The organism is Flagellimonas lutimaris (genome assembly GCF_003581615.1).
Taxonomy (GTDB): domain Bacteria; phylum Bacteroidota; class Bacteroidia; order Flavobacteriales; family Flavobacteriaceae; genus Flagellimonas; species Flagellimonas lutimaris.
The window spans coordinates 120,763-178,433 of sequence record NZ_QXFH01000069.1 but is presented as its reverse complement, the minus strand read 5'-3'; the positions used below and the strand labels follow the sequence as shown (position 1 = coordinate 178,433).

Genomic DNA, 57,671 nt, shown 5'->3' with positions numbered 1-57,671 from the left:
ATACCAACCACCCCACTCATCTACAACTAATGCGATAGTGTTATTGGGATCGTACTTATCCATTATGGCGGAATGCTTTGTAACCAGGGTGTCCATTTTAAGGGCGGTCTTCATGGTAGAAAAATATTGCTCTTCACTATAATCTATCGAGGACCCTTTTTCATTCCATTCCACGAATGAATAGGAATGTAAGGCCACACCTTCAATCAGATGTTTGGGAATATCACGCATCAATACCTCGGTCCAGTGATAATCATCGACATTGGCACCGGATGCAATACGAAACAAACCATCACTATTGGTCCAATCCGTCATAAAGGTTGCATATTGACGATAAATATCTGCATAATGTTCAGCGGTCATATTTCCACCGCATCCCCACATTTCGTTTCCTACGCCCCAATATTTCACATCCCAAGGGTTTTCCCTACCATTTTCCTTGCGCCATTCGGCCATAGGACTACCTCCTTGATGAAGTACATATTCCACATATTCAGTGAATTCTTTAACAGTACTGCTTCCCACATTGGCGGCCAAATAAGGTTCAGCATTCAGGGTTTCACAGAGGTTTAGAAAGTCGTGCGTACCAAAACTGTTATCTTCGGTCACACCACCCCACCATCTGTTTACCATAGTTGGTCTTTCATCCTTGGGACCTACACCATCTTTCCAGTGATAGGTATCCGCAAAACAACCACCAGGCCATCTTAGGTTGGGAATTTTAAGCTCCTTAAGAGCTTCAATAATATCATTTCTTACACCGGCCGTATTGGGAACCATGCTTTCCTCTCCAACGTAGAGTCCACCATAGATACATCTTCCAAGGTGTTCGGAAAAATGTCCATAAATGTGTTTACTGATTATGGGGGCTTCCGCATCTTCCGTTACAGTGACTTGAACAGGTTCTTGCGCAGAAACAGCGACCGAACACAAAAAGGCCAATATGACCGTGGAATAGTTAAAAAATTTCATGTGCATTTGTTTAAAAAAGACCACGACCCAAATCGTGGTCTTTAAAAATTACTAAACTTAAACTAACTCAAATAAGATCAACTTTACGCTAGGTAAAAACCTTATAAGTGTTTTTTTTACATTTATAAAATAACGAAAGTTTTCCCGTTAAAACAAAAAAAATATTTACTCATATTATCCGGCAGCAATACACCATTAACAAATCGTTGATTTTCAGTTAATTATGTATGTTTTTTATACTTAATCTACTTTTTTACCCCAAATTGCCGTACCATTGTTATCCAATCCACTGAATAAAATGGTGGATTCCACCTTGTTTTCCCAATCGCGGCCACGTTCAACAAAAAGTTTGTAATTGGTTTCTCCGTTGTTTAGACCAATCGTAAGCCATGGAGCCTCATAAGTCCATGTATTAACGGCTTCTCCGTTAATGGTTCCATCTGCCATCAATTCCAAATCCACAGAATATTGAAAATCTGGCGAGGTTTGTTCGTTGGCATAGCCCGGAACCACTCTATACCCAAATTCAATTTGTTCATAACTACCCACTATATCGGATTCTGAAATATCCGTTTGGGCTACATTGGCATACCGCTCCGATGAGACTATCGGCCAACCATTTTCTGTCCAATGAATTTTACGAACGTGAAGCACCATAAAAAAACGGTTCTCTCCGGGCCGCCCTTGATGCGCCATATAATATTGGCCGTTTCCATCCTTAAAAACACCAGGATGCGACACCCCTTGCCAACCTGAGTGATCGTTAAATCTATAAGGTGCTAAAATCATCGGGGCATTATCTGCCTCGGTATTAATGTCAAGTCCATTTATATCCAAAAAAGGCCCCTCTGGATCTGAACTCCTTCCAACCCTAACATTATACTTGGTTTCTAACCAATCGTAAGCAATAAACATATAGTACATGCCCTGGGTTTCATTGTAAATTACTTCTGGAGCTTCGATATTTCCATTTACAGTTCCATTGGTAAATCCCCTTTGCGCTATCCTAACACCTTTATCTCCATTTACCATGGCCAAACCTGTAGCTGGATCTAATCTTAATTTATAGATACCATCATAGGCCGATCCATAATAAAACCAATGTTCGCCATTTGGGGTAACGACAACAGAGGGGTCGATTGCGTTGGTTTGAATGCTACCGTCAGCAGCTGAAGTAACCACCAAATCTTTTTCAATCCATGGACCTTCCGGTGAACTTGAGGTGGCCAAACCAATGGCACTCAGTCTTCCTACACTTGAAGAGAGCGAATAGTATAAACGGAATTCATCGCCAACCTGCATAGCATATGGAGCCCATAAAGAATTAAATGGTTCCGCTCCTTGACTTTGAATATAGGAACTACCTTTAGCCGGAAGACCATTGAAAGCCCACCCTAAAAACTCCCAGTTGATCAGATCCTGGGATTTTCTTATTTGGATTCCCGGACGAACATCTGAACCAAATGAAACATCGGTATTGTAGCAATAATAGGTTTCTCCTACTTTGATCACCGATGGATCATGCACATTATAAGGTCCCCACTTCGAAGCATTTTCCTCGCCAGCGACCCCAAAATAGGTATCCGTAATATTATCCACGGTATATACCGGGGCCGGAGTGGGTTCAGGTTCAGGTTCAGGGTTTGGATTAGGCTCAGGGTTTGGCTCACTTACTTCGGGGGGAGTATCTTCAAGATTTTCATTTGAACAAGAAGCCGTTGCCACTAAAAAAGATGCTATGGTTATTACAAAAATTTTATATCTAATCATTTTTATTCGAAATAGAACTTGTTTTTTTAACATTGTCAACTGTTTGTAAAATTTTAAAACATACCCGGTGCCAGTTATCCTATTTTTTGATTGGGATTTCGGTGCGGACAAGCTTTTTGTTCACATCATAAAATTGAATGGAATCGACAACGCTTGAAGCAATGATACTATTGGAAGTCTGGGAGAGGTAGCCTGCACCCATCAAATTTTCCTCTTTTCTTTTCTTTCCATTGTTCAAAAAAACTTCAGCTGTCCTTTCTCCGTTTTGGAAGTCAATTTTTTTCTGTTTTTCAGAATCCGCAATACTAAAATTATCCAGTGAACCATTGTTCTTTCCAACAAGTACCAGGGACTGTCCGTTATAACTATCCAAACGCACCATACTTTTAGAATCCCCCAATGCTTTAAAACCTGATAAAGTAGGATCGACCAATTCAAAAGAAGTACCCCCTTTGTTCATTAATACAGCACCTATCGAGGCGTCGTATCTTCCGTAAACTACTTCTGTGTTATATGAATTTCCTACCAGGATAAGATCTAATAATCCATCAAAATTCAAGTCTTCCGCCAATATGCCATAGACCGGTGCAAACTGGGCTTCAATGGGCAATGGGAAAACTGAAAAGCCTTTATCTCCATTGTTTTGGATAAATGAAGACTGCATCATTTTACTCTCTAAAGTACTATGCCCTTGCGACCCCAAAAAGTCCATAATATCCTTTGTTGTGGATTTGGCATAGCTTCGATAATGCAATATATGTTTCTTTAACTGTGGTAATTGTTTGGTCAATTCATCCAAGGAAGTCAAAGGGTAGTATTCCCCTTCTTCATAAACTGAAAGTATAGGGTCTATAAAACCATTCGCATCAAAATCGGCGTAGTCCAATCTTAAAGGATGTTCCGCAGTCCCTTTAAGTGCTGAATTGAGTCCGATATTGCCCACAACAAAATCAATGTCGCCATCATTATCAAAATCTTCTGCAACAATGCTGTTCCATAGACCATTGGTTTCGGCAAGTGAAGTTTGAGCGGTTATGTTTTTTAATTTAAGACCATCCCCTTTAAAAATGGTTATAGGCATAAACTCGCCCACCAGTACCAAATCCAAGTGCGAATCGTCATCAAAATCCGTCCACACTGCCGATGAAACCATTCCAATATTTTTGATTGAAGGTGCCACTTCTTGGGTGACATCCACAAATTGTCCGTTTCTATTCTCCAACAGATAACTTGTTGGTGCTTCCGGATAATGTCCCGGAACAACCCGACCTCCGATAAACAGGTCAATATCCCCATCACTATCAAAGTCGCCCCCGGCAACCGTCGAAGTACTTTCATTATTTATGGGCAGATCTCCCTTGACGAATGTTCCAACATTATTGGGGTCGTTCAAGTACAATCTGTCTTGATAGGCTTGATGACCTTTATAGCGTTCAGACCCACCACTAACAACATATAAATCTTGAAGGCCATCTCCGTTGGCATCAAAAAACAATGCCCCCAAATCCTCGTACAATTGGCTATCAGGAATTTCTTTTTTTTCAAATCCTCCTGACTTCTGCTGCACAAAAATAGTTGAAGCGAAACCATACGACCCCCCAACAAATACGTCTTGGAGGCCATCTGCATTTATATCACCCACAGCAAGCCCTGGCCCTTGATTGGAAAAACCATGGTTTAACAAGGACTGTATGTTGTAGTCACTGAAATCCCTTTCCACATGATCAAACGCTACCAAGGAATCAACTGCGAAAATAGGTTCCCATTTATCAATTTTTGCTACTTCAACTAGCTCTACCTCTGCATGTTTAATTTCAATATGCTGATTTGCGGATACATTTGATTGCATGGAAATATCACCATTTGGCCAGATTATCTCAACACTATCAATCTGACTTGTTTCTCCCAAACCAAAATGAAGGTCTTTCTCCACACTGCTTTGAAATCCTCTGGACGACTGAAGTATCTTTTTCTGACTTTCACATCCATAATAAAGGGTAACTTCCGCACCAATAGCCTGTGAGTTGAAGTTATTGCCCACAAGTGAAATATGTATGTAATTCGAATTTTTATATAATTCCCTTGTATTGTTCTTATAGATAAAAGCCGGCTGATCAATATTATTTACCACAAGTTCCAAATCACCATCCAAATCCAAATCTGCATAGCAGGCCCCATTGGAAATGGATTTTTGATTAAGTCCCCAATCATTGGCCTTTTTTTGAAAATTTAATTGTCCCTTATTCTCAAAAATGTAGTTGCTCATCTCTATCGTTGGCCTTACAACCAGACAGTCGAGAACAGATCTTCGAATTTCCTCAGGGTCAGAAAATGTTTTAGCCCCACTTTGCCTAAACTTTACAAAATCCAGGTCGGTAATATCCTTGCCATAGCCATTGGTGATGAAAATGTCGTTATTTCCATCGTTGTTGAAATCAGTTATGAGCGGGGCCCAACTCCAGTCTGTTCTATCGATTCCCAGCAGTTGCCCAATTTCGCTAAAGGTGCCATTGCCATTATTGTAATGCACCATATTTCGCATATACTGATGTCCATAGCCAAACTTCTTTGCCATTTGGAACATATCGTAAGAATGAGAGCCCGACATGAGTTTTCTTCTTTTATGCTGTTCGGGCAGCATATCCAACGTGATGACATCCATCAGACCATCATTGTTGATATCGGCAACATCATTCCCCATGGAAAAATGACTTGTGTGTCCAAAATACGTCGATGCTTCTTCCGAAAAAGATCCATCTTTAGTATTGATGTAAAGTAAATCCCTTGATAAATAATCATTGGAGACATATATATCCGGCCATGTATCATTATTTGCATCTATTACGGAAACACCCAGACCAAATCCTTCAAAATTTATACCTGCTTCTCTGGATACATTGGTGTAAACCGGATGACCGAGGGCCTTATTATAATCATTTCTGTAAAGTCTATCCGTGTTTCTGTAGGTTCCGTTGGTAACCATTGGCCTCACCATTATGGCCGAATTTTCAAACCCACCACCAGTAAGCAAATACATATCGAGGTCACCATCCCGGTCATAATCAAAAAAAATGGATTGGATGGATTCACCCTTATCGTCTAGACCGTATTCTTTTGCAGACTCCACAAAGGTTGCATCTCCCTGGTTTATGTACAGTGAATTGGGAAAGTTATCTTCATTCCCCATACCTCCCACGGAAATATAAATATCATCCAGGCCATCACCATTGATATCGATAACACTGACACCTGTACACCAATTGTCAGTAGTATTGATATTTGATGTGTGAGTAATGTCCTCAAACCGTAAGTTCCCCTTGTTTAAATAAATTTTACTTTCTTCCATATTGGAAGTAAATATTAAATCTGGCAAACTGTCTTTGTTGAAATGGCCCACACCAACTCCCCCACCGTTGTACAGGTACTCATAGGTAAGTAGATTCACACTGTCGCTTGTTGTTATTCTATTTATGAAGTCAATTCCGGTCCTTTTTGATGGCAAGAGTTGGAATAGGGTGTTCTTATCGGAAGATTTACCACAAGAAAACATCAATACCAACAGAAATAAACAGCTATAAGTTCTTATTTGCTCCATGATATTGATTTAATTCTTAAAAAAATCCCTTGGTTTTATGCTCAAGTGAACAGTAACCAAGGGATATATGCAGTTAATTTTAATCGTTTGCAGAGTTCCCCACTAAATTTGGATTCCGATCCAATTCAGTTTGAGGAAATGGTTGATAATTCCTATTGGAAGTATACGTGCTAAAATCTGGATCATTAGCTTCAAGCTCATTCAATTTTGCAGGATCATCTAACCATCCCCACCTTTTTATATCGTACCATCTTAATCCTTCTATTGCCAATTCAGTAACACGCTCGTGTGCCAACTGTTCCATAAATTGATTTAAGTTATAACCAGCAAACTCCGCCTCTCTATCAGGAAGGTTTGCCCTATCCCTAACACGTTGAACATGAGTTGCCGCCGAAGGAATGTCTCCGGTATTTGCCAAACATTCCGCATACATAAGCAAGACGTCTGCAAAACGTATAACATGGTAGTTAATACCACATACAAAAGGATCTCCTCCAGTATTTGCCAAAGTATATTTAGCAATATAATTTTCATTTTGATCTAAGAAATATGGTTGACCATAAGATTGTGTTAGTCCTTCATCTGGAAGATAAGACAAAATGGTAGCAGGATATCTAGGATCTATTTCATCGTTAATGGTCCTTTCTTGTTTTAATTCATCAACAAGGAATTGAGTAGGGATAAAGTCGTAAAAATCGGCACCCGAATATGTTGGAGCGATTGCCGAAAATTGTCTCCAGTTAACTGTAGGGTCTCCTCCCCAGTTGAAATCTACATTTGCACTTTGTGTAAATTCTGCCCAAAATATTCTACCGGGATTTGCATTTTCGATTGCAGGATCCTGAGAAAATAGATCCCCATAATTGGGAGCTAGATCATATTCCCCAGAATTGACAACAGCTTGAAAATACGGTAATGCTCCGCCATAATCGCCCTGATATAATTTGAGTTTCCCCATTAATGAATTGGCCGCTCCAACAGTAGCACGTGCTGCTTGACCTATATCTGGGCCAGAAACGTTATCATAGCTCACAGGAAGTCTGGTTATCGCCTCATTTAAATCTGATTCTATCTGTGCATATATATCTGCTTGGGTAGTTTCTTGATTAGAAGGGAAAAAAGTTTCAGCTCCAGTTTGCACCTCTAAAACCAAAGGAACATTATCGTATACATTTGTTGCATTGAAATATGCCAACGCCCTTAAAAAATAAGCCTGGCCAATAAGGCGGTCTCTAAGCTCTGGTTCAATATCCTCTATTTGACCAATAGCTTCTAAAGCTTGATTAGCCCTGTTGATTACCGTAAAATAACCCAAATAAGCTATTTCGAGTGCTCCATCTGTAGAAGGTACAGTAAAATTAGCAGTTTGAGCTAAAAATATCCATGGACTCCTTGATCGTGCTTCATCTCCTCTTGCATCACCCATAATTGGAGTCATTCTCTGATAATTACCATCTATAATAAGCCCATTATAAATGGCATCTACGGCAGCTTGTGCTTCGTCCTGACTTTGATAATATTCTTCTGTGGCAAGCCTGTTTGTGTTTTTAATGTCTAGTTCACTATCACACGAAATAAGTGATGTAGTAACAACTGCAAGTAAAAATACTTTTGTGAAATATGTTTTCATTTTTCTTAGCTTTTAAAATTTTAGTTGAAGGCCTAACATACTAGTCATCGGTCTTGGATATGTTCCAAAATCAAAACCAGGGTTCAAGACTCCAGCCTGAAAATCTGGATTATACCCTTTGTATTTTGAAAAAACAGCTACATTTTGGAATGTAACATAAAATCTCGCCATGGACATATGCATCTTCTCGAGAATGTTGTTAGGTAATGAATACCCCAACGATATGGTGTTTATCCTAAAATAATCTCCATCCTGCAACCATCCTGGTCTATCGGAATCACGCTGATTGTTGTTTGGATCTCCGAAAACCACACGTGGTACATCGGTATTTGTATTGGAAGGTGTCCAACGATCTAAAATATCCTCATGCCAGTTGGTATATCCAGTAGTTGGCATTAAACCACGATACAAATTACTGTTGATCAAGTTTCCTCCACTACCCTGTCCGAAAATAGTGAAATCAATGTTCTTATATTTAGCAGTTATATTCAAACCATAGTAATAGGTTGGCAATCCTTGCCCTAAGAAAGTACGGTCGTCATCATTAACAACACCATCAGGAGTTCCATCAGGACCGCTTATATCTGCAAATTTAATATCTCCCGGAGCCGTTCCCGGTGCTTGAAAAGGTGAATTGCTTACTTCCTCGGCCGTTTGGAATATACCATCATAAACCCAACCATAATGCTCACCTAATGAACGGCCTACAATATTTCTGCTTCCAGTACCGGTAATGAATTCTTGACCACCAATTTCCAGTATCTCGTTATTTACCGTGTAAAAATTCGGAGCAATTTCAAATGAGAAATCATCACCAATAGGCTGTCTGTAGACAGCGGATACTTCTATACCTGAATTTCTTATTGAGCCTGCATTGGATAATATTTCAGAGTTAAATGCCCCTACCGTGTTTGACAACGGAATGGGAATATTAACTAGAACGTCCTCGGATGTATTTCTATAATATTCCGCAGTAAAATCCAGTCCTCCATTGAACAAGACAGCATCAATACCAACACTACTCGTTCTTCGTGTTTCCCACTTGATATCTTCATCGATAAGCTGGGTTACAGCCGCACCCACAACAGTTGGCCCTCCAGAGAATTGGTAAGGAATACCCCTGTTTACGGTTCTTTGGTAAAGATAATTTCCGATTTCTTGGTTACCAACTTCACCCCAACCACCTCTTAATTTAAGGCTTCTTATAAAGTCTGGTAAATCAAATTCGTTGTGTATTTTCCAAGCCGCGGAAACGGATGGAAAAACTTCGTACCGAACATCAGGATTAAACCTTGATGAACCGTCATATCTAAGGTTTCCTGTGAGAAAATATTTATCATTAAAGGAATAGTTCACACGTCCTAAAAAGGAATATAATGCCGATTCTTGGATGTTATCGAAAACACTATATTCGGTGGCATTTTCTAAGTTTAAGATATAGGGTTCTGTTAAACCTCCACCCACAGTCGTAATAGCTCTAAAATTATCTTTTTGGTACGTTTGTCCAACTAATACGGATAGATTATGCTTGTCGAACTCTTTGGTATAATTGGCCGTGTTCTCAATTAAAAATCGGTCAATACTAGTATTTACTACACGCAACTGGGCCAAAGGATTCGGGAAAAAGTAACCCAAATCATATTCTGGAACAAATAGTTGACCCTCAATATTAGTAGTGTTGTATGATGCACTGGATTTTAAAACCAGCCCGTCAATTGGCTCGTAACTTAAGTACAGGTTAGCATTTAATCTGTTTACTTTTGATTGGTTATCAATCAATGTATTTATACCAGGTACATTAAGTGTTATTGATTGATGTATTACAGAATTTGCACCACCAAATCCACCTAAGCGATTTGGGTCCTTTACTGGAATAGTTGGTGCAGCTTGAAGCAAGTCATTCACCAATGTCGGTCTTCCACCAGGTAAGTTGATAGTAGCTGTGTCAAATAAGGGATTCTCGTCCGAACGTACAAAAAAGAGATTTTCACCTACTGTGAATTTACCAAATTCTGCTTCCGAATTAACCCTAAAAGAATAACGCTCATAATTTGGACCTTGCCCTACCAGCGTACCTTCATTGTCCAAATAATCCAGGGACATAAAATATTTGGTGCTCTCAGTACCACCGGTTACATTAAAGTTATGATTTTGGATAAAACCTGTAACATAACCTTCTTCTTGCCAATCCGTATCAATATCATCGATAAAATCGGACGAGTCGGGATCATTCCCTGTAGGTATTGGAACTGTATTTCCACCGTTATTTATCAACTCTCTATTAATGGTTTGATAACCCACTCTATCCAGAAGTGGAAGTTTCTGCGTTATGTTTTGTATTCCAAAATATGATGAAAGACTAAAGCTCACCTTTTGAGACCTTTTACCGGATTTTGTAGTGATTATGATTACCCCATTACCTGCTCTGTTACCATAAATAGCACCGGCAGATGCATCTTTCAGTACTTGAACAGACTCAATATCATTAGGGTTAATATCTCTAATTCCATCAATGGGAACACCATCAACTACATATAAGGGCTCTGCGCTCGCTCCTATACCAAAAGTAGCCACACCTCTAATGCGTACGCTTGGCGCTGCACCCGGTTGACCATCAGAAGTAATAGATACCCCGGCAACACGGCCTTGCATCATTTGGGTAACATCATTTGTGGCTTGTTTGGTCATTTCTTCGGGATCCACCAAACTTACCGCGCCTGTAAGGTCTTCCTTCCTTTGGGAACCATATCCGACCACCACAACCTCATCTAGTGTGGATACGTCTTCAATCATGGCGAGGTTGATTGTGGTGCGTTCGCCCACTTCAATTTCTTGAGATCTGAATCCTACGTAACTAAATACCAATATGTCATTAGAAGATGCCTCGATAGTGTAGTTACCATCAAAATCAGTAACCGTACCATTCGTGGTTCCTTTAACGATAACATTGGCACCGGGAATTGGTGTTCCAGTACCAGAATCGGATACTGTACCAGAAACAGTTTTCACATCTTGAGCATTTATTTGCAGCCCAAGGAAGAGAGAGAACATAAAAAGCATCCAAGGTTTTTTAGGAAACCACAGCCTCTCCGCCTGTAATTGTTTGTTTTTCAGCATTTTGTTTAGTTTATTTTGTTTTAAGTGTGCATTTTACACATATAAAGAAATAAAACAAATACTGGATTTGCAAACTTTTCGTTAAAAAAATGTATTTTTAACACTTATAAATATTTCTCCGGGATGCTCTATTAGATAATTGTTTATATTTTTGTTTTAGGATTTTATATACTTATTAAAATGTTGGAAGAAGACTTGAAGGTGTCAGAAAACCCTAATATGCATCTAAATTATTATCAAAAGGAAGATCAGGTTTTACTGGCTGTCGACTGTATCATCTTTGGCTTCGACAAAGAAAACCTCAAGATCTTATTGATCAAAAGAAATTTTGAACCAGAAAAAGGCAAATGGTCCCTTATTGGTGGATTCCTTAAGAAAAATGAAGATTTGGACGAAGCAGCCGTACGTGTTTTGGAAACATTGACCGGGTTGAACGATATTTATCTGGAACAACTCCATACCTATAGTAAAATTGACAGGGACCCTGGCCAGCGAACTATCTCCGTTGCTTATTATGCACTAATCGATGTGGACAGCCACCGTTTTGATGGGATACAAATAGACTCGGCCCACTGGTTTGATATTAAAGATGCACCTGACTTGATTTTTGACCACAATGAAATGGTGCGAAAGGCAAAAGCCCGATTAAGAAGAAGAGCGCTGACCAAACCCATTGGTTTTGAACTGTTACCTGAAAAGTTTACTATGAGGCAGCTTCAGAACTTATACGAATCTATTTTGGACAAAAAGTTAGATAAGCGAAACTTCATCAACAAAATCAACTCTTTGGATGTTCTTGTCAAACTTGATGAAAAAGACATGAGTGTTTCCCGAAAAGGAGCCTATCTCTACATTTTTGACAAAGAGAAGTATGAGAAAAAAGTTGAGGAAGACGGGTTTATATTCAAATTATAAAACCCGCTGTTCAATTTCCTCTACTTCGGTTTAGGTTTTTCTATAAACTACCTTAATTAAACTCGGTGGAAAATTTCCACTTGGTCTTATAGTTTTTATTTAGGGGAAGATCTTGTAACAATGCGCGCAACATTTCTATGGGCATTCGCCCCTCGTGCATTACTCTGTCGTGGAACTGTTTTTCTGTCCATCCCTTGTCTAACATCTCATGCCTTAGCGCATAAAATTGTAACCCTCCCATCATATAGGCCAATTGGTACAGGGGTGGATAATTCGTAGTAAAAGACCTCCTGACCTCGGCTTCGGCATTGGCATACTCATGTCCTACTTCATCAACCAATAAATCGATACATTCTTGTGGTGTCATTTCGCCCAAATGAAACTTTAATGAGAAAATAATTCGAGCGCACCGATGTATTCTCCAAAATAACATTCCTAATTTTTGCTCCGGGGTTTGAGGAAATTCCTTGTTCCAAAGAATAATTTCCCAGTATAGTGACCAACCCTCTGTCCAAAAAGGAGTATAAAAAGCATTTCGGTAAGGTTTGTGCCTGCTAGTCATAAAATATTGCAAATTGTGACCAGGCAAAAGCTCATGATGAACCGTCGCCCTAGAGAAATTGGGATTATTTCCTCGCATACTCATCATTTTATCGTCGTGGTCCATTTCTTGGGTAGGATAAGATATAATGATGTCCTTACCTCCCAAGAAAAAAGGACTGACCTTTTGTCGCTCGGCGCTCATCATTTCCATGCCCCAAGTTTCCTTGGCCAGCTCGGGAAGAGTAATCAAATCACGTTCCTCAATAAAATCGACCGATTGGGTATATAGATCCATAATGGCCTCCGGTTGCTCGCCTGCAGGCACGTAGGTATTCTTTACATGTTCCAGTGCAGCTTTCCAATCATCACCATAGCCCAACTCACGGGAAGCTTTGATCATTTCACTTTTGCACCATGCAAATTGCTCTTCAGCTACTTTGATAAGGTCCTCGGGAGTATATGGAATAAATTCCATGGCCAAACTTTCCAATAAAGCTTCCTTGCCTATAGGTTTCCCAACAATACCACTACCATCATCCTTTATACTGTTCTGCGAATAATTCTCCTTTATAAACTCGGCATATCCGGTCATTTTTTTATCAAGAGCCTTGTACGGTTGGTCTACCCACCAAGTAAAATCAGGATCATAACTATAATAAAATTCATATGCGTTCTTTAATCCCTTTTGAAATGAAAGTACAGTAGATGAAGCTTTATCGGCCGTTTGCCAATCCTTGAATGGTTTCTCTTTTCTTGCTGCCATCTGTTCGTCAAGAATTTTTGAAGCATTCTGCATCCTTTGGGCCAACATTTTAGCATCAGGTTTTTTACCTCTTCGCCTTTGCTGGATAAATGGCAACATTGGTTTTGCAAAATTGGCAACGTCCGAAACCTCCTTAAACTTTTCAAAATCCTGATTTAAAAAGTAATCTCCCTTTGCAACTGAATTCTTTAACATGATATAATCCACTTTCTCCTGCTGAGAAAGAGAATTAAAATCCATAGCGTCCAATCTATTCATCCAACTATCATAGAATGTAGAAAACCGCTGATAGTATTCTTCCGACTCCTCCATAATGTAAATGTGTCGCAGCCCTCTGGTATCTGCTCTAAATTCATCTATTACATCAGCCATTTTGCTCGTCTGGGCAGTAGCCATGGCACCTACTAATAGTATAATAATAATCCCAATTCTCTTCAACGCTATTTTGTTCATATTCAGTTGTTTTTAAAACTACCCAAAGGCAGTGAATGGTTTTGAGTTTTTCTGGTTTGACAGTTATTATTTTACTCAAGGCTTACATCCAGGTACACTGAATGACGGCCATAGATTTCATAGAATGGCTTAAACAACACGCCATCAATAGTAAATTGTAATTTTTCGGGGTCTCCTTGGATGGATTTCCCAATATCCTCAACATCCAAGATTACTTTGCGCCATCCGTTTCGCATCTCGGACTCCTGTGCCACTAACAATACAGGACCATAAAAAAGGCTTGCGATATTCTGTTGGTCCATCACGGGGTCCAAATGGAACTGGAGGGGCATTTCCAAATCAATCACATCACCATCTTTCCATTTACGGCCTAAAGTAAGATAGGTGCCAGGTACAGCTTCCACTTTTTCTGGCTTACCGTTCACTCTCACAAAAAAACCTTTGGTCGCCCATTGCGGCACCCTAATGTTCAAATCAAATTTCCCCTTTCCCTTAATCATCAATTGAGTATTGTCTGCTTTCGGAAAAGCAGTTTTTTGCTCTACAGTAATGTTCTTCTCGGTCCATTTTAACGTTGAGGGCACAAAAAGGTTTACATAGAGTGCACTATTATCTTGACTTTTGAAATATATTGAGTTTTGGAGTTTGGTGCTACTCTCCAAAGCAGTACCATTGCAGCAGGTAAAGCCGCGCATATCGGCATTTCCAAATCGCTTAACAGAACCTGGCCTCAATGGTACATGATAGGTGTTTGCAGGACTATCCTCAGCTACTGAAGCAAGAATATGGTTATACAAGCCACGCTCGTAATAATCCATCAATTCCGTGCGTTGATCAAAAAGGAACAAGTTTTTGGTGAGTTTTAGCATGTTGTATGTGGCGCAGGTCTCATTTTGTCCTCCTGATGAAAATCCATTTTCGTACAACGTGGCCGGTTGACCAATAAAACATTCCGCATTAGTGGGACTCCTTGCCCCTGCTACACCTCCAATGCTATACATATAGTCATTTTTTGCTTTGTACCAGAAATTATTGGCCACTTGGTAATACTCTGGCAATTCCGAATCACGATATATTTCAAGCGCACCCATAACTTGAGGAATATGCTGATTGGCATGCAATCCACGAAAAGTATCAACATTCTTGGCCAATCCATGGGAATGTTCGGCATCACCAAAAAACATTTTGATGTTATCGAACAATTGCGCCACTTTAAGGTATCTTGGTTCGTTTGTAATTCTGTCCAAACGGGCCATGGCTTCATTCATACCACCAAATTCTCCTGCGATATAGGTGTTCCACATATTGATTAGTGTATCCGTGGGCAATTGGCTCAATCTAGCATACACCCAGTCACCCATACCTTTGGCAATATCAAGGGCTTTTTCATGACCACTAACCTCATAAACATCCATTAAACCGGCCAAAATCTTGTGCAAAGTGTAATAAGGAGCCCAAATCTGAGTAGGCTGCGTACCATAGGTTGCTCCTTTTTCCAACATAATAAACTGGTCCGGCGGGTAGGCACTTATAAAACCTTCGCCCCAGTTCCAATAATCGGTGCGGATACCGTTCTCGCTCAAATCGGAATCATAGGTTGATTTGCCCGGGCCAAAAGGAACCGCTATCGGGTCAGCTTCATGCTCACCACCGGTATTTGCCGGACGTCCAGACATTTGGGAAAGCTCATACAGCACTTCTACCATATAGTCCATTTTATTGGCAAAGTTGGTCTGCAACGCCTCATTATAAGCAGCACCGGCATAGGCTTGGGCAATGGCGGTTAAATAATGGCCCGTGGCATGTCCTCTTAATTTTGTTTCTTGACTGTCCCACACGCCCAATGGTTTTGTTCCCTCGGGTTGTTTTTGCCCAAAGGCATTTCGGAACATGTATAAAAAGGAATCAGGATTGGTTTTGGCGAGTGCATTTATAAACTTGTCTCTATTTTTGATGAATTTAGTTTGCCCCCCATCTACATCGTTATCGAGCGAAACTTGGTCCAAACCAAATACATCAAGGTTAAGGCTGGGAGTGTTCGATTTCCTATTTGATATTACCGTTACTTTCGCTTTAGGTTGAAAATTGGCACCCGCAACCTGACCCGTTACTACATAATTTCCAGCTTTTGACGCTTTAGAATTATCTATTGGCGAAGGCCAAATCACCCTTACTTTTGGTCCTTTGATCCCATTGCGATACTTTCCTTCAACATACCTTGGCAATCTGGGCAAAAAGCCCGCATGGGTCTCCACCTCGATATCAGATACATCAACCAAATATTCATTGTACAATTGTGGAGTATTCGGGGAAAACTTTGGAAGATCTTCTTCTGTTTTTTCCTTTTTCACCACCTCTTCCTCCACACTTTGTGCCTGGACCAAGTTTATGGAGCAAAGGAGTAAAAATAGTGCCGCAAAGATTACTTTCATTGGTTTCATACTAATTATCTCAAGAGTACGGCATCAATTACAATCCCATACTTATTTTTTTGACTGCTACAGCACCTGAAACCCATGGGCATAGGGGTCATCGTCGTCTATTATAATATTATTATATCCCGTTATTTGTGCCCACCCTTGAATACTGGGAACAATGGCTTGTTTTCCACCCAAAATGGTTTCCTTCTCCACTTTCCCTACGAACTTGCTGCCGATAATACTTTCGTGCACATAGGGCACGTTTTTCTTTAATCTTCCTTTTGCGTGCAATTGGGCCATCCGCGCAGAGGTCCCCGTACCACAGGGGGAACGGTCTATGGCCTTCTTCCCATAAAAAACGGCATTTCTCCCGGACGAAGAATCATCCAAAGGTTCACCTGTCCACATCATATGGCTTACATCCCTTATGGTCGGGTTTTCTGGATGGATGAACATTTCTGGATATTTATCATTGATTAATTTCCGAACCACTTGTGAATATTGAATAATTTGACCTGCCGAATAATCTTGAAGTCCAGTAAAATTCTTTTGCGGATCTACAATGGCGTAATAATTTCCACCATAGGCCACATCAAAAGTAATTTCTCCCAATTCCGGACATTCCACCGTCAAGTTTTCTTCAGCTAAATATGATTTCACATTGATGAGTTTTACCCAATCCACTTTTTTACCGGTTAATTGGTATTCGATTTCAACCAATCCAGCTGGAGCCTCCATCCGAATCTTTCCCGGAGTTTTCGGTACAATAAGTCCTTCTTCAATCGCCACTGTAATAGTACCAATGGTTCCATGACCACACATGGGCAAACAACCTGAGGTTTCAATAAAAAGAATGGCAAAATCATTTTCTGGATCGTGCGGTGCCAGCAAAATGCTTCCGCTCATCATATCATGACCACGAGGTTCGAACATCAATCCCCGTCGAATCCAATCATACTCTTTTAAAAAGTGCTGACGTTTTTCGCTCATGTTCTCGCCAACCAAATTAGGTCCTCCACCAGCAACTACCCTAACTGGATTTCCACAGGTATGGGCGTCCACACAAAAAAATGTTTTTCTGGCCACTCGCTATTTTTTTAAATGATCCGGCAATAATTCCATTGGAAAGGATTGATAACTAATAGGTCTCACCCATCGTTTTATGGAATGAATCCCCACTGCCGTAAATCTAGAATCCGTAGATGCCGGGTAAGGTCCTCCATGTTGCATGGAAGGGCATACCTCCACACCTGTAGGCACTCCATTATAAATAATCCTTCCCACTCTATTTTGAAGAGATTCCACGATCTCCGCCAGATTTAAATCATCATCCTTTTCGGCGATTAGTGTTCCGGTCAATTGTCCCTCCAAACCATCAATAATCTGAATGAGCTCCGTTTCACCCTTACATTGAACCACCATTGAAAAGGGTCCAAAAACTTCTTGGTGCATTTTCGGGTTTTTCAAAAATGCTTCGCCTGAAACGCTGGCAATAATTGAAGCTGCATCATTAGGTTCCAAATCACCTTTGTATTCGCCAACTACCTCAACGCCATCTTGCGAGATGACATCCTCGCCTTTTTTCTGATATCCTTTCTTTATGTTCGGGTGGAGCATAGTCTGCGGGGCAATGGCAATGGTTTTTTTGGCCAATTCTTGAATAAAACCCTCCGTATCATCGGTTTTCACTGTTAACAAGAGTCCTGGATTTGTACAAAATTGACCTGTACCCAAAGTAATGGAACCTGCATAGGTTTTTGCCAGTTCCCTTCCTCGATTAGATATGGCATTTGCCGTCATAATCACCGGGTTTATACTTCCCATTTCAGCAAAAACAGGTATGGGTTCATCTCGTTTGGCAGCCAAATCAAAAAGAGCTCTTCCTCCACCAATACTGCCTGTAAAACCAACAGCCTTAACTTTTGGGTGATTTACTAAATCCACTCCAGCCTGTACATTCCCGTTAATACTGGAAAAAACGCCCTTTGGCATTCCTGTTTTTTCGGCCGCCTTTACAATGGCCGAAGCCACCAACTCATTTGTGCCCGCGTGCATCGGATGCCCCTTTACAATCACCGGACAGCCTGCAGCCAAGGCACTTGCGGTATCTCCTCCAGCCGTAGAATAGGCCAAAGGAAAATTACTTGCGCCAAAAACGGCCACGGGGCCCAGCGGAATCATTGTTTTTCTCAAATCATCCTTTGGCATTGGTTTTCTATCCGGTTGAGCTGCATCAAACGTGTTTTCACGCCAATCATCGTTGGAAACCAGTTCGGCAAAGGAGCGCAACTGAAAAACGGTTCTACCCCGTTCTCCGATAGCTCGTCCTTCCGGCAATCCGGATTCTAACATGTACATATCCACGAGCTCCTTGTCCAAAGCCAATATTTCATCGGCAATGCTATTCAAAAAATCTGCTCTTTGTTTGCCCGGGATATTTCGGAATGTTTTAAATGCTGTCCAAGCAAGCTCAGCAGCTGCGTCAATTTCACCTTTTGTGGCCTCTAGGAACACCATTGGGTTCTCTACGTTCTCCTTTGGGTTTATCGTTCTGAACTCTACAGACCCATCCGCCTTAAATCGTCCACCAATACAGTTTTTACCTGTAATCATACTACACTATTTATGTTTTTATACTCCGGAAGCTCCGGTCTATTCTTCATTGCAGTCCCAATCACCTTTAATACCCTCTCCCGTTCCGCACCCTGCAAAGGCAATCGAGGAGCGCGTACATTTTCGGTTCCGATTCCAGTGGCAACCTCTGCCAATTTAATATTTTGAACCAATTGTGGGCTGATATCCAACTCCAACAGTGGCATAAACCATCTATAAATCTTGAGGGCTTCGTCTATTCTTCCTGCTTTTACCAACTCGTAAATAGCAACGGTCTCCGCTGGATAAGCGCAAACCAACCCGGCGACCCAACCAACTGCTCCAATGACCAAGCTTTCCAATCCGAGCGTATCCACTCCCGTAAAAACTTTTATTCTGTCACCGAATTTATTTTGAATTCTAATCACATTGGTTATATCTCGAGTAGATTCCTTTATGGCTTGAATGTTATCACACTCAAGTAATTCTTCCATCATGTCCAAGGTAACCTCAATCTTATAATCAACTGGGTTATTGTAAAGCATAATGGGAAGTGTTGTACTGTTTGCCACTGCTTTAAAATAGGCAACGGTTTCGTAATCTGTGGATTTATAACGCATGGGCGGCAGTAACATTAACCCATTAGCACCAACTTTTTCAGCCTGTTGAGCCGCCCCAATAGCGCCCTTTGTGCTCTGTTCGGCCACATTCATAATGACCGGAATCTTACCATCTGTTAATTCCAAGGACTTCTTTATCAAAGTCTCTTTCTCATCTTGTTCCAAGGTACTTGCCTCTCCCAAAGTACCTCCAAGGATTATACCATGTACTCCGGCATCAATTTGTGCCTTGATGTTCTTTTCGAACATGGCAAGGTCCAATGTATCGTCATTTGTAAACTTAGTTGTTACAGCAGGCATTACGCCCTCCCATTTTATCATAATCTTGTTAAATTGTATCTATCTAAAATTACGAAGAGCACCGCACTATCTTTTATACAATTATTAGCCTATTATGATACTATATTACCTTAATTTAGCCATATAATTATTATTTTTAAATAATTTAGGCTCATACATGAAGGTACTCCCCTTTAAAATACCCAAACCCAAAAATGAGGCTCTCGTATATCAAATAGATCGGGAACAGGTATTTTATGACCAATTGCACCAGCATGGGGAGATTCAAATAAGCTATGTGGAAAAAGGGGCTGGCTCCCTTATTGTTGGAGACAGTATTAATGAGTATAAGGCAGGAGATATTCTGGTGATTGGAAGTTTTATTCCCCACGTGTTCCGAAGTGACGCTCGAATTAAAGAAGAATCTTTGATGCACACCCTATTTTTTGACCAGGATTCCTTTGGAAAGGATTTTTTCCAGCTCACGGACTTATCATCTATCCAAAATTTCTTTGATAAATCAGAATTCGGGATGTTGATTCATTCCAGGAAAAGAAATATAATCCCTTTGTTCCATGCACTGTCCCATCAAAACAAAGTAGAGCAAATTGCATCGCTGTTGATGATCATCAATCAAATCAACAGATCCAAAACCACCCCGCTCTCTTCCTTTGTTTATCGTAAAAATTTTACGGATGATGAGGGAAAGCGAATGAGCAAGGTTTATGATTATGTAATGGAACGCTATCATGAACCCATCACGCTGGACGAAATAGCAGAAAAGGCCAATATGAGCAAAAATGCATTTTGTAGATACTTTAAAAAACGGACGAACAAGACCTTTTTTCAATTTTTGATCGAAATACGCATCGAAAACGCCTGTAAACTCATTATTAAAAACCCGGAATTGGCCATTGCCGTTATTGCCGAGCAATGTGGTTTTAACAACATTGCCAATTTCAACCGCAAGTTTAAAGCGTTCAAACATTGTACGCCAACGCAATACAGAAATCAATTTTAGTGTGAGGGCAGTTTGCTTTTGGATGCTGAAAACTTTATCCATAATTTCAATCTCTATTCGTAAATCATAGTTTGTACACCATAATTGACATAGAAACCACAGGAAACGGAATCAAAGGAAACAAGATTACCGAGATTTCCATTTTTAAATATGATGGCGACCAAATTGTGGACGAATTCACATCCTTGGTGAATCCTCAAAGCCCCATTCCGTATTTTATTACCGGACTCACGGGGATTGATGACCAAATGGTACAAAATGCTCCAGTATTTCACGAGATAGCCGATACCATACAAAGTATTACGGAAGGCTGCATTTTTGTGGCCCACTCCGTCAATTTTGATTATGGTGTCATCAAAGAAGAGTTTAGGCAAATTGGAATTGATTTTACGCGAAAAAAACTCTGTACGGTGCGCTTATCACGTCAACTAATACCCGGTTTACGTTCTTACAGTTTGGGAAAATTGTGTTCTGCAGTTCAAATTCCATTGGTGGACCGTCACCGAGCTAGAGGAGATGCACACGCCACTGTGCTTTTATTTGAACAACTCTTGAACAAACCTGAATCAGAGGACGTGTTCAAAAAGTTTTTGAATGCCCGAAGCCAAGAAGCCACTCTTCCGCCCCATTTGCCAAAATCCGTATTTGACAACATTCCCCAAAAACCGGGCATCTACTATTTTATGAACCAAAAAGGAGAGATTATTTATGTGGGGAAAGCCATCAACCTTAAAAAAAGGGTGCTTGGACATTTTTACGATAAAAGCCGCAAGGAAATCCAAATGTGCAGCGAAACAGCCAATATTGATTTTAAGTTGGCTGGAAGCGAATTGGTAGCCCTATTAATGGAATCCGCTGAAATAAAAAGATTGTTCCCTCCCTATAACAGGGCACAAAAAAGAACGGGACGGCAATATGCCATTTTTGCCTACGAAGACCGAAATGGAGTTATGCACCTTGCATACAATACCATTAAAGGTGTTCCCACTCCTTTAAAGATTTTCCATAATCAAACAGCATGCAGGACGTATCTGGAAGAGATTTGCAAAAGTTTTTCGCTTTGTCCACGATATTGTCATTTGCAACAAACCAACGCAGCCTGCTCTCATCATGAAATAAACACCTGTGAAGGGATTTGTAGAGGAGAAGAATCCGTGGAGGATTACAATCGAAAGGTTGAAGAAGCGATTGCACATATGAAACTGTTGACTGCCGAGGTTCGAATTATCAAGGAAAAAGGCAGGGATGAAAACGAAAGTGCGGTAATTTTGATTGCTGAAGGCATTTACAAAGGTTTCGGTTTTATTGATACCGATATTGAAATATCTGCCCTAGAGGATGTAGAAGCTTTTATCACGCCACAAAAACATACGGTTGAAACCGAAAGTATTCTAACTCAGTATCTTTTGAAGCATAACAAAAGTCAAGCCCTTACTCCTTAAATTAGGGCAAAGTTATGCTTCCGGCTTCAAGATTACTTTAAATTGTGCCGATCTATCCAATTGCTGAAATCCTTGATGCAAATCCTTTTGCCTCACGGCATAAGGATAAAACGAAATTGGTTCGATACAGACCATGTTCCTCACCTCGGTCCAGCACATAAAATTTCCAAATCCTTCGGTCTCTATGGTGATTTCTCTTTCATCCTTTAATGTGACGGAAGTACAATCTGCTACTTGAAAGGCGCGACTCCCAACGGCCAAAACCTCATCCAGAGTAATCTTTTTGTCCTTAGTCACAATTATTGGTGATTTTGACTGCAATTTAAATGCGGGGTGATATCCCAACATAAATGGCATTCCTTGTTCACCAGTGATTTTAAAATTAATTTCCAAAGCACCTTCCTTGAGCAAAAAGGATTTTTCAAACCTAAAATCATAAGGCCATGTAAGTGCTTCTTCAGTAGATTTTTCCGGGAATTTTGAATTGATAATTTCAGCTCCTGATCGGTATTGCTTTGCAAAAATTGCAGAAGTATCGGTTTGAGATTCCAACTGATATTCCATTTGGCGCAAATGTCCGTGCTGATCTTGTACAGCATCTCCTTTTGGGGTTTTAACCCTAAACCCAGCCTCATTGACCGGCCCAATAATGGGAAACATTTCCGTATCGGCACTTCCCCATCCCGGACTTCCTTTTTGATGGATAAATTCATGACCATTGACCACAAAGCTCACTAATTCGCCTGCATCAATCCCTACTTTGGTATTTTTACTTTTAAGTTCAACCATTATTTTGTGTTTATCAATCGGTAAATCAAGATCGCCGTACGCTTGGTCAATTCTTCAATGGTATTCAGGTTGACAGTTTCTTGTGGCGTATGGGCATTGGAACCCATAGTGCCCAATCCGTCCAATCCATCTACATATTGGGCAACAAAGGAAACATCGGCAGCACCTCTTCTTCCCGGGTCATAGGCCAAAACCTCGCCCTGTTTCAAATCCAAACTTACCTCATTCAAAGTACTCAATAATTCAAGGTTGCCCTCGGTAGGCTGCATGGCCGGGTAGCTATCCGTAAAACTTACAGTTGCTGAAGTTTTAGGTAGATTGTTGGCAACAATTTTCCTCATTTTGGTTCTGGCCCGTTCTTTTTGCTCTTCGGATATAAATCGAAGCCCACCTTTGACCACCGCTTTTTGGGCAACAACATTGGTTTTTCCGAAAGCATCTCCTTTGCTGGTCAACTCATCATAATTTACAAAAGTGCCTCCAAGCAAAACACCAGGGTTGAAGGTCAATAAATCTTCTCCTTTAACATCGGTATAAAACTCATGAAGAATTCGGGACATCTCAAAAATAGCCCCTGCACCGGTTCCTTCACTAAAAATTCCAGAGGAATGAGCACGTTTTCCCTCAACTTCAACTGCCCATCCAGAAGCACCCCTTCTGGCAACAGTGGCATAATTAAAACCTGTGGAAGTTTCAAAACCTAGGGCAATATCACTTCGTTTGGCAGCATCAATCAAATCCTTTCTGCTTATGGACAAAGGTTTGCCCGTACTTTCTTCATCACCGGTAAATGCCACAATAATCTGTGCATCGTCCAACAGGCCATTATCGGATAATGCTTTAAGGGCATATAGCACAATTACATCACCACCTTTCATATCGTTACCTCCTGGGGCATGTGCGATGCTATCGTTTACCATTTCAAAAGTTTGAAAAGGGCTGTCCTCTTCAAAAACGGTATCCAAATGACCAATGAGCAACAGCTTTTTTCCTTTTGTTCCAGAAGTCTCTGCAAATAGATGACCGGAACGGTTCATTTCCTCGGGCATTTCTATCCAGGTGGTTTCAAAACCAATATTATCAAAGGCATCTTTAAAAACCATCCCCACTTTTTTAACGCCTTCTGCATTAAGGGTTCCGCTGTTAATGTTCACCACCTTTTCCAAAAAACCGATGGCTTCGTCATTGTTTTTTTCAATGCTGGAAACAATCTTTTTTTCGGTTCGTGAAAGTTTCTGTGCGGATATAGATGCAGTAAGAATTAAAGCAACTAAGGTTGAGTATTGTTTAAAATTCATGGTGGGTCATTTTGTGCCCCAAGTTATCAATTTTAGATTGATAAACCCAGTACGACCAGCAAGATCTACTCGAATTGGATAGCCTTTACCGGAGTAATTTTGGTTATGATGTATGACGGCACCAAAAGCATCAACAAACAAAGGAACATAACCCCTAAATTTAAAAGTAAGATGGTCGGCAAATCCATGTGTACCGGAATGTAGTCAATATAATACTCCTCTGGATTCGGAAACTTGAACATTCGATATTTATCCTGAAGAAATATGATTCCAAGACCAATTAGATTGCCCCAAAAAAGTCCGATGGCAATCAAATAAGCTGCATTGTACAAAAAGACTTTTCGAATACTCCAATTGGCAGAACCCAAGGCTTTTAATATGCCTATCATTTGTGTACGTTCCAAAATCAAAACCAACAATGCGGTAATCATATTGATACCTCCCACGATGACCATAATACCAATGATCAATGCAATATTAAAATCAAAAAGACCTATCCATTCAAAAATGCGGAAGTATTTACTTTTGATATTCTGCGTATCCAAATTAGACAGCGTCTTATTATATATCTCATTGCTCTTTTCATCAAGCTGGTCAAAGTCATCCAGAAAAACCTCGAAGTTCCCGATTTGGTTTTCCTCCCATTTGTTCATGCGTTGGATATGTCGAATATCTACAAGGACGTAGGTTTCATCAAACTCTTCAAAACCGCTATCATAAACACCTACAATTTCGAACCTACGATTATTGGGTGGTTTGGAAGCATCCCCATCCCGAAGGAAAAAGGAAAAGAATGTATCGCCGACCTTTAACTGCAGCCTATTGGCCATTAAACTGGAAACCAACACCTCTTCGTTCAGTTTTCCACTGTAATCGGGTAACCTTCCGTCAACAAGATATTCCTCAAAAGTGCTCCAATCGTAATCGGTGCCCACTCCTTTGGCCAGCATTCCCTCAAAAGTATCGGCTGTACGGATAATCCCTCCTTTGGTAGCCACAGCCTGAACATGCCTCACTCCCTCTACATTCTTAAAATCGGGATAAAAATCCTGATTTATGGAAACCGGCATCAAGGAAACCTCGGAGTTATTATTATCAAAATTGGAAATTTGGATATGGCCGTTAAATGCAGCTACTTTTTCGCGAATCTTGTTTTTAAGACCCACGCCGGTGGCAATGGCAATGAGCATCATCACCACACCGATTGCAATCGCAGCAATGGCAATTTTTATTATCGGGGCGGAAATACTAATTTTATGTTCCTTCCCTGTAACAAGGCGTTTGGCAATAAATAATTCTAAATTCAACGAATGCCCATTTTATCTAGATTCAAAAGTACAGTTTTATTGTTGTTTTTGGTGTTTTCCTCTTGCAAGGGACAGCAAAAAGAAACTATTTCTGCTTCAGAGGCTCAAACCGATTCACCTGCTCCCATTAAAGTGGCAGCAAATCGAACTGAAAGATATCTTCCCCTTTTAAAAGGAAAAAAAGTGGGCGTAGTGGCCAATCCCACCAGTGTTGTTTTCAACGAAAAAGGGCATACCCATTTAGTAGACTCCTTACTTTCTGAAAACATGGATGTAAAGCAAGTATTTGCTCCAGAACATGGGTTTCGAGGTACAGCAGATGCTGGGGAGCACGTAAAAGATGGAGTGGACACTCAAACAGGTCTGCCGATTATTTCACTTTACGGCAAGAACAGAAAACCTTCCAAAGAACAACTTAGTGGATTGGATGTTATTGTTTTTGATATTCAGGATGTGGGAGTTCGATTCTACACGTTTATTGCTTCCTTACAATTGGTAATGGAAGCTTGTGCCGAAAACAATACGCCGATAATTGTTTTGGACAGACCCAATCCCAACGGACATTATGTGGATGGCCCCACCATGATGGAAGATCACACCAGTTATTTGGGCATGAACACGATTCCTCTTGTTTATGGCATGACCATGGGTGAATATGCCAAAATGTTAAATGGCGAGGGATGGTTGGAAAATAGCAACAAAGCTGATTTAACCGTAATAGAGTTAGAAAACTATACCCACGATTCTGAATATCATTTACCGATCCGCCCCTCTCCAAACTTGCCCAACGACACATCCATCACCCTTTACCCTAGCTTGGGATTGTTTGAAGGCACTAATGTGAATGCTGGACGTGGCACTGAGTTTCAGTTTCAACGCTACGGGGCATCCTTTATGGATAGCACCGAATATGATTTTAGCTACATGCCCCAACCTAACTTCGGTTCCAAATACCCAAAAGAAGAGGGCAAAACCTGCTATGGCCGTGACCTGTCTAAAACCCCAAGAATGAACGAGGTGACCATGCAATGGGTGATAGATGCCTATAAGAACACTTTGGACAAGTCCAAATTCTTTTTGACGAGTGGCTTTACCAAACATGCGGGCACTCCCCTACTTCAAAAACAAATTGAAGAGGGTATGACCAATGAAGAAATTAAAGCTACTTGGCAAGATGGCCTGGAAAGCTTTAAAAAAATACGGGCGAAGTATTTGATTTATGATTGATTAAGGAATGTCACATGGAGCCCAGTCGAAATCTCTTGAAAAATGGAGGTTTTTCAATCGATGCGCATTATCTCAATTCCAAATGACCGCTTAACCCTCAGTTGTAGGCCTGCGATATTTGTGGAAAGGTTGTTTTAGTAGTCCTTTAATGCTGCTGTTCTCCTTTTCATCGGGAAATGTATCCACCCCATACACAATATCTTTGGGGTCCATGGACATATAGGTACCGAATAATCTGTCCCAAATGGAGAAAATATTTCCGTAGTTGGAATCGGTATAGGGCAATTGATAATGATGGTGCACTTTGTGCATATCCGGACTTACTATGAACCAGCTAATGGCATTGTCAACTTTCTTCGGCAATCGAATATTGGCGTGATTGAACTGTGAGAAGACCACGGACAAGCTTTGATACAACATGATCATTCCAATGGGTGCACCAACAATAACGACACCTGCCAAAGTGAACGCATATCTGATTAAACTCTCCAAAGGATGGTGCCTATTTGCAGTGGTAGTATCCACATTATGATCGGAATGGTGCACCAAATGAACCATCCAAAGGGGCTTAACCTTATGTTCTACCCAATGGGCCGCGTAGGCTCCAATCAAATCCAACAACATTACACCAAGAACAACATAAAGCCATAAAGGCATTTCGGGCAACCAGTTAATTATACCAAATTGGTTTTCCACGGCCCAATCGGAAGATTTAAGCAGTAAAAAGGCTAATGGAAAATTTACAATGATCGTTGTCAATGTTAAAAAGAAATTGGGAATGGAATGTCTCCATTTTTTGTACGGTACTTTGAATAAGGGTACCATACCTTCCAAAATCCAAAAAAAAGTGATTCCTCCCACCAAAATTAGACTTCGGTGCAACGAAGGAATGGTCTCGAAATATGAAATTAGTTGTTCCATTCCCTCAAATATAGCAAATCATTAAAATTTGATGGCTTTTTTCATTTCTTCCACAATATTAAATGCCGCAGGACAAATAGCCACATTCTTCAAGGTAAGGTTGGTAATCTGTTGGAACTTTTTTCGGTCCGTATGGGGAAACTCACGACAGGCTTTTGGCCGGACATCATAAATGGAACAATAATTATCATCCCCTAAAAAGGTGCAAGGAACTGATTTTAGCACATAATCGTTTTCTTCATCCATCCTTAAATATTCATCAATAAATTGGGAGGGTTTCATTCTAAAAAATTTGGCAATCCTTTGAATATCTGCATTGGTGAACAACGGACCCGTGGTTTTACAACAATTGGCACAGGTTAGGCAGTCGGTTCGTTCAAACTCGGCCTCGTGCAATTCTTGCATAGAGTAGTCAAGGTCTTTGGGCGGACGCTTTTTTAACTTGGCAAAAAACTTTTTGTTCTCGGAATGTTTCTCCCTGGCCTTTTGTGGTAAATCCCTGAGTATTTCATCCATAGCACAAACTTATCCATTTTAAACCTTTCAATGCAATTAAAGTCCCACCTTTGCAGAAACAACCCTAAACGATGGCAGATGTTTTTGGAACGGCCCTACTGGATTACGAAAAAGGGCACTATACGGAGGACATAAAAACCTATTCATCTTTAGATGAAGAAGATGTTATCCCTATTCCCTATTTATTCCGAAGATTCGATGAAATGCCCATAATCGAACAAAAAGCGCTCCAATTGGCGCGTGGAAAAGTATTGGATATTGGTGCCGGAGCGGGAAGTCATGCGTTGTACCTTCAAAAAAAAGGGATTGAGGTCACGGCTTTGGATAATTCTGAAGGATGTATTGCCGTTTGTAAGAAAAGAGGAGTGCAATCCACCATTTTAAGTGATATTTTGGACTACTCAGGAGAAAAATACGACACCTTGCTTTTGTTGATGAATGGAATTGGATTAGCAGGAAAGCTGAACAATTTAAGTCGTTTTTTACAACATTTGGCCTCATTATTGCAGTCAAATGGTCAAATTTTATTGGATTCCAGCGATATCATCTATATGTTTGAACAAGACGAAGATGGCGGATACTGGATTCCAAACGATGGAACCTATTATGGCGAAGTAGCTTTTACCATGGAGTACAAAGGCAAAAAAAGCAAACCTTTTGATTGGATTTATGTAGATTTCAACACTTTGCAAAACGCCTGCGAATCCAATGGTTTTAATTGCGAACGTGTAATATCGGGTGAGCATTACGACTATTTAGCCAAGCTTACGTTAAAAGAATAATAGTTTCGGATGTGGAACGTTCTAATACTTATTACATTGCTATGAAAAAAATTGCTCTTTATGCTTTATGTTGTTTTGGAATTTTACTAAGCTGTTCCAAGGATTCGGATATTACATCTGCAGGTTCCAATACCAACCTTAAAGCTGGAAACCTTCTAACTACTGGCGCATCGGCCAGAGATCTATTATCCAATGATAATTTTGATAACCTTTTGATAGAAATCGCCTATGTTGCCGGTTTTGAACCAACTTTTGAGGCCATTTCCAATTTCGAGGAGTTTTTACTAGCAAGAACCTATAAGGAAAATGTGGAATTCAAATTCACATCGCTTTCTTCACCCTCTGAGGAAACATTGACATTGGAAGAAGTTGTAGATCTTGAAGAAGAGAACCGGACCCAATATAATGATGGCAATACCATGGCTGTCTACATATATTTTGCTGATGCTCCTACCGAAAGTGATCAAGGTGATGAAAATCTTGTGACATTAGGAGCGGTTTACCGTAATACTTCCATGGTTATATACCAATCCACAGTAGAAGATATAGCCAATAGAAGTTCTTCTGTATCCATTGCCGATGTTGAAACCGCGACTTTATTACATGAATTTGGTCATTTATTCGGACTGGTCAACTTATCAACCCAATCGGTAAACGAACACGAAGAAACCATTATTAATGATGATGGCAATGAAGAAGGCAATAACCATTGTAATGTGGATGGCTGCTTAATGCGTTCAGAGCTGGAATTTGGAGCCTCTCTTTTAAAGCAGATGGAAAAAAATACCTCCAAGGGCCTAGCTTCTATTCCTGATTTTGATTCCGAATGCCTTTTGGACCTTCAAAAATACGGGGGGCGTTAACCCATAGCTTAAGGAATATTCAAATACTTGTGGGTCTGTAGGGAAACCTTCCATTTGGGGTGTTTCATCACATAATCCACAATTTTCGGTACCATTTTATCACGAACACTCCATTCCGGTTGAAGGTAAAGGATACAATCTTCCCCAACTTGTGCAGCTTGCTCTTCAGCAAAAATGAAGTCGTGCTTATTGTAAACAATCACTTTTAATTCTTGGGCTTTTTTATAGATATCGCCCACTGGAAGTTTATTTTTCTTTGGGGATAGACAAATCCAATCCCATACGCCTGTCAATGGATACGCTCCCGAAGTTTCAATATGAATTGTCATACCCCTTTCCTTGAGGCCTTGGGTCAACGGCCCCATGTCCCAAGTAAGTGGTTCACCTCCAGTGATTACAATGGTATCGGAATACTTTTCGGCATTGGCCACAATACTCTCAATAGTTGTAGGAGGATGAGTTTCGGCATTCCAGCTCTCCTTAACATCACACCAATGGCAACCCACATCGCATCCACCAACTCTTATAAAATAAGCTGCTGTACCTTTATGGTAGCCTTCCCCTTGAATGGTATAAAATTCTTCCATTAGGGGCAGCATCAAGCCCTTTTCCACCAAATCCATTACATTTTCTTCAACCATGGTGCAAAGATAATCCTCTTCTATGGTTTCACCTATTTTACGGCAATAACATCAATTTCTATACTGCTCTTTGCCGCAAGGCCCTTGGCTGCATAGGTGGTCCGAGCTGGTTTTTTGGTGAAATATTGGGTATAAACTTCATTAAAGGCCGCAAAATCTTCAATGTTGGCTAAAATCACGGTACATTTTACCACATTGTCCAAGGTCATTCCATGTTGGGCCAACACATCCTCAATATTTTTTATGGCTTGCTCCGTTTCTGCCTGAATACCGCCTTCAACAAGTGTTCGAGTGGCATGGTCCATCCCTATTTGCCCGGCCAAAAAGTACATGTTTCCCGCCTGTACCACATCGCTAAAAGGAGCATTTTGCTTTTTTGGTTCGTGTGATTTATAAAAAATAATCTCCGTACTTTCTTGTGCATAGGAAGTGGCCATTACGCCACTCATCAGAATTGACAATAGTGCAAAGTGAAAAGGTTTCATAATCCCGTTTTTAGTTTTGCTTAAAATTACCCTATTTTTATCGCAAATTGAACGCAATGGGCAACAAAGAAAAATTCTTTGAGCATATAGAGCAAGGGTACGCCATGAAGGGCGATTTCATTACCGTGGGTGCTGGAATGTTGGATGGTGAGACCATGACCAACGCCTACATTAAAATTCCTCTAAAAACAATGAATCGCCATGGGCTTATTGCCGGTGCCACGGGAACGGGAAAAACCAAAACCCTACAGGTATTGGCCGAAAACCTATCCGACAAGGGAATTCCTGTATTGCTCATGGACCTAAAAGGTGACCTTAGTGGTATTGCCCAACCCAGTCCTGGTCACCCAAAAATTGATGAACGCCAAGAAAAAATAGGGCTTTCTTTTGAAGCCAAAGGTTTCCCTGTGGAAATTATGTCCCTCTCGGAACAAGAAGGAGTTCGCTTACGTGCTACTGTTTCTGAGTTTGGCCCTGTTTTGCTTTCAAGGATTTTGGACCTTAGTGTTACCCAAGAAGGTATTGTTGCTGTAGTTTTTAAATATTGTGACGACAACAAACTTCCGCTTCTTGACCTAAATGATTTTAAAAAGGTATTGCAATATGCCACTGGCGAAGGAAAAGAAGAGTTCCAAAAAGAATATGGTCGTATCTCTACAAGTTCTACCGGCACCATTTTAAGGAAGATTATTGAACTGGAGCAGCAAGGTGCAGATTTATTCTTTGGTGAAAAATCCTTTGATGTGGATGACTTGGTTCGGATTGATGAAAATGGGCGTGGTTACGTGAACATTATCCGATTGACCGATATCCAGGACAGACCTAAACTGTTCTCAACATTTATGTTAAGTCTTTTGGCCGAGATTTACTCCACTTTTCCCGAACAAGGGGATAGCGATAGACCAGAATTGGTGTTGTTCATAGATGAGGCCCATCTGATTTTTGACAATGCCAGCAAAGCACTTTTGGACCAGATTGAAAGTATTGTAAAGTTGATACGCTCCAAGGGAATTGGGCTTTATTTTGTGACCCAAAACCCTACTGATGTACCGGATGATGTTTTGGCACAATTGGGATTGAAGATACAGCATGCACTCCGTGCGTTTACGGCCAAGGACAGGAAAGCAATTAAGCTTACCGCCCAAAACTATCCTATTTCCGAATTCTATGATACTGCAGAGGTACTTACATCATTGGGAACCGGTGAAGCGCTGATATCCGCCTTGGACGAAAAAGGGCGCCCAACACCATTGGCGGCCACCATGATGCGCGCACCCATGAGCCGCATGGATATTTTGAGCGATTCCGAAATCAAGGAGGTATTGGACAAGTCTAAATTGATTAAAAAATATAATGAGGAAATCGATCGTGAGAGCGCCTACGAAATCCTCACCGAAAAAATTGAAAAGGCTGAAAAAGAGGCCAAGAAAGAAAAATCAACAAGCCGAAGGTCAACAAGCCGAAAGAGCACCCGAATGAACCCTGTGGTCAAAGTTTTGACAAGCGCTACATTTATCAGGGGAGTGTTAGGGGTTTTAAAAAAAGTGATTCGATAATTTTATGAAAAAGACAAGCAGAGTAATTGCCTTAGTTTTTGGTATTGCATTAATTCATTCTTGCCAAAAAGATATCACATTCTTAATTACGGAAACAAGCGTAGGCCCATTGACCCAGACCACCGCCGTAAAAGAAATGGAATCCACCTTTATAAAAGATTCAGTTGTGGGAGACACTGCTCAAATCAATTTAGGTGCTTCCCCTAAAAAAATTGAAGTTTTTGAAAAAGGAGGCAAACACCTTTTAACGCTTACCGCTAACTCGGACAGTATCCCCACTATTGAGAATGTTCGGGTTATGGACCCTAGATATGTAACAGAAAACGGGATAGGGTTAAAAAGCACTTTTAAGGATATCCAAAGTAAATACGATATCAAAAAAATTGTGACCACTTTGAACAGTATTGTGGTTTTTCCAAAGGAAAGCAACCTCTACTTTACTATCGACAAGGAGGAACTCCCTGAAAATTTACGCTTTTCAACCTCTGACATTGATGCGGTTCAAATACCAGACGGGGCCAAAATCAAGTACTTGATGCTAGGCTGGGAATAGCCTGTTAATTAAATGCCAAATATCTGGCAATCTGATACTTATTTGGATAAATTAAGCAAAAACCTATCCGAATGAAAAAATTACTGTACTTGTTCGTCATTTTTCCGGTATTTACATTCGCCCAATTCAATTTTGAACCTTCATTGGGACACCCGTATGGTCTGCCCAATCCAGATGCGCCTTCTGAACTCATGGATTTCGCTCCATTAATAGGGGAGTGCCAGTGTAAATCCGAGCTTCGCAAAGCAGATGGAACCTGGGCCGAGCCTGTTAACATGATCTGGCGTTTCAAATATATCATGAACGGAATGGCCATTCAGGACGAAACGCTAAAAGAAGATGGTACCTATTCAGGTAGCATACGTCAATTTATTCCAGATAGCACACGTTGGTATGTACATTATTACTCTACTTCAAGCACAGTTACCAAATTACCTACTTGGGAAGGCAAAAAAACAGAGGATGGAAAAATAGTGCTATACAGGGAACAAAAAGCTCCAAATGGTACAGACGGATTTTACAAAATTTCGTTCTATAATATTAACGAGAGTGGTTTTAAATGGATTGGGGAATGGGTAGATAAAACAGAATCTGTGATTTATCCTACTTGGAAAATAGATTGTTCCAATGGTAAAACCTCTATACATCAACCCGCTGATGAAGCAAAAATCATAGCGGCCACCAAAGTCTTTTCAAAGGCCTACATGGAAGGTGACTTTGAAACCATAGCCAATAGCTATACGGAAGATGCCAAAATTTTTCCAAACAATGCCGACATTATTGCCGGAAGGGAAGCCATTAAAAAGAGGTGGATGCTAGGATCAGGAACCAAAATTTTGCACCACGAAATCAACCCTGAAGAAATCACCTTTCTAGGTGACCATGCACATGACTATGGCTATTTCCAAGGAAAATCTGAAAACAAGGACGGTTCTGTATCCAATTGGAGGGGTAAATATGTCGTAGTCTGGAAGAAAGAGGATGGAAATTGGAAAATGTATTTAGATATTTGGAACCGTATTAGGAACTAGAACAATCCATACTTTTCACGATTGGCCATAACCTTTGGGCTGTTATCGTGCATCCATTCGGTAAGTTCCAGCAATTTTTCCACATAAGATCGTCCAAATTCAGTAAGGCTATATTCCACCCGAATCGGTACCTCGGGATAGGCTTTACGTTTAATATAACCATCCGCTTCTAAAACCTTTAAGCGTTGGCTTAGTACTTTATTGGAAATCCCGTAGACGTATTTTTTGAGTTTGTTGAACCGAAGTACAGGAAAATAGCCTAACCAAAGTAGAATTAAAACACTCCATTGATCCGAAGCCACTGACATTACATCTCGAACGGGGCACAGTTCGGGCGGGTTCTTGTAATCGATGTGCCCAAACATTTTTTCTATTTTTTTTACCGTTCTAACTTTCTGATTTTCAGTAATAGTTTCCATTTACATACCTAGTTTGCAATCAATCACTTCTTTTCTTTTCTAAAATGAATATGTACTTTTAGTTTCCAATTAAGAGTAAGTTACAAAAAGTAACCTCATGAAAAAACTACTTAATAAAATAATTCCATTGGCCTATGGGCAATACTATAATGCCTATACGTTAATTGCACCCAAAAAGGCAGCCGAGAATGCTTTTCATGTATTTTGTACGGTAAGAAAAGGACGTGTTGGACCGGAACAGGCCGAATATTTGGACGGTTCCAAGCTCAACATAGAGAATATAGCCGGCCACAAGGTACAATCCTATCACTGGCCCGGAAACAAAGAAACCGTTTTGTTGGTACATGGATGGGAGAGCAACACCTTTCGGTGGCGCAACCTCATCAAAAAACTTAGGGAAGCGGATTTTAATATCATTGCGTTTGACGCTCCATCACACGGGTATTCCTCTGGAAAACATCTCTATGTGCCTTTATACGAAGAAGCGGTAAACTATATGGTGAAAAAATATAATCCAAAACATCTTATTGGACATTCCGTAGGTGGGATGACCATTATCTACAACCAATACAAAAACCCAAGTGATGAGGTTGAAAAAATGGTCACGATCGGATCTCCATCCGAATTCCATGAAATCATGGAACACTTTCAAGACTTGTTAAAGTTCAACAATCGAGTAATGAAACATTTGGACAAGTATATTTTGGATAGGTTTGGATTTAAAATAAATGAATTTTCAACGTCCAAGTTTGCACAATCCTTAAGCAAAAAAGGGTTGTTGTTTCATGATAAACATGACAACATTACTCCGTACCATGCTTCTGTAGCAGTAAATAAAAATTGGAAAGATAGCACCTTGGTCAGTACCGAAGGACTTGGCCATTCCATGCATCAGGATGATGTGAACAATCAAATCGTCTCTTTTTTGGAAGCTTGATAAAGTTGTCCTAATTTTCAAGAAAAATAGACCATGCAAAAAACAACCCCCTTCCATGTTGCCGTTCCTGTGCATAATTTAGATGAATGTAGAACCTTTTATCGCGATGTACTCGGGTGTGAAGAAGGTAGAAGTGCCGAACAATGGGTAGACTTCAACTTTTTCGGACATCAATTTGTTATTCATTATAAGCCTAAATCCGAAGAAGAAACACATACCAACCCCGTTGATGGCAAAAATGTACCCGTACCTCATTATGGTGTGGTTTTGCCATGGGATACCTTTCAAACATTTTCAAAAGAATTAATGGAAAAGGGGATTGATTTTGTAATTGAACCTTACATCCGGTTTAAAGGTGAGCCCGGAGAGCAGGCTACCATGTTCTTTTTAGACCCTGCCGGCAATGCTTTGGAGTTCAAGGCTTTTAAAGATATGGGGCAATTGTTTGCCAAGTAGATTAAACGAGAGTCAGGCCTTTTTTCTTTACCCAAATTTGGGCAAAAATCATATTGGGCACCCAACAGAGCCAAGCAACGATTTTATAAGCTATTAAAAACTCGCCGAATACAATAGTCAGGAAAGGCAACCAAATGCGCAGGGTAACTGCTGCAAAACAAGCGGCGTAACTGTAAATCATCATTCCTTGATGTAGGGAAAGGTCTTTGTTTTTTACTGCGATATAAGCCCTTAATGTTGTAAACAGCCAAATAACTCCAAGACTTATAAAACCCAAAGATGACACAATCCCCCCTGTTGCGAAAAAACCAAGGTAAACACCGCACAAACCACTAATCAAAGCAGCAATAACATATACTTTTCCAAGGTTCCTATGCAAATTGAGCCGCTTGGCACGAAGCTTTTTTATAAACTGTGACCAACCGATCAACAGTGCCAAACCTCCAAAGCTTATATGACCGAAAAAGGCAAGATTCCAGACCGTGCTTGACAATAAGTCTTCGGATTTATTCATCAAAAGTCCAAAATCTTCCGTGGCAAATAAGTAAATCAAAGGGTAAAGACCAATTCCTATGGCCAGCAAAACGAAAACCACCCATGCTACTTTATTTCTTACTGTTTGAGCCATATTGCCTGATTTAGCACGAAGTAAGTTATCGATATTTTGGATATAAAGGCAAGAATTTTAATGGTAATTCGTTATAAACGTACTGATTAGGCACTCATGCCGCTCCCAAATCCTACTATTATGAAGACAATTTTACTCTTGATTACCCTTATTTTTTCTGCTATGGCAGTATCTAGCTGTACCAATGACGAAAGCGATACCGAATTTGAACTTCTCACCCCAGAAGAAGAACAACAAGCTACCTTAAAGGCAGAACAAGAAAATGTAAACTAAAGTTCTACGCATTGTGGCGCTCACGGGCCAAGAGCGTGTTTTTGAGTAGCATTGCTATGGTCATAGGGCCTACTCCACCCGGTACAGGGGTAATGTAAGATGCTTTTTTACTCACATTTTCAAAGTCTACATCTCCTGTAATGTAGTATCCTTTTTCGCGAGTTTCATCGGGAACACGGGTAATACCTACGTCAATGATAGTCACGCCATCCTTGACCATATCGGCCTTGAGGAATTTTGGGACACCCAAAGCGGATATTACAATATCGGCCTGAAGTGTCAACTCCTTTAGATTTTTGGTTCTACTATGTGCAAGGGTAACAGTGGAATTTCCCGGATTTCCCTTTTGGCTCATTAAAATGCTAATAGGTCTTCCTACAATATGGCTCCTACCGATTACCACAGTATGTTTCCCTTCGGTTTCCACTTTGTAGCGCTTCAATAGTTCCATGATTCCAAATGGAGTGGCAGAGATGAATGTCTCCATATCCAAAGCCATCTTACCAAAATTTGTAGGATGAAAACCATCCACATCCTTATCTGGATCTACGGCCATCAGCACTTTTTCCTCATCAATATGTTTGGGCAAAGGAAGTTGAACAATATAACCGTCGATATCGGGATTGTTGTTCAACTGATGTACTTGCTTCAGTAATTCTTCCTCGGTGGTTTCCTCTGGAAGATGAATCAAAGTGGATTCGAAACCTATTTTTTTACAAGAGCGTACCTTGCTCCCCACATAAGTTAAACTGGCTCCATCGTTGCCCACCAAAACGGCCGCCAAATGAGGAACTTTTTCACCCCGTTCTTTCATTTGGGCCACCTCAACGGTGATTTCTTCTTTTATCTGGTTCGATACTTTTTTTCCGTCAAGGATTTCCATAGGTTGTGTTGGTTTTACTTCTGAATAAGGTTATCTCATATTCTGCATCATCTGCATCATCTTTTTGCCGCCTCCGCCTTGCATCATCTTCATCATCTTGCTCATCTGGTTAAACTGCTTTAGCAACTGGTTTACCTCTTGGATAGAGGTTCCGCTACCTGAAGCAATTCGTTTCTTACGGCTGGCATTTAGCATGGATGGGGTAGATCTTTCTTCTGGGGTCATGGAATGGATGATAGCTTCAATATGTTTAAAGGCATCGTCATCAATATCCAAGCCTTTCAACGCCTTTCCTGCACCTGGAATCATTCCCATGAGGTCCTTCATGTTCCCCATTTTCTTGATTTGCTGAATCTGGCTCAAGAAATCATCAAACCCAAACTTATTCTTCGCAATTTTCTTTTGAATCTTACGTGCCTGTTCCTCATCAAACTGTTCTTGGGCTCGTTCTACCAAGGAAACTACGTCTCCCATTCCAAGGATACGGTCGGCCATACGAGATGGATGGAATACATCGATGGCTTCCATTTTCTCGCCAGTACCAATGAACTTTATAGGCTTATCGACCACAGATTTAATGGAAATGGCGGCACCACCCCGGGTATCACCGTCCAGCTTTGTTAGGATAACCCCATCAAAGTTCAAGACATCGTTAAACGCTTTCGCGGTATTAACGGCATCTTGTCCCGTCATGGAATCAACCACGAACAATGTTTCTTGGGGCTCTATGGCTTTATGAATGTTGGAAATTTCATCCATCATCTGCTCGTCCACAGCCAAACGACCTGCGGTATCGATAATCACCACATTACACCCTGCACTTTTTGCGTGGGCAATACCTGCCTTGGCAATAGCTACGGGGTTGTTATTGTCACGGTCGGAATATACCTCTACTCCTATTTGGTCACCTACAACATGTAACTGATCTATCGCCGCTGGACGGTATACATCACAAGCTACCAAAAGTGGTTTCTTGGTTTTTTTGTTCTTGAGGTAATTGGCAAGTTTACCGGAAAATGTTGTTTTACCGGAACCTTGCAGACCAGACATTAAAATTACAGAAGGGTTACCAGATAAATCTATTTCCTCTGCTTCGCCGCCCATTAATTCGGTAAGCTCGTCCTTTACCAATTTAACCATGAGCTGACCTGGTTGTAATGAGGTCAGTACGTTTTGGCCCAAAGCTTTTTCTTTTACCGTATTGGTAAATTCCTTGGCAATTTTGAAGTTAACGTCAGCATCCAATAAAGCTCTTCGAACTTCCTTAAGGGTCTCTGCTACATTGATTTCAGTAATCTGACCATGCCCTTTGAGGACGTGAAGTGCCTTATCTAATTTTTCGCTTAAATTATCGAACATATGTTCTTTGTTTTAAAGAGGGACAAATTTAAGAATAATATAAAAGAAAAAGGACGGCTTTGGGGAGAGCCGTCCTTCTTTTGGAAAAAAGATTGGGGAAAAATTATTCAATTCTTTTCGAAAACCAATTTATCGGTTCCGCCATTCCCTCCACTAACATCGATGAGCTCGATTCTAACCGACGTGAACTCTACAATATCCCAATCATCCGTTAGATCTGCAAAATCGGCTGGGGAGGAAAAAGCAATATTGAAATCTACGTCGCTATCATCATTCGAACTGTCATCATCGGAATCGGAATCGGTAATGGACCATGTTCCGTTTATTTCGGCATTGCCATCAGTAGCAACCAAAGTTCCATCAGTATTGAAGTCGAAGGTGTATCCGTTAAAATGATCCGTTTCTTCCTTGTCCGTGTCAAAGTAGTAAGCAATGGTCCAGGCACCACTGGTTGCTATACCATTTAGTTCTGTTATCTGAGCGGCAGACAAGTTATTTAACATATCTTCATCGTTGCTTTTTTCGCAACCCAATGTTATCAGTAACGTGGTGATTGCTGTGAGTTTTAATATTGAGGTTTTCATAATTCTTGTTTGTAAAATATAGTGTTCCCGTTGTTATTAGTGATTATGGTTTCTCAAATACCAAGGTATCTACCGAGCCATCATCGTTCTCATCTTTAAGTTCGATTCGGGTGGAGGTGATTGAAACTACCTTCCAATCCTCGGTCAATTCTGCAAGGTCGTCCCCTGTATCAAAATTGATATAGAACTTCAAACCGTCGTCAGAATCTCTCAGTACCCTCCAAAGTCCATTGGCTATTGGGTCGGCATTGATAGACACTTCTACTTGATACATCGTAGAGAAATCAAAATCCATACCTGTATAAGAAGTGGTCATATCCATTTCTCCTTCTTGGTAAAGAGCTACATTCCATGGTCCGCCCATAGCTATATTTCTGATTTCGGCAACATCACCATCATCAACACTATCATCACATACTTTCAACAATACCATTTCGTGGTCTGTTTCTTCAATACTAAAATTTAAGCGAGTTTCCGTCATCTCCTTGATAGGCCATTCAAAACTAACTCCAGGTTCGTCTCCCATGGTTATCATAAGCGAAAGCTGATATTGGCTGTTTAATCCAATCTCCCAAGTACCTTCTGTTGTGTTCACTCCATTTCCAAGGGTTACCACACCATCCGTCATAAATTGGAATTCATAACCCAAAAGTCTTTCTATTTCTTCACCTTGGTTCTCAACTTCTTTAATAACCCACTCGCATTCTTTGATCAGAGCAATAAATGCTTCTCTGTCAATATTGGCGGAGTCCTCGAGGTCACATCGTTTTTTGAGCACGATTTTGTTTCCATCGTCCTTGTAAAGTTTGATCTTGTCATCATCCAGCTCATACACTCGTGCATCTATTGTAAAATCCGGGAAGTTTTCAAAGTCAAGGCTCAGCATGACACCGTTATCTGACATACTGGTGCTCCAAGTTCCCATAATTTCGTCTGCCGTAAAGGTGGAGAAATATACAGTTCCATCTTCATTGAATGTCATTAAGCGTTCAATGTACTGTTCTGTATTGTCCACTTCATTTCGGATAACCTCTCTTACTTGTAAAGGACATGCCATCAAGTATTCGTCCAGTTCCGATTCGGAGAAATCATCATCATTGTAATCATCATCGTCATCTTCGTCACATTGGTTTTTGGCCATTTCCAAGGCTGCCGCCAATTCGGCATTGTTCTGTACCGTTACTTCGGTCCCATCATATTTCTTTAATGTAATTGGGAATTCAATGCTTATCAGATCATCATCTTCAAGTTCATCAAAAAATCTTCGCATATCCATATCACTGCCAATTTCAAAATCGCCTGTTACTTGGTTTTGAACATCGAACGTGAACAAAGTGATAGGGTAAACAAAATCAACACATTCAATATCGTCGTCGTCACCACCTTCAAGGCACTCTTTAGCGAAAGTTTCAAGCTCATCTTGGTTTTCGATGGTTATTTCACTAAAATCGGAAAGGGTAATAGTAATGGGGAATACAATGTCCAAAATGTCATCGTCATCGTCAAGCTCATCAAAAATTTCTTCAACCACATCCAAATCACTTTCAGAATCGATGGTCACTTCAACTCCATTAACATTTACCGTATAGGGAAATTGAATAGCCAAACAACTGGCGCCGTCCACAATATTGTCATAGGAACCATCATTGGAAGATGTATTTTCGATTAAAACCGCTGTTGTGGAATTAGCAGCAATAGTTTCACTCTGGGGATCATCTCCGATTTTTTCAAATTCTTCTTGACAAGAAGATAATCCAAAAACAAGTACAACAAGGGCTACGCGCAATATGTTGTGAATCAACTTTTTCATAATAACTGAATTTTGGGGTTATAATTCAACCTTAAAACAACCATCCAAACAAAAACCCTACTTTTTCTTGAAAATTTTCAAATATATTTGGGTCGAAGAACAAACTCCCGCCCATGAGCAATGTATGCGAAGATCATATTTTCAGTAAAGTTTTTAAGACTCATTCCAAGACAGTCTTCAACTACATCTTTTATAAATTCGGGAATGAGGAGAAAGCACACGATGCAGTACAGGAAGCCTTTGTTAAACTTTGGCAAAATTGTGCCAAGGTAAGTCCAGAGAAAGCCAAGTCATATGTCTACACAGTGGCCAACAACCTTTATTTAAATGTAATAAAGGCCGAAAAGGTAAGGTTGAAGCACGCTAATAGCCTAAGCAATGACCGAACCAATGAGTCCCCAGAATTTTTAATGGAGGAAAAAGAATACAAGGTAAAATTGGACAATGCCCTAAACGCTTTGCCCGAAAACCAACGAACCACTTTTTTGCTCAATAGAATCGATGGAAAAAAGTACACAGAAATTGCAGAAATTGAGGGTGTAAGTGTAAAAGCTATTGAAAAAAGGATGCATTTAGCCCTAAAGAGTTTACGGGAAGAGATTGATGGTATTTAAAAAATTCAGTTTATAATAAATTATAAGGTAGGGTATTTTAAAAGGTAGTTGTTATTATAACGTAAAGCATAGAACCCATGCAAGAAAATTATTTGGCAAAATGGTTGAGCGATGAGCTTTCAGAGGAAGAGCTTCAGGAATTTCAAAATTCTGAAGCGTATGCCTCTTACCAAAAGCTTAAGGACGCTACAAGCAGTCTGAAGGCCCCCGATTTTAATTCGGAAAAAGCCTTGCAACGTTTGAAAGACGAACATATTGAAAATGCACCAAAGGTGATTTCCCTGAACCCTTTCAAGAAATTCCTTAGGGTTGCTGCCGTTATTGCCATACTGCTCGCCGGTTCATACTTTTATGTAAACACATTGAACGAGAAAGTAACTACCGAATTTGCCGAACGTTCCGAAGTTGTGCTTCCAGATAATTCCGAAATCTTTTTGAATGTGGATTCCCAAATATCTTACAGCGAAAAAAATTGGGACAATAAAAGAAATATTGATTTAAAAGGTGAAGCCTTCTTTAAAGTGGCCAAAGGAAAAAAGTTTACGGTTTCTACCGATCATGGCACCGTTGCCGTTTTGGGAACACAGTTTAATGTGGAAAACAGAAAAGGCTTTTTTGAGGTAACTTGTTATGAAGGTTTGGTGAGCGTTACCCATAATAATAAAGAATCCAAATTACCTGCAGGAACTTCTTTCTTGGTTATCAACGGAAAAATTATCAGTACTGGAACACCCGATGGCACCTTGCCTTCTTGGATGAACAACGAAAGTAGTTTTGAAAGTATTCCTTTAAAATATGTATTTGCCGAACTTGAAAGACAGTTCAATGTGAAGGTATCTTCAGAAAATATAGATACAAACCTATTATTTACAGGGTCTTTTAACAACACAGACCTAAATATGGCGTTAAAAAGTATAAGTACCCCCTCCCAAACACATTACAAAATAGACGGAGACAACGTACTTTTTTATGCTGGGAACACACTACAATAAGCATTTAGGCCTCGCCTTGGTTTTTTTGTTTTTCATGTTTTGCAATATCAATGCACAGGAAAAGCAACAGTCTCCCCTTACCCTAATTTCCTACATAAAATCCCTAGAAGACCGCTTTAATGTCAAGTTTTCATATATAGATGAAGATTTGGAAGGACTCACGATAATTCTTCCAGAAAATCTGACCTCATTGGAAGATATCCTGCAATACGTTGAGGATTCGCTTCAAATTGAAGCAAACAAACTTAACGACAGATACTACACGCTTTCCAAAGACAATCGAGTAAATATCTGTGGGGTTGTTTTGGACAATTTTGCCGAAAACACGGTAATGGGTGCCACCGTGGAAGTATTGGGAGAAGATGTTGCAAAAATTACGGACAACAATGGTGCCTTCTCTTTAGATAACATTCCCCGAGATGCATCCCTTCAAATTAGATACTTAGGTTATGTAACCAAATATGTAAAAGTTGAAACACTTTTACAGCAGGGAGGTTGCCCTAAAATGCTATTGGCACAATATTATGAACAATTGGATGAAGTGTTCGTCTATAAATACCTTACTTCTGGAATCATTAAGGAAAAAGATGCGAGCATTACTTTGAATACAGCCGAGTTCGGAATCCTCCCGGGATTGATAGAACCTGATATCCTGCAAACGGTACAGGCTTTACCAGGTATTAAGAGTATTGATGAAACCGTATCAGATATTAATGTACGTGGCGGTACCAACGATCAAAACCTCATCCTTTGGAACGGAATCAAAATGTATCAATCAGGACATTTTTTTGGATTGATATCCGCCTTTAACCCCTACCAAACGGACAAAGTGACCATCTATAAAAATGGAACCCCTGCCAACTTTGGTGATGGGGTAAGCAGCGTTATCCAAATGGAAACGGGAAACAAAGTGCCAGAAATTTTTAAAGGGGGTGGCGGATTTAATCTGATCAGCGGTGATATTTATGCAGAAGTCCCTGTAACGAACAAACTGGGAGTTCAATTTTCTGCAAGGCGCTCGGCAACAGACTTTTTGAGTACTCCTACTTACAAACAATTCATCAACAGGGCCTTTCAGGATAGTGAAATCACCCTCCAAAACAACAACACTGTTGATGATGAATTCATTAGGGATGAAGACTTTTTCTTTTATGATTTTTCAGGAAAAATCCTGTACGACCTCAACGAAGACCACAAAATCCGACTAAGTGCCATCCACATCAAGAACAATTTAAAATTTGAAGAGACCAATGTCTCCGCCAACGAAACCAATATTAGCTTGTTAAAACAGGATAACATTTCTGTGGGCGGTCAATTGCAGAGCAGCTGGACAGATAAATTTTCTTCGCACCTCAACATATATTACTCCAGATATAACCTAGATGCACAAAACGTTTTTGACAATCAGGTGCAGCAACTGTTCCAAAACAATCAAGTGACGGAAAATGCGCTCAAATTCGACACAAATTATATCCTAACGGATGAATTTAGTTGGAACAATGGATATCAATTCATCGAAACAGGAATCGCCAACGCCACTGTAATCAACGAGCCTGATTTCAACAGTGAGATCAAAGGGGTTATCCGAACGCACGCGCCGTATTCGCAAGTCAATTATAATTCACCAGGGAACAAGTTTATTGGTGCATTTGGTGCACGATTTAACTTTATTGAAAATTTGGGGACTTTTAAAAAGCTTGTGATCGAACCCAGAATCAACCTCAATTTTAAATTGGCCAATTATGTTCGGGCTGAAGTTTTAGGGGAGTTCAAAAGTCAGACCACCAATCAAATCATAGATTTGGAGCAAAACTTTTTAGGGATAGAAAAACGCCGGTGGATTTTATCCAACGATGAAACACTTCCTGTCACCAAAAGCAAACAAGGTTCTGTGGGCATCAATTATGAAAAGAACAATTTCTACGTTGGGGTCGAAGGTTTTTACAAAAACGTGGACGGTATCAGTACTAGCACACAAGGATTCCAAAACCCCTATCAATTCTCAGGGGAAATAGGAAGTTACGATGTTAAGGGTGTGGAACTGCTCATCAACAAAAAAGGGGACAATTACAGTACATGGTTAAGCTACGCTTATAACAAAAATGATTATACGTTTGATTCCATTGTACCGCAATCGTTCCCCAACAATTTGGATATTAGGCACACCATTACCTTTGCCAGCACCTATACCTACAAAGACCTAAAGTTAAGTATTGGACTCAACTACAGGACGGGCAAACCCTATACAGAACCTATTGAAGGAGATGAAGGTTTGGATCAAAATTACTATCCACCTAGAATCAATTTCCAATCTCCCAACAATAGTCGATTACCTGAATATTTTAGAGCTGATGCATCCGCCATCTACAATTTTCAAATCAGTAGGGCCATTCGTGCCAATGCAGGTCTTTCTATCTTAAATTTTACGAACAGAAAAAATACCCTTAACAAATACTATCGGGTCAATGAGGACGATGAAATCGAGACCATAGAAAACTTTTCATTGGGCATCACCCCCAATGTTAGTTTTAGGGTGAGTTTTTAAATAGAGATTTCTCGACTACGCTCGAAATGACAGCCACGACATTAGTCAAGATTCGTGTAATTTGTGTCAAAGGATAAATGATTTTTCTCCTATTCCTTCCACTTCGCTGATGATATCATCTAGAAATGACAAAGCCTGTCGTTCCTGCAAAAGCAGGAATCCAAATAAATAAACCCAATTTATATTTTTGGTAAAAAAACAGAGGGATTAGGGATTACATCCTCTCAGGAACATCAATACCCAACAAACGGAACGCGGATTGAATGACTTCGCCCACATTTTGCGATAACTGTACCCTAAAGTTTTTCTTTTGCTCATCTGTTTCGCCCAAAATGGATACCTGCTGGTAAAAGGAATTGAACTCCTTGACCAAATCATAAGTATAATTGGCAATTAAGGCAGGACTAAAGTTCTCGGCAGCCAACTGAACCGTTTCTGGGAATAACTGAATCTGTTTCAATAATTCCTTTTCCTTTTCGTGCAAGTCCAAAGAAGTCTCGACTGCGCTCGACTTGACATTATCAGCTTTTCTTAAAATAGACTGAATCCTAGCGTAGGTATACTGAATAAATGGCCCCGTATTCCCCTGGAAGTCTACCGACTCCTCAGGGTTGAACAAGATGCGTTTTTTAGGATCTACTTTAAGAATGTAGTATTTAAGAGCGCCCAACCCTATAGTTCGGTACAATTGCTTTTTCTCTGCTTCGGAATACCCTTCCAACTTGCCCAATTCCTGTGAAATAGACTCGGCCGTATCCTCCATATTTTTAATCAGGTCGTCCGCATCCACCACGGTACCTTCCCTACTCTTCATTTTTCCACTGGGCAAGTCTACCATTCCATAGCTCAAGTGATACAATTGCTCTGCCCAAGAATAACCCAGTTTCTTCAGAATAAGGAATAACACCTTAAAATGGTAATCCTGTTCGTTCCCTACCGTGTACACCATTCCGTTGATGTCGGGAAAGTCAGTTACCCGTTGTATAGCCGTACCAATATCCTGGGTCATATACACCGCGGTACCATCGGAACGCAACACGATTTTTTCATCCAATCCCTCATCGGTAAGATCGATCCAAACACTGCCATCTTCTTTTTTAAAGAAAACGCCTCGTTCCAGACCATCTTTTACCACATCACGCCCCAACAAATAGGTGTCACTTTCGTAATATAAAGTATCAAAATCAACACCTAGGTTTTTGTATGTGGTATCAAAACCATCATATACCCAACCGTTCATTTTTTTCCAAAGAGACACCACCTCATCATCACCGGCTTCCCATTTTCTAAGCATATCTTGCGCCTCCAATAAAATTGGAGCTTCCTTTTCTGCTTTTTCTTTTGGTGTACCAGCCTCTGCCAATTCTGCAATCTGCTCTTTGTATACTTTATCAAAAGCCACATAATATTTACCGACCAAGTGATCCCCTTTCAATCCTGAAGATTCGGGAGTTTCACCCTCACCAAATTTTTGCCAGGCCAGCATACTCTTACAAATGTGGATACCACGATCATTAATGATCTGTGTTTTGTATACCTTTTTGCCCGATGCCTTCAAAATTTCAGCCACGGAATACCCCAAAAGGTTGTTTCGGATGTGTCCCAAGTGCAAAGGTTTGTTGGTATTGGGCGAAGAATATTCCACCATTACCGCATCATCCGACTGTGATTTTACATAACCAAAATCGGTTTCATCAGAAATAGCGTTGAAGAAGTTCAGATAATAACTGTTCTCAATAACAATGTTCAAAAAGCCTTTAACCACATTGTATTTGGACACCTCATCTACATTTTCAACAAGATAATCTCCAATCTGGGTTCCTATCTGAACAGGGTTTCCCTTTACATGGCGCAACATAGGAAATACCACCACGGTAATATCACCCTCAAAATCCTTTCGGGTAGGTTGAAATTCCACCGTAGGCAGGTCAACTTGGTACAGTTGTTTTACCGCCTCGATTACTTTTTGGGTCAAATCATCTTGCAAACTCATCTAACAGGCTTTTCAGGGCGCAAAACTACGCATTTTTTGGGCTTTTACCACACCATAACCAAATGGTCCGCCGTAATTTGATTAATTTTAGATATGCTATTGAACGTCTCCTACAACGATAAAAAAATCACCAAAAAAATTGACGAAGCCGTTGGCAAACCCCTTCCCATAAAAGAGCGTTTTGCCATGGGCGGTATTGGCTCTCCCAAACTACCTATCACCGAAGCTAGCTTGGACATTTACAACTTGCTCATTTTGGATAATAGCACCAATACCTGCAATGTTGAAATCCGTCCCAATGGCATTATTGTTCGGTTCCGTTCCCGTTTGGAGACCTACGGTCTTATAATCCCCTATTACAAATTGAATGTGTACAAAGGAGATATTGGCATTTATTCCATTTATATGGACCATTATTTCATTAAAGTACGTTCGGACACGAAGGCCATCCAACGTTTTTTTCGAAAATTATTGGACCACCGCGCGGACAACCTTCCCACCAATCTTGAAGATCTATGAAAATATTACTGACAGGAGCCAATGGCTATATTGGGATGCGCTTATTGCCCCAACTTTTGGATATGGGACACAATGTGGTTTGCGCCGTCCGTGATGAAAAACGACTTTCGGTCGATGCAAAGACCCGTTCCAAAATTGATGTTGTGGAAATTGATTTTTTGGATGACCCGGAAAAGCAACAAGTACCCGCAGATATTGATGCCGCCTACTACTTGATACATTCTATGACCTCTTCCGTCACAGATTTTGATGAAAAGGAAGCGCAAGCAGCCAAAAACTTCAACATCATTATAAAGAATACCCAATGCAAGCAGGTAATTTACCTCAGTGGTATTGTCAATGATAAAGAACTGTCCAAACACCTCAGCTCCAGAAAAAATGTGGAAGAAATCCTCTATAAAGGCTCTTTTGACCTTACCGTGCTCCGCGCTGGGATTATTGTAGGTTCTGGCAGTTCCTCTTTTGAGATTATACGCGACCTCTGTGAAAAACTGCCCGTGATGATTACACCAAAATGGGTACTTACCAAGACACAGCCCATTGCCATTCGGGATGTGATCCAGTTTCTTACCCAAGTATTGGGCAACAAGGATACGTACGACCAATCTTTTGATATTGGTGGACCCGATATTCTTACGTATAAGGATATGCTGCATGGTTATGCGAAGGTCCGTGGTTTTAAAAATTGGATCTTCACGGTTCCTGTGATGACACCCAAACTATCTTCCTACTGGCTCTATTTTGTTACCTCAACCTCCTACAAACTGGCCATGAACTTGGTGGACAGCATGAAAATGGAAGTGGTGGCCCAAGACAATCGGTTACAAGAAATGTTGGGCATTGAAACACACACCTATGAAGAAGCCATTGATTTAGCTTTCAAAAAAATTGAACAAAATTTGGTGATCAGCAGTTGGAAAGACAGTATTGCCAGCGGACAAATCCAAGAAGATCTCGAAAACTATATCCAAGTGCCCAAGTATGGCGTGCTTCAGGATAAAAAATCTATTCGCATTGAAGATGAAGATGCCGTTTTGGCGAATATTTGGCGCATTGGCGGAGAGACTGGATGGTATTATGGCAACTGGCTTTGGAAAATCCGTGGGTTTTTGGATAAATTGGTCGGAGGTCCCGGGCTCAGGCGCGGACGCACCCATCCCTATAAAATATTCCCAGGGGATGCATTGGACTTTTGGCGTGTATTGTTGGCCGATAAAAAATCCAAGCGCTTGCTTCTTTTTGCTGAAATGAAAACTCCTGGTGAAGCTTGGTTGGAGTTTAAGATTGAGGATGGAGTGCTTTATCAAACCGCCACTTTTCGTCCAAAAGGTTTATTGGGGCGATTGTATTGGTATTCGGTCCTTCCATTCCACCTATTTATTTTTGGGAATATGATCAAGAATATCGCTAAAGGCTAAAGTTTCCAATCATTTTTAAACAAATAACACCTGTCACATCGAGCGCAGTCGAGATGCCTTCATTTGTTGGTCATCGTTTCTTGATAAAAGATTTCTCGACTGCGCTCGAAATGACAATCATACCAATAATTAAGTGTAGTGCTGTCATTCTGAAGAAGCATAGCGACTGAAAAATCTCTTTTTTCAAATTCAAGTGCAAAAGATTCTTCGCTCCGCTCAGAATGACAAATAAAACAGTATTCAGGGCTTTTCGTAAAATTCGAGTCAAATCCTTTTGTCTTTACCATTGACCCAACTCCCAACTCCTAACTCTTAGCTCCTTTGCTGTTAAAATACTATTAAGCCTTATCGGTGATTCCGTTTTTATTCGCACTTTGTCACAAATCCCCCCCGAGTTCGTCTAAACAATAGGCAACCTTTATTGCGAAAAAGGTGTCTTATTAATGAAACCATACATTCAATTATGTCCGTTAAACAGACTATTCTCCTTACTACTTTTTCCCTTTTGATGGGGTTTCCAATATTTGCCCAAACCGTAAGTTCTCGTTTGGTGGATGCCAAGACACAAAAGGGCATTCCCTATGCTACTATTCAATATGGGGAAAATCAAGGAGTAATCACCAATGAGGAAGGCCGTTTCAGTTTTGTGCTGGAAGAAAGTACTTCCCTACCCGATTCCATTTATGTAACCTCAATGGGATACGAAAAAAAAGGATTCACCCTTGAGCAATTGCAAGACAGTTTGATTTCCTTGAATGCCAAAGCAATCGAACTGAGTGGCGTTTATGTTTTTGACAAGGAGCTGGAGGTGGAAGACATTATTGAAAAAATGATAGAGAACATTCCCCAAAACGTAAACAAAAGCCCCATAAAACAACGCTTTTTCCTGCGGAAAGCGGAACTGGCCAATATGCAAAAAGTGGATTTTGGGTTCGAAAAATCGTCCATTAAAGAGTTGAACAAGGAGCTTATGGACAGCATCTCGAATTCCATTCCAAAAAATGCAGCCCACTATACCGAAAGTTTTGGCGACCTCTATAAAAACAAAACAGAATACAAACTCAACATCATAAAAGCAGCCGACCTTTATGATAAAAAGGAGGTAGGTTCTTTTGAGGATTTGGCAGAGCATATGGAGGAAATCTTTAAACAGAATGTAAAACCTGGCTCTTACCTTAAGATTAAATCAGGCATTTTTAGTGAAAAAATTCAAGTTGATTCTATTTTGGACACTATGGATGATGAACGGGTAGATCAAGTAAAAAAGGTAAAGGCCCAAGTGGAAAAAGATAGTGTTTCGGGCTTGGTTGACAGCCAACGTTGGCAGTTTAAGGAAATGCTGAGTCAATTGTATTATAAAGAGGACACCAAACTGGACTTTGTGGACAAAACGCGTCGATACGAGTTTAAACTGGCAGGTTACGCCGATATTGGCGACGCAGGTGTTTATGTAGTAGATTTTTGGCCCAAGAGAAGCAGTGCCGACTTTAAAGGGCGCCTCTATATAAATATAGAGGACTTTGCCGTAATGCGACTCGATTTCGCGAATACCCAACGCTTACGAAACTTTAGATTATTGGGCATTACCTATCGTGAAACCGTGTACAAGGGCACCATGCATTTTGCCAAATTATCCAATGGCAAATACGACCTTCAGTTTATGGATTTGTCCGATGGTAAATATTTTGGTGTGGACCGACCGCTAAAAGTGGTGGAAAAGAACAAACACGTAAAAGGCCGTCGCAAGCAGAACGAACTAGAACTGAACATTGACTTCCGTATGAACATGACCGCCAAATGGGAGCTGGTAGTATTTAACCAAGATGAAATTGCAGAGAACGAGTTTAAAACCTACAAGGAAGACAAAACGGTTCGAGCCACCTATATGCCCCGCTACAACCCAGAGTTCTGGAAAGGCTACACCATTATGGAGCCTAACCAAGCTATTCGAGGGTTTACTGCTGAAGAGGAATAGATGTCAGATCTCAGACGTCAGATTTTAGATTGCAGAGGTTGGACAAGGAGACTCCCAGCGCTTGGCTTATACGGTACAAGGTATGAATAGTGATGTTACTTTCACCCTTTACCCAACACCCTTAGCCCCTCTTGCCATATATGACATGTAACAGTTATTCAAAAATCCTTTTCTTGCCTCTATCATGGAAAAAGGAGAAGTTGTATGGCAATGGATTGAAGACGGGTACGGCGCTCCCGAAGAACTCGCCAAAGTTCTGGATTTGGCTCTGGAAATGCTGTTTTATTTGGAAGAAGATACTTTTGACCGTAAGGAAGTGCAACAAGTGGTTGCTGCGCTTAAAGGAATTGTGGTTGGGTTGAGGAACACCAACTAAATTTATGAGATACGGAAACCTTCCTATCAAATAGCAAAGCATGCAAGTTCAGCATGGCGTAAAGCGTCATTTCGAAATGAGATGCAAAGCAGCGATTGAGAAATCTACTCCATTCTTAGATTTCTCACACTCCTTTCAGTCGTTCGAAATGACAAAAAAATGACCTTGGATAATTGGTGCAATTGGTATCGAACCATAAACCTGTAACAGAAAAGAGATGCTGAACGCTGTTCAGAATGACAGGTTGAAGATTTGTGATAATTCGTGCAATTCGTGTCAAAAAAGAAAATTGAGCATTGTAAATTGTTTATTGCCCATTGTACTTTGTTCATTGTTTGGGCTGGAGAAGTTTCCCCAAAACGTATAGCGCAACCATAATCAAAAGCATCAGCAGGAGTACAAAGAACACATTCAATAAGGTTGGTCCAAAACCAAGTTCATCCACATTTAAAAATGGATAGGGATAAAATCCCGAGAATTGCCCTCGGACCATCACAAAAACCAAATACCCTAAAGGGTATAGCAGCCATTTGGAGAGTTGTTTCCAAGCAACAACAGTCCTGGTACAAAACATGAGCCAATACACATACATAAATGCGGGGATAATGGTATGCAACAATTCGTCCACTACCATTTGTAGTCCTGTTGGATCCCAAATTTCACGTAGTACGAATTGATACACCACTCCCACCACCACAATAAACGTAGTTAAGGCAATGGGCGTTGTCTTTTTATGGAAAAGGGCCAATCGTTTTTGGTCGGCACCAAATACTCGGGTAGTAAAGAAAAGAGCCACCAACGTATTGGTCAGTATCGTAAAGAAGCTAAAAAATCGTACCAAGCTCTCGGCAGTGCCTGCTTCTCGATTTTGAAGCATCAAGTAAAGTTGGGCAAGTACGGCAAACCAGCCCATGCAAAGCCCAAATATTTCAAAGTTTCTGCGCATGGTCGAAGGTATTCAATTTACAATCATTGTCCAATCTATTGTCATTTCGAAATGAGGTGCAAAGCATTGATTGAGAAACCTCCTTCATTCTTAGATTTCTCGACTGCGCTCGAAATGACAGGTTTGACCTCCCTAAAAATTCGTGCAATTCGTGTCAAGCAATGAGATGCTGAAACAAGTTCAGCATGACGAAAAATTATGCCTTTGGCAAAAACACTTCCGCCATCATGCAACGAGCGCTGCCCCCACCACAGGTCTCAATGGTATCCAATGCACTATGGATAATAGCGCAATGCTTTTCTATGGCTTTGATTTGTTCTTCGGTAAGACTATTGTAGGCCTGGGTGCTCATCACCATATAACGTTGGTCGTTTGCGCCCAAAACCTGAAGCATGTTCCCTGCAAAGTGGCACATTTGCTCCTCGGTAATTCGGATAACTTCCTTACCGTCCATCTTAATATGCTCCACAACGTTCTTTCGTTCTTTTTTATCGTCAATGGAGTCCAAGCAAATTACCGCAAACTTCTCGGCCATGGCCATCATTACATTGGTATGGTAAATGGGCAATCGTTTACCGTCTACCGTTTGGTTGGCATGAAAAATCACGGGGAAGCAATCAAAATCTTCGCAAAACTCTATAAAAAGTTCTTCGTGTGCTCGCTCGGAAAGGGCACAATACGCTTTTTGGTTGACCCTATCTTTTAAGATACTACCTGTTCCTTCCAAAAACACTCCCTCCTCTTCGGCAGCCGTATAATCCATGATATTGTTAATCACAAAACCATTATCCTCCAACAGCTCAAAAACATCTTCCCTACGTTCCTTTCTTCGATTTTCGGCAAACATCGGGTACACACAAACGGTTCCGCTCTCGTGAAAAGAAACCCAGTTATTCGGAAAAATCGAATCGGGGGTGTCTTGCTCCATATTATCGCTTATGGTAATCACATTAACGCCATGTTCCCTTAAAACGGTTACAAATTGGTCGAACTCTTGCTGTGCCTTTTTATTGATTTCAGCATTTTTTATATGCGGGTCTTCCTGAAAGTAGTTGTTGACCGCAGTTTGCTCGTTCATCCTAAAGTTTACTGGACGCACCATAAGAATGGTATTGGTAATCTGTTTTCTCAATACTTTGACTGTTTAGATCAAACCTGTGGCAGCAGGAAGTTGGGTTAAAAAATTATGCTCTGATCAAAGGCATGGTGCTACACCGCAGCAGGCCTTCTTGTTTGGCTATTTCGGCATAGGGAATCTCCTCTACGGTAAATCCCTGGTCCCGAAGCCAATTGTTCAATCTGGTAAAACTCTTTTCCGAGACCACCACTTCGGGGGAAATGGAAAAAACATTACTGAACATTTGGTACATTTCGTCTTTATCAATCTCAAAAATATTTTCTGGCCCGAAGAAGTCTACCAAATATTGGTATTCCTCCTCCACCAAAAATCCATTTTTGTGTAAAATCGCCTTGTCCTTTCCTACAGGCTGAAAACAACAATCCAAATGCAATGCATTCTCCTTTGGATTGGTATTTGATTTTCGCAGCTCGAAGGATTTTACGGTTTTATGGGGGAACATTTCCCGAATAAATTCCACAGCTTCGATATTGGTCCTTGCGGTAATGTAACTCGCATAATCATCACCGGTATAGGTTCCGATAAAAATATGGTCGTTCCATGGCATTACATCACCACCTTCAATATGGACCTCTTCCGGTGGACGAATTATCTTCTTAGGGTCAATTGCGTCCAAAACTTCATGAATTGCTTCAAACTCACGTTCCCGATCGGGCAAAATATTGGCGTGAATCAATTTATCCTCTATCACAAAAGCAATATCTCGTGCGAATATCTGGTTACAATCTTCCAGCACTTCTGGTCTGTAAACTTGAACTCCATATTTTTGAAACACTTTCGCAAATGCTTCCATTTCCTTGATCATGTCCACTTCCTTGGGATACGTACCTGCCTTAATGTGCTCTATTGATTTAGGGTCGTAAGCTTCTTCAATTGTAGGAACCGGTCCACTACTTTGGGCAATTCCCAATATAACAGCTTTTAATGTGCTGGTCTCATCAACAACGTTCAATTCAATCATAGAAGGTGTATTAGGGGCCAAAAAATACTGGCTCTCGAAAACAATAAGGGAAATCCTTAAAAATTCTGTGGCAAATCTAGTGTTTTAGTTGAATTTATTGGTCAATCAAATTGATAAAATCACCCACCTTATTTCGGGAATAAATCTTTAAAACAAGGGTAATTCATATTAGGTCAAAAAGTTGTTCGTCAAATAGTTAAAATAACTGTCAAAACCTAAAAAATTGACAAATATCAGGTTGTTGATTTGTTTTAATAATTACATTTGTATTAAGATTTTTCCTACTTATGAAAAAAATTATAATTACATCGATTTTATTAGCGACTGTATTTATCGTTTTGGGAGGTATGGATGCTTTCCAAAGAATGGAGCGAATCAGTTTTGTATCCAAAGCAGATTCGAATATACAGGTTGATACCATTTATGCGGTTAAATACGATGACTGTATCAAGGAGAGTAATTTTCCAAATGGATATCCTTTACATTCCGAACAAATGAAGAATGAAGATGTTGATTGGTATTTTACCAAGGTCAACGAATCGGCGAAAAAATACGGGAAATCCTTGGATTCCACTTTAAAGAATTTGAGCACTGTGGATGCCCATGATTTTATCCACCAAGCTTTTCAAAAGGCCAAAAATGCTATTGGCAACAAAGATATTTCTGACATCCAGAAACACTACCATTTTGAAATTATGCGAATTTGCTATGATAGCGACAAATCTTTAAACCAAAATGCTGCGGGCAGACTTTAGTGTAAAGATGAAGTTTATATCAAAAAAAGGGGCGATATCGCCCCTTTTATTTTTTAATGCTCCAAATCTTACCTTTTCTCTACCGGAACAAAGTCTCTATGGTTTTCTCCGATATAAACTTGTCTAGGTCTACCAATCGGTTCTTTTCTTAGTCTCATTTCTCTCCATTGTGCAATCCAACCGGGCAATCTACCCAGTGCGAACATAACAGTAAACATTTCTGTTGGTATGCCCAATGCACGGTAAATGATTCCAGAATAAAAATCTACGTTGGGGTAAAGTTTTCTATCCACAAAGTATTGATCTTCCAATGCCTCTTTTTCCAATCCTTTGGCAATATCCAAAATAGGATCTTCAATACCTAGGTTACCCAATACTTCGTCCGCTGATTTTTTAATGATTTTTGCTCTTGGATCAAAGTTTTTATAAACACGGTGTCCAAAGCCCATTAATCTAAACGGATCATCCTTATCCTTGGCCTTGGCCATATACTTTTTGGTATCGCCGCCATCTGCTTCTATTGCTTCAAGCATTTCCAGAACAGCTTGGTTGGCACCTCCGTGCAATGGTCCCCACAGTGCAGAAATACCGGCCGAAAGGGAAGCAAAAAGCCCTGCGTGCGAAGATCCAACGATACGTACTGTAGAAGTGGAACAGTTTTGCTCGTGATCTGCATGCAAAATCAACAGTTTATCCAAAGCATCAATGGCTATAGGATCCCTTTTATATTCTTGATTTGGTCTTTTGAACATCATTTTATGAATGTTCTCCACGTACCCTAGGGTATCGTCCCCATAATCCAATGGAAGGCCTTTTTTCTTGCGCATGGCCCAAGCGACCAAAACAGGGAACTTAGCCAAGATACGTACAATAGAACCATACATAGCAGACTCCGATGAAACATCTACACAAGACGGGTTAAACGCCACCAATGCACTGGTTAATGAAGATAACACGCCCATTGGGTGTGCAGATTTTGGAAAGCCATCCAAGATTTTCTTCATTTCCTCATCCACTTGGGATTCTTCCTTAATATCGTTGTGGAACTTTTCTAGCTGCTCTTTGTTGGGCAATTCCCCAAAAATCAAAAGGTAGGCTACTTCCAAAAAGTCGGCTTTCTCTGCTAAGTCCTCAATTGAATACCCACGATACCTCAATATTCCTTGCTCACCATTTAGAAAGGTAATTGCACTCTCACACGATCCCGTGTTTTTATATCCGGGGTCGATGGTCACCATTCCTGTTGCGGCTCTCAAGGTTTTGATATCTATGGCCAATTCATCTTCAGTACCTTTGATAACGGGGAATTCATATCTTTCTCCCCCGTATTCGAGTATAGCTTTATCCGACATTTTATATTTTAATAGATTAGTAAAAATTGAATGCGAAAATTACGAAAAAGCACAGCCATTAACAATTTACAGCCGCTATTTGTGTTGATATTAACGCTAAAATGATATGGAAAATTGGTTCAATCCAATTTATAGAGCTGTTTATAATATTCGTCCACGGATTTCTTCCAAGTGAAGCGCTTTTTTCTTGCTGCAGCTTGTATTTTCTTCCAGGTCGGCTTATCATTTTCGAACACATCCAAAGCAATGTCCAAAGCTTCCAACATGTTTTTTATTTTTTCATCATAGCTATCCCCATCAAAAGCAAAACCAGTCTTCATGTGATCTACGGTATCTTTCAATCCACCGGTATGATGTACTAAACAGGGGTTGCCATTTCTCATAGCCAACATTTGACTAATTCCACAGGGTTCAAAAAGACTGGGCATAAAATATAGATCGGATTCCAAATACATGGAATCAATCAACTTTTCTGATTGACCGTTAGTGAATATAAAATTCTTGTGCTCGTAGCTTAACTTTCGAAAAAGCTCTTCATATTCCGGGGCACCTGTACCCAACAACATAAAAATACCATCAACCTTTTCCAGTTTTTTTAATATTTCCACAAAAGCTTCCGGTGAACGCATGAAGAAAT

General features: G+C 40.3%; 49 protein-coding genes and 1 pseudogene (2 of these 50 only partly in view). 20 read left to right on the top strand and 30 right to left on the bottom strand.

Features of this window, described 5'->3' with window-relative positions; genetic code table 11:
* The 5 genes from D2V08_RS04255 to D2V08_RS04235 form a co-directional block, all read right to left on the bottom strand.
* Nucleotides 1-972, bottom strand: the 5' portion of a protein-coding gene (locus D2V08_RS04255; protein ID WP_119606838.1) for an alpha-N-arabinofuranosidase. Its footprint begins 576 nt before the window's first position; the window shows 972 of its 1,548 coding nt (coding positions 1-972); the start codon lies at nt 970-972; its stop codon lies beyond the left edge, outside the window.
* Nucleotides 973-1,212: 240 nt separating this feature from the next.
* Nucleotides 1,213-2,742 (bottom strand): arabinan endo-1,5-alpha-L-arabinosidase, encoded by a 1,530-nt coding sequence (locus tag D2V08_RS04250; RefSeq protein WP_119606880.1) that lies wholly within the window; start codon nt 2,740-2,742, stop codon nt 1,213-1,215.
* A 79-nt stretch (nt 2,743-2,821) separates the two neighbouring features.
* On the bottom strand, nt 2,822-6,337 hold the full coding sequence (locus D2V08_RS04245) for a VCBS repeat-containing protein (RefSeq protein WP_100816146.1): 3,516 nt from the start codon (nt 6,335-6,337) through the stop codon (nt 2,822-2,824).
* Nucleotides 6,338-6,416: 79 nt separating this feature from the next.
* On the bottom strand, nt 6,417-7,967 hold the full coding sequence (locus D2V08_RS04240; RefSeq protein ID WP_119606837.1) for a RagB/SusD family nutrient uptake outer membrane protein: 1,551 nt from the start codon (nt 7,965-7,967) through the stop codon (nt 6,417-6,419).
* A gap of 12 nt (nt 7,968-7,979) precedes the next feature.
* Nucleotides 7,980-11,084, bottom strand: coding sequence for a SusC/RagA family TonB-linked outer membrane protein (locus D2V08_RS04235; RefSeq protein WP_119606836.1), 3,105 nt, complete (start codon nt 11,082-11,084; stop codon nt 7,980-7,982).
* Between the two features lie 180 nt (nt 11,085-11,264).
* Between D2V08_RS04235 and D2V08_RS04230 the strand changes: the two genes are divergently transcribed.
* Nucleotides 11,265-11,999, top strand: coding sequence for an NUDIX hydrolase (locus D2V08_RS04230; RefSeq protein ID WP_421801630.1), 735 nt, complete (start codon nt 11,265-11,267; stop codon nt 11,997-11,999).
* A gap of 52 nt (nt 12,000-12,051) precedes the next feature.
* Here the strand turns inward: D2V08_RS04230 and D2V08_RS04225 are convergent, their stop codons facing one another.
* The 5 genes from D2V08_RS04225 to D2V08_RS04205 all read right to left on the bottom strand — a co-directional run bounded on the left by D2V08_RS04225 (nt 12,052) and on the right by D2V08_RS04205 (nt 19,711).
* The gene (locus D2V08_RS04225) at nt 12,052-13,758 is read right to left on the bottom strand and encodes a DUF885 family protein (RefSeq protein WP_182835484.1); all 1,707 of its coding nucleotides are present in this window, start codon (nt 13,756-13,758) and stop codon (nt 12,052-12,054) included.
* A gap of 71 nt (nt 13,759-13,829) precedes the next feature.
* Nucleotides 13,830-16,190: a beta-L-arabinofuranosidase domain-containing protein gene (locus D2V08_RS04220; protein WP_245980491.1), complete on the bottom strand. Its 2,361-nt coding sequence runs from the start codon at nt 16,188-16,190 to the stop codon at nt 13,830-13,832.
* Nucleotides 16,191-16,256: 66 nt separating this feature from the next.
* Nucleotides 16,257-17,264 (bottom strand): 4-hydroxyproline epimerase, encoded by a 1,008-nt coding sequence (locus D2V08_RS04215; RefSeq protein ID WP_119606835.1) that lies wholly within the window; start codon nt 17,262-17,264, stop codon nt 16,257-16,259.
* 3 nt (nt 17,265-17,267) lie between these two features.
* Nucleotides 17,268-18,791: an aldehyde dehydrogenase (NADP(+)) gene (locus D2V08_RS04210; protein ID WP_119606834.1), complete on the bottom strand. Its 1,524-nt coding sequence runs from the start codon at nt 18,789-18,791 to the stop codon at nt 17,268-17,270.
* Complete coding sequence (locus D2V08_RS04205; RefSeq protein ID WP_119606833.1) at nt 18,788-19,711, bottom strand: dihydrodipicolinate synthase family protein; 924 nt, start codon at nt 19,709-19,711, stop codon at nt 18,788-18,790. The genes D2V08_RS04210 and D2V08_RS04205 overlap by 4 nt, the downstream gene beginning before the upstream one ends.
* 136 nt (nt 19,712-19,847) lie before the next feature.
* Between D2V08_RS04205 and D2V08_RS04200 the strand changes: the two genes are divergently transcribed.
* Together D2V08_RS04200 and D2V08_RS04195 are read left to right on the top strand one after the other, a co-directional pair.
* Nucleotides 19,848-20,690, top strand: coding sequence for an AraC family transcriptional regulator (locus D2V08_RS04200; RefSeq protein ID WP_119606832.1), 843 nt, complete (start codon nt 19,848-19,850; stop codon nt 20,688-20,690).
* Between the two features lie 71 nt (nt 20,691-20,761).
* A complete protein-coding gene (locus D2V08_RS04195; protein WP_119606831.1) occupies nt 20,762-22,132 on the top strand; it encodes an exonuclease domain-containing protein in 1,371 nt (456 codons plus the stop codon).
* A gap of 12 nt (nt 22,133-22,144) precedes the next feature.
* Here the strand turns inward: D2V08_RS04195 and D2V08_RS04190 are convergent, their stop codons facing one another.
* The 3 genes from D2V08_RS04190 to D2V08_RS04180 all read right to left on the bottom strand — a co-directional run bounded on the left by D2V08_RS04190 (nt 22,145) and on the right by D2V08_RS04180 (nt 25,526).
* Nucleotides 22,145-22,921 carry an aldose 1-epimerase gene (locus tag D2V08_RS04190; RefSeq protein WP_119606830.1) on the bottom strand — a complete coding sequence of 259 codons (777 nt, stop codon included), beginning with the start codon at nt 22,919-22,921 and terminating at the stop codon, nt 22,145-22,147.
* Nucleotides 22,921-24,219, bottom strand: coding sequence for a M20/M25/M40 family metallo-hydrolase (locus tag D2V08_RS04185; RefSeq protein ID WP_119606829.1), 1,299 nt, complete (start codon nt 24,217-24,219; stop codon nt 22,921-22,923). The genes D2V08_RS04190 and D2V08_RS04185 overlap by 1 nt, the downstream gene beginning before the upstream one ends.
* Nucleotides 24,220-24,284: 65 nt before the next feature.
* Nucleotides 24,285-25,526, bottom strand: a complete 1,242-nt coding sequence (locus D2V08_RS04180) for an ABC transporter permease (protein WP_119606828.1) — start codon at nt 25,524-25,526, stop codon at nt 24,285-24,287.
* A gap of 3 nt (nt 25,527-25,529) precedes the next feature.
* Between D2V08_RS04180 and D2V08_RS04175 the strand changes: the two genes are divergently transcribed.
* Nucleotides 25,530-26,753: an exo-beta-N-acetylmuramidase NamZ family protein gene (locus tag D2V08_RS04175; protein WP_119606827.1), complete on the top strand. Its 1,224-nt coding sequence runs from the start codon at nt 25,530-25,532 to the stop codon at nt 26,751-26,753.
* A gap of 90 nt (nt 26,754-26,843) precedes the next feature.
* Here the strand turns inward: D2V08_RS04175 and D2V08_RS04170 are convergent, their stop codons facing one another.
* Together D2V08_RS04170 and D2V08_RS04165 are read right to left on the bottom strand one after the other, a co-directional pair.
* Nucleotides 26,844-27,674: a sterol desaturase family protein gene (locus D2V08_RS04170; protein WP_119606826.1), complete on the bottom strand. Its 831-nt coding sequence runs from the start codon at nt 27,672-27,674 to the stop codon at nt 26,844-26,846.
* 21 nt (nt 27,675-27,695) lie between these two features.
* A complete protein-coding gene (locus D2V08_RS04165) occupies nt 27,696-28,190 on the bottom strand; it encodes a YkgJ family cysteine cluster protein (protein WP_119606825.1) in 495 nt (164 codons plus the stop codon).
* Between the two features lie 71 nt (nt 28,191-28,261).
* Here D2V08_RS04165 and D2V08_RS04160 point away from each other — a divergent pair, with 71 nt between their 5' ends.
* Together D2V08_RS04160 and D2V08_RS04155 are read left to right on the top strand one after the other, a co-directional pair.
* Nucleotides 28,262-28,972, top strand: a complete 711-nt coding sequence (locus D2V08_RS04160; protein ID WP_119606824.1) for a class I SAM-dependent methyltransferase — start codon at nt 28,262-28,264, stop codon at nt 28,970-28,972.
* 41 nt (nt 28,973-29,013) lie between these two features.
* On the top strand, nt 29,014-29,835 hold the full coding sequence (locus D2V08_RS04155; protein WP_119606823.1) for a hypothetical protein: 822 nt from the start codon (nt 29,014-29,016) through the stop codon (nt 29,833-29,835).
* Nucleotides 29,836-29,843: 8 nt separating this feature from the next.
* Here the strand turns inward: D2V08_RS04155 and D2V08_RS04150 are convergent, their stop codons facing one another.
* Both D2V08_RS04150 and D2V08_RS04145 read right to left on the bottom strand, forming a co-directional pair.
* Nucleotides 29,844-30,476 (bottom strand): 7-carboxy-7-deazaguanine synthase QueE, encoded by a 633-nt coding sequence (locus D2V08_RS04150; RefSeq protein WP_119606822.1) that lies wholly within the window; start codon nt 30,474-30,476, stop codon nt 29,844-29,846.
* Nucleotides 30,477-30,508: 32 nt separating this feature from the next.
* Nucleotides 30,509-30,961: a RidA family protein gene (locus D2V08_RS04145; protein ID WP_119606821.1), complete on the bottom strand. Its 453-nt coding sequence runs from the start codon at nt 30,959-30,961 to the stop codon at nt 30,509-30,511.
* Between the two features lie 56 nt (nt 30,962-31,017).
* Between D2V08_RS04145 and D2V08_RS04140 the strand changes: the two genes are divergently transcribed.
* The 3 genes from D2V08_RS04140 (at nt 31,018) to D2V08_RS04130 (ending at nt 34,101) form a co-directional block, all read left to right on the top strand.
* Nucleotides 31,018-32,517: a helicase HerA-like domain-containing protein gene (locus D2V08_RS04140; RefSeq protein ID WP_119606820.1), complete on the top strand. Its 1,500-nt coding sequence runs from the start codon at nt 31,018-31,020 to the stop codon at nt 32,515-32,517.
* A 4-nt stretch (nt 32,518-32,521) separates the two neighbouring features.
* Entirely contained in the window at nt 32,522-33,070 is a 549-nt protein-coding gene (locus tag D2V08_RS04135) for a hypothetical protein (RefSeq protein WP_119606819.1), read from the top strand.
* A gap of 71 nt (nt 33,071-33,141) precedes the next feature.
* On the top strand, nt 33,142-34,101 hold the full coding sequence (locus tag D2V08_RS04130; RefSeq protein ID WP_119606818.1) for a YybH family protein: 960 nt from the start codon (nt 33,142-33,144) through the stop codon (nt 34,099-34,101).
* Here D2V08_RS04130 and D2V08_RS04125 read toward each other — a convergent pair.
* Nucleotides 34,098-34,520, bottom strand: coding sequence for a winged helix-turn-helix transcriptional regulator (locus D2V08_RS04125; RefSeq protein WP_119606817.1), 423 nt, complete (start codon nt 34,518-34,520; stop codon nt 34,098-34,100). The genes D2V08_RS04130 and D2V08_RS04125 overlap by 4 nt on opposite strands.
* Before the next feature lie 97 nt (nt 34,521-34,617).
* Between D2V08_RS04125 and D2V08_RS04120 the strand changes: the two genes are divergently transcribed.
* Together D2V08_RS04120 and D2V08_RS04115 are read left to right on the top strand one after the other, a co-directional pair.
* Nucleotides 34,618-35,457, top strand: a complete 840-nt coding sequence (locus tag D2V08_RS04120; RefSeq protein ID WP_119606816.1) for an alpha/beta hydrolase — start codon at nt 34,618-34,620, stop codon at nt 35,455-35,457.
* A 33-nt stretch (nt 35,458-35,490) separates the two neighbouring features.
* A complete protein-coding gene (locus tag D2V08_RS04115) occupies nt 35,491-35,913 on the top strand; it encodes a VOC family protein (protein WP_119606815.1) in 423 nt (140 codons plus the stop codon).
* Between the two features lies 1 nt (nt 35,914).
* Here the strand turns inward: D2V08_RS04115 and D2V08_RS04110 are convergent, their stop codons facing one another.
* Entirely contained in the window at nt 35,915-36,541 is a 627-nt protein-coding gene (locus D2V08_RS04110) for a DUF2306 domain-containing protein (protein WP_119606814.1), read from the bottom strand.
* 120 nt (nt 36,542-36,661) lie between these two features.
* On the opposite strand from D2V08_RS04110, the gene D2V08_RS17285 reads away from it, so the two are divergent.
* A complete protein-coding gene (locus D2V08_RS17285) occupies nt 36,662-36,814 on the top strand; it encodes a hypothetical protein (protein ID WP_182835483.1) in 153 nt (50 codons plus the stop codon).
* A 4-nt stretch (nt 36,815-36,818) separates the two neighbouring features.
* Here the strand turns inward: D2V08_RS17285 and folD are convergent, their stop codons facing one another.
* The 4 genes from folD to D2V08_RS04090 form a co-directional block, all read right to left on the bottom strand.
* Entirely contained in the window at nt 36,819-37,697 is an 879-nt protein-coding gene (folD, locus tag D2V08_RS04105) for a bifunctional methylenetetrahydrofolate dehydrogenase/methenyltetrahydrofolate cyclohydrolase FolD (protein ID WP_119606813.1), read from the bottom strand.
* 30 nt (nt 37,698-37,727) lie between these two features.
* Nucleotides 37,728-39,056: a signal recognition particle protein gene (gene ffh / locus D2V08_RS04100; RefSeq protein ID WP_119606812.1), complete on the bottom strand. Its 1,329-nt coding sequence runs from the start codon at nt 39,054-39,056 to the stop codon at nt 37,728-37,730.
* 107 nt (nt 39,057-39,163) lie between these two features.
* A complete protein-coding gene (locus D2V08_RS04095; RefSeq protein WP_245980488.1) occupies nt 39,164-39,640 on the bottom strand; it encodes a hypothetical protein in 477 nt (158 codons plus the stop codon).
* A gap of 43 nt (nt 39,641-39,683) precedes the next feature.
* On the bottom strand, nt 39,684-41,450 hold the full coding sequence (locus D2V08_RS04090; protein WP_119606811.1) for a hypothetical protein: 1,767 nt from the start codon (nt 41,448-41,450) through the stop codon (nt 39,684-39,686).
* A gap of 113 nt (nt 41,451-41,563) precedes the next feature.
* Between D2V08_RS04090 and D2V08_RS04085 the strand changes: the two genes are divergently transcribed.
* The 3 genes from D2V08_RS04085 to D2V08_RS04075 all read left to right on the top strand — a co-directional run bounded on the left by D2V08_RS04085 (nt 41,564) and on the right by D2V08_RS04075 (nt 45,601).
* A complete protein-coding gene (locus D2V08_RS04085) occupies nt 41,564-42,064 on the top strand; it encodes an RNA polymerase sigma factor (RefSeq protein ID WP_119606810.1) in 501 nt (166 codons plus the stop codon).
* Nucleotides 42,065-42,141: 77 nt separating this feature from the next.
* A complete protein-coding gene (locus D2V08_RS04080; protein ID WP_119606809.1) occupies nt 42,142-43,056 on the top strand; it encodes a FecR family protein in 915 nt (304 codons plus the stop codon).
* Nucleotides 43,034-45,601, top strand: a complete 2,568-nt coding sequence (locus tag D2V08_RS04075) for a TonB-dependent receptor (RefSeq protein ID WP_119606808.1) — start codon at nt 43,034-43,036, stop codon at nt 45,599-45,601. The genes D2V08_RS04080 and D2V08_RS04075 overlap by 23 nt, the downstream gene beginning before the upstream one ends.
* A 214-nt stretch (nt 45,602-45,815) precedes the next feature.
* On the opposite strand, the gene argS is transcribed toward D2V08_RS04075, so the two are convergent.
* The gene (gene argS, locus D2V08_RS04070) at nt 45,816-47,594 is read right to left on the bottom strand and encodes an arginine--tRNA ligase (protein ID WP_119606807.1); all 1,779 of its coding nucleotides are present in this window, start codon (nt 47,592-47,594) and stop codon (nt 45,816-45,818) included.
* A gap of 93 nt (nt 47,595-47,687) precedes the next feature.
* Here argS and D2V08_RS04065 point away from each other — a divergent pair, with 93 nt between their 5' ends.
* The 3 genes from D2V08_RS04065 to D2V08_RS04055 all read left to right on the top strand — a co-directional run bounded on the left by D2V08_RS04065 (nt 47,688) and on the right by D2V08_RS04055 (nt 51,506).
* Nucleotides 47,688-48,113 (top strand): hypothetical protein, encoded by a 426-nt coding sequence (locus D2V08_RS04065; protein WP_119606806.1) that lies wholly within the window; start codon nt 47,688-47,690, stop codon nt 48,111-48,113.
* Nucleotides 48,110-49,531: an SDR family oxidoreductase gene (locus D2V08_RS04060; RefSeq protein ID WP_119606805.1), complete on the top strand. Its 1,422-nt coding sequence runs from the start codon at nt 48,110-48,112 to the stop codon at nt 49,529-49,531. Before D2V08_RS04065 ends, D2V08_RS04060 begins: the two co-directional genes overlap by 4 nt.
* A 463-nt stretch (nt 49,532-49,994) precedes the next feature.
* Nucleotides 49,995-51,506, top strand: a complete 1,512-nt coding sequence (locus D2V08_RS04055; protein ID WP_119606804.1) for a peptidase associated/transthyretin-like domain-containing protein — start codon at nt 49,995-49,997, stop codon at nt 51,504-51,506.
* A gap of 10 nt (nt 51,507-51,516) precedes the next feature.
* Here the strand turns inward: D2V08_RS04055 and D2V08_RS17865 are convergent.
* A pseudogene (locus tag D2V08_RS17865) lies at nt 51,517-51,612 on the bottom strand (hypothetical protein); the annotation flags it as partial.
* Between the two features lie 78 nt (nt 51,613-51,690).
* Between D2V08_RS17865 and D2V08_RS04045 the strand changes: the two are divergent.
* A complete protein-coding gene (locus D2V08_RS04045; RefSeq protein WP_119606803.1) occupies nt 51,691-51,882 on the top strand; it encodes a hypothetical protein in 192 nt (63 codons plus the stop codon).
* Between the two features lie 328 nt (nt 51,883-52,210).
* Here the strand turns inward: D2V08_RS04045 and D2V08_RS04040 are convergent, their stop codons facing one another.
* From D2V08_RS04040 to D2V08_RS04030, 3 genes are all read right to left on the bottom strand, one after another.
* Nucleotides 52,211-52,828, bottom strand: a complete 618-nt coding sequence (locus D2V08_RS04040) for a Pr6Pr family membrane protein (protein ID WP_119606802.1) — start codon at nt 52,826-52,828, stop codon at nt 52,211-52,213.
* Nucleotides 52,829-53,024: 196 nt separating this feature from the next.
* Nucleotides 53,025-53,930: a citrulline utilization hydrolase CtlX gene (ctlX, locus tag D2V08_RS04035; RefSeq protein WP_119606801.1), complete on the bottom strand. Its 906-nt coding sequence runs from the start codon at nt 53,928-53,930 to the stop codon at nt 53,025-53,027.
* 82 nt (nt 53,931-54,012) lie between these two features.
* Complete coding sequence (locus D2V08_RS04030; RefSeq protein WP_119606800.1) at nt 54,013-54,927, bottom strand: dimethylarginine dimethylaminohydrolase family protein; 915 nt, start codon at nt 54,925-54,927, stop codon at nt 54,013-54,015.
* A 287-nt stretch (nt 54,928-55,214) separates the two neighbouring features.
* Between D2V08_RS04030 and D2V08_RS04025 the strand changes: the two genes are divergently transcribed.
* Complete coding sequence (locus D2V08_RS04025; protein WP_119606799.1) at nt 55,215-55,682, top strand: hypothetical protein; 468 nt, start codon at nt 55,215-55,217, stop codon at nt 55,680-55,682.
* 68 nt (nt 55,683-55,750) lie between these two features.
* Here D2V08_RS04025 and D2V08_RS04020 read toward each other — a convergent pair whose 3' ends face one another.
* Together D2V08_RS04020 and D2V08_RS04015 are read right to left on the bottom strand one after the other, a co-directional pair.
* Nucleotides 55,751-57,034, bottom strand: coding sequence for a citrate synthase (locus D2V08_RS04020; RefSeq protein ID WP_119606798.1), 1,284 nt, complete (start codon nt 57,032-57,034; stop codon nt 55,751-55,753).
* A gap of 119 nt (nt 57,035-57,153) precedes the next feature.
* Nucleotides 57,154-57,671: the final stretch of a glycogen synthase gene (locus tag D2V08_RS04015; protein ID WP_119606797.1), read on the bottom strand. It continues 1,021 nt past the right edge of the window; only the last 518 of its 1,539 coding nucleotides appear in the window; the start codon falls outside the window, past its right edge; its stop codon occupies nt 57,154-57,156.

Excerpts from the sequence above, each read along its gene's own strand:
- D2V08_RS04240 (WP_119606837.1), bottom strand. The coding sequence starts at position 7,967 with ATGAAAACATATTTCACAAAAGTATTTTTACTTGCAGTTGTTACTACA.
- D2V08_RS04085 (WP_119606810.1), top strand. The coding sequence starts at position 41,564 with ATGAGCAATGTATGCGAAGATCATATTTTCAGTAAAGTTTTTAAGACT.
- D2V08_RS04055 (WP_119606804.1), top strand. The coding sequence starts at position 49,995 with ATGTCCGTTAAACAGACTATTCTCCTTACTACTTTTTCCCTTTTGATG.
- D2V08_RS04025 (WP_119606799.1), top strand. The coding sequence starts at position 55,215 with ATGAAAAAAATTATAATTACATCGATTTTATTAGCGACTGTATTTATC.
- D2V08_RS04145 (WP_119606821.1), bottom strand. The coding sequence starts at position 30,961 with ATGAAACCTTTTCACTTTGCACTATTGTCAATTCTGATGAGTGGCGTA.
- D2V08_RS04230 (WP_421801630.1), top strand. The coding sequence starts at position 11,265 with ATGTTGGAAGAAGACTTGAAGGTGTCAGAAAACCCTAATATGCATCTA.
- D2V08_RS04110 (WP_119606814.1), bottom strand. The coding sequence starts at position 36,541 with ATGGCTCAAACAGTAAGAAATAAAGTAGCATGGGTGGTTTTCGTTTTG.
- ctlX (WP_119606801.1), bottom strand. The coding sequence starts at position 53,930 with ATGGTGCGTCCAGTAAACTTTAGGATGAACGAGCAAACTGCGGTCAAC.
- D2V08_RS04205 (WP_119606833.1), bottom strand. The coding sequence starts at position 19,711 with ATGATAAAATGGGAGGGCGTAATGCCTGCTGTAACAACTAAGTTTACA.
- folD (WP_119606813.1), bottom strand. The coding sequence starts at position 37,697 with ATGGAAATCCTTGACGGAAAAAAAGTATCGAACCAGATAAAAGAAGAA.
- argS (WP_119606807.1), bottom strand. The coding sequence starts at position 47,594 with ATGAGTTTGCAAGATGATTTGACCCAAAAAGTAATCGAGGCGGTAAAA.
- D2V08_RS04210 (WP_119606834.1), bottom strand. The coding sequence starts at position 18,791 with ATGATTACAGGTAAAAACTGTATTGGTGGACGATTTAAGGCGGATGGG.
- D2V08_RS04150 (WP_119606822.1), bottom strand. The coding sequence starts at position 30,476 with ATGGTTGAAGAAAATGTAATGGATTTGGTGGAAAAGGGCTTGATGCTG.
- D2V08_RS04040 (WP_119606802.1), bottom strand. The coding sequence starts at position 52,828 with ATGCGCAGAAACTTTGAAATATTTGGGCTTTGCATGGGCTGGTTTGCC.
- D2V08_RS04120 (WP_119606816.1), top strand. The coding sequence starts at position 34,618 with ATGAAAAAACTACTTAATAAAATAATTCCATTGGCCTATGGGCAATAC.
- D2V08_RS04135 (WP_119606819.1), top strand. The coding sequence starts at position 32,522 with ATGAAAAAGACAAGCAGAGTAATTGCCTTAGTTTTTGGTATTGCATTA.
- D2V08_RS04030 (WP_119606800.1), bottom strand. The coding sequence starts at position 54,927 with ATGATTGAATTGAACGTTGTTGATGAGACCAGCACATTAAAAGCTGTT.
- D2V08_RS04080 (WP_119606809.1), top strand. The coding sequence starts at position 42,142 with ATGCAAGAAAATTATTTGGCAAAATGGTTGAGCGATGAGCTTTCAGAG.
- D2V08_RS17285 (WP_182835483.1), top strand. The coding sequence starts at position 36,662 with ATGAAGACAATTTTACTCTTGATTACCCTTATTTTTTCTGCTATGGCA.
- D2V08_RS04090 (WP_119606811.1), bottom strand. The coding sequence starts at position 41,450 with ATGAAAAAGTTGATTCACAACATATTGCGCGTAGCCCTTGTTGTACTT.
- D2V08_RS04170 (WP_119606826.1), bottom strand. The coding sequence starts at position 27,674 with ATGGAACAACTAATTTCATATTTCGAGACCATTCCTTCGTTGCACCGA.
- D2V08_RS04130 (WP_119606818.1), top strand. The coding sequence starts at position 33,142 with ATGAAAAAATTACTGTACTTGTTCGTCATTTTTCCGGTATTTACATTC.
- D2V08_RS04125 (WP_119606817.1), bottom strand. The coding sequence starts at position 34,520 with ATGGAAACTATTACTGAAAATCAGAAAGTTAGAACGGTAAAAAAAATA.
- D2V08_RS04060 (WP_119606805.1), top strand. The coding sequence starts at position 48,110 with ATGAAAATATTACTGACAGGAGCCAATGGCTATATTGGGATGCGCTTA.
- D2V08_RS04075 (WP_119606808.1), top strand. The coding sequence starts at position 43,034 with ATGCTGGGAACACACTACAATAAGCATTTAGGCCTCGCCTTGGTTTTT.
- D2V08_RS04140 (WP_119606820.1), top strand. The coding sequence starts at position 31,018 with ATGGGCAACAAAGAAAAATTCTTTGAGCATATAGAGCAAGGGTACGCC.
- D2V08_RS04065 (WP_119606806.1), top strand. The coding sequence starts at position 47,688 with ATGCTATTGAACGTCTCCTACAACGATAAAAAAATCACCAAAAAAATT.
- D2V08_RS04020 (WP_119606798.1), bottom strand. The coding sequence starts at position 57,034 with ATGTCGGATAAAGCTATACTCGAATACGGGGGAGAAAGATATGAATTC.
- D2V08_RS04220 (WP_245980491.1), bottom strand. The coding sequence starts at position 16,190 with ATGAAAGTAATCTTTGCGGCACTATTTTTACTCCTTTGCTCCATAAAC.
- D2V08_RS04165 (WP_119606825.1), bottom strand. The coding sequence starts at position 28,190 with ATGGATGAAATACTCAGGGATTTACCACAAAAGGCCAGGGAGAAACAT.
- D2V08_RS04245 (WP_100816146.1), bottom strand. The coding sequence starts at position 6,337 with ATGGAGCAAATAAGAACTTATAGCTGTTTATTTCTGTTGGTATTGATG.
- D2V08_RS04175 (WP_119606827.1), top strand. The coding sequence starts at position 25,530 with ATGCCCATTTTATCTAGATTCAAAAGTACAGTTTTATTGTTGTTTTTG.
- ffh (WP_119606812.1), bottom strand. The coding sequence starts at position 39,056 with ATGTTCGATAATTTAAGCGAAAAATTAGATAAGGCACTTCACGTCCTC.
- D2V08_RS04235 (WP_119606836.1), bottom strand. The coding sequence starts at position 11,084 with ATGCTGAAAAACAAACAATTACAGGCGGAGAGGCTGTGGTTTCCTAAA.
- D2V08_RS04250 (WP_119606880.1), bottom strand. The coding sequence starts at position 2,742 with ATGATTAGATATAAAATTTTTGTAATAACCATAGCATCTTTTTTAGTG.
- D2V08_RS04225 (WP_182835484.1), bottom strand. The coding sequence starts at position 13,758 with ATGAACAAAATAGCGTTGAAGAGAATTGGGATTATTATTATACTATTA.
- D2V08_RS04190 (WP_119606830.1), bottom strand. The coding sequence starts at position 22,921 with ATGGTTGAACTTAAAAGTAAAAATACCAAAGTAGGGATTGATGCAGGC.
- D2V08_RS04095 (WP_245980488.1), bottom strand. The coding sequence starts at position 39,640 with ATGAAAACCTCAATATTAAAACTCACAGCAATCACCACGTTACTGATA.
- D2V08_RS04115 (WP_119606815.1), top strand. The coding sequence starts at position 35,491 with ATGCAAAAAACAACCCCCTTCCATGTTGCCGTTCCTGTGCATAATTTA.
- D2V08_RS04045 (WP_119606803.1), top strand. The coding sequence starts at position 51,691 with ATGGAAAAAGGAGAAGTTGTATGGCAATGGATTGAAGACGGGTACGGC.
- D2V08_RS04200 (WP_119606832.1), top strand. The coding sequence starts at position 19,848 with ATGAAGGTACTCCCCTTTAAAATACCCAAACCCAAAAATGAGGCTCTC.
- D2V08_RS04160 (WP_119606824.1), top strand. The coding sequence starts at position 28,262 with ATGGCAGATGTTTTTGGAACGGCCCTACTGGATTACGAAAAAGGGCAC.
- D2V08_RS04185 (WP_119606829.1), bottom strand. The coding sequence starts at position 24,219 with ATGAATTTTAAACAATACTCAACCTTAGTTGCTTTAATTCTTACTGCA.
- D2V08_RS04155 (WP_119606823.1), top strand. The coding sequence starts at position 29,014 with ATGAAAAAAATTGCTCTTTATGCTTTATGTTGTTTTGGAATTTTACTA.